Consider the following 57,441-nt stretch of genomic DNA (forward strand, 5'->3'; position numbering starts at 1 on the left):
TCCCGGGCTTTCGTAAGGGGAAAGTTCCGCGCCAGATGATTGAAAAAATGTACGGAGCAGAGATCTTTTATGATGACGCTGCAAACGCGCTGATCCCGAAGGCTTACTCTGACGCTTACGATGAGTGCGAGCTGGAGATCGCTTCCCAGCCGAAGATCGACATCGTTCAGATCGAGAAGGGCAAACCGTTTATCTTTACAGCAGAGGTTGCTGTGAAACCGGAAGTGACACTTGGAGAGTACAAGGGACTGAAGGTTGACAAGGTTTCCAACCGCGTAACACAGAAAGAGATCGAAGCAAAACTTCAGGAGGAAGCTGAGAAGAACGCAAGAACCATCACAGTTGAGGATCGTCCGGTACAGGATGGCGACGAAGTGATCCTCGACTTCGAGGGATTCGTTGACGGCGAGGCTTTCGAGGGAGGAAAAGGTGAGAACTATCCGCTGACCATCGGTTCCGGTTCCTTTATCCCGGGATTTGAGGAGCAGCTTGTTGGTGTGAACTCCGGCGAGGAGAAAGAAGTGAAGGTTACTTTCCCGGAAGACTACCACGCAGAGGATCTGAAGGGCAAAGAAGCTGTATTTAAATGCATGATCCACGAGATCAAGGCAAAAGAGCTTCCGGAGATCGACGATGAGTTCGCGGCAGAAGTTTCCGAGTTTGATACATTAGATGAATACAAGGCAGACATCAAGGCAAAGATCAAAGAGCAGAAAGAGTCTGAAGGAAAGACAAAACAGGAGAACCAGGCTGTAGAGCAGGCAGTTGCCAACGCAACCATGGAGATCCCGGATGCCATGATCGACACACAGGCAAGACAGATGCTGGACGACTTCGCAAGAAGGATGCAGCAGCAGGGTCTGACTATGGAGCAGTACTGCCAGTTCACAGGACAGACAACAGACAAGATGCTTGAGGATCTGAAACCCCAGGCAGTGAACCGCATCCAGACACGCCTTGTGCTGGAGGCTGTTGCAAAGGCTGAGAACATTGAGATCAGCGATGAGAAGCTGGATGAGGAGATCCAGAAGATGGCCGAGATGTACAAGATGGAGGCTGACAAGCTGAAAGAGTACATGGGCGAGGACGAGAAAAAACAGATGAAAGAAGACATGGCTGTACAGGAGGCAGTGACCTTCCTGGTGGAGAACGCAGTTACAGAGTAAGCGGACAGCCGTGCATATAGACAGGAGGAGTTTGCATGAGTTTAGTACCTTATGTCATTGAACAGACCAGCCGTGGAGAGCGCTCCTACGACATTTATTCCAGACTTTTGAAAGACAGGATCATCTTCCTTGGAGAGGAAGTGACAGACGTGTCCGCCAGCGTGGTCGTGGCACAGCTTATGTTCCTGGAGGCTGAGGACCCGGAGAAGGACATCCATCTCTACATCAACAGCCCGGGGGGATCTGTCACAGCAGGAATGGCAATTTACGATACCATGCAGTATATTAAATGCGATGTGTGCACATACTGTATCGGTATGGCGGCAAGCATGGGATCTTTCCTCCTCGCGGGAGGAGCAAAGGGCAAGCGTTTTGCGCTGCCTCACTCGGAGATCATGATCCATCAGCCCTCCGGCGGAGCACAGGGACAGGCGACAGAGATCCAGATCGCAGCCCAGCATATCCAGAAGACAAAGGATACTCTGAACAGGATCCTTGCGGAGAACACAGGGCAGCCGCTGGAAGTCATCTGTGCCGATACGGACCGCGACAACTTTATGTCTGCCGAAGAGGCTAAGGCATATGGATTAGTGGATGAAATTATATCAAGCCGTAAATAAAACCGGGGGCGGGCATACACAGGAGAGAGACCTCCTGGTATGCCGGTCCTTTGTTTTTTCGAAAACTGATTTGATGAGGTGAGAGTATGGCAGGAAGAAATGATGACCAGATAAGATGCTCGTTCTGCAACAAGCCCCAGTCACAGGTGCGCAAGCTGATTGCAGGTCCGAGCGGCGTGTATATATGCGATGAGTGTATTGATGTGTGCGCCGAGATCATGGAAGAAGAATTTGAATATGAAAATACCAGAAATATCAATCCCTTTGATGATATCAATCTACTGAAGCCGGAGGAGATCAAAGGCTTCCTCGATGAGTATGTCATCGGCCAGGATGAGGCCAAAAAGGTATTGTCTGTTGCAGTATATAATCACTATAAACGGATCATGGCCGAGAAGGATCTGGGCGTGGAGCTGAAAAAGAGCAATATCCTCATGCTGGGACCTACAGGATGCGGAAAAACGCTGCTGGCCCAGACGCTGGCCAGGATCCTCAATGTGCCGTTTGCCATTGCGGACGCCACTGCGCTGACAGAGGCCGGATACGTGGGCGAGGATGTGGAAAATATCCTGCTCAAGATCATCCAGGCTGCCGATGGGGACATCGAGCGGGCAGAGTACGGCATCATCTATATTGACGAGATAGACAAGATCACCAGAAAGTCTGAGAATCCATCCATCACCAGAGACGTCTCCGGTGAGGGCGTACAGCAGGCTCTCCTGAAGATCATTGAGGGGACGGTGGCAAATGTGCCGCCTCAGGGAGGAAGAAAGCATCCTCATCAGGAGCTGATCCAGATCGACACCTCCAATATCCTGTTTATCTGCGGCGGGGCCTTTGAGGGACTGGAGAAGATCATCGAGAAGAGGATCGACCAGAAGTCCATCGGATTCAACGCTGAGATTGCCGCAGGGCACGAGGATGACATTGACCGTCTCTTAAAACAGGTGCTTCCCCAGGATCTGGTGAAGTTCGGACTGATCCCCGAGCTGGTGGGACGTCTCCCGGTAACGGTATCCCTGGAGATGCTGGACCGTGATGCCCTGATCCGCATCCTGACAGAGCCAAAGAGCGCCATTGTCAAGCAGTATCAGAAGATGCTGGAGCTGGACGGAGTGGAGCTGACCTTTGACCAGGATGCTCTGGAGGCGATCGCGGACACGTCCCTGAAGAGGAAGACCGGCGCCAGAGGGCTCCGGGCGATCATGGAAAATATCATGATGGATACCATGTATCATGCCCCATCTGACGAGACACTGAAGACATGCCGCATCACGAAATCCGTGGTGGACGGTACCGGAAAGCCGGTCTGCGGACATGATGATCTGAGAATTGAAAGCGCTTAACAGAGCATGAGCGGGGCGGGTGCAAGTATGATTGCGCCCGCCTCTTTTAAAAAACTGAGAGAATACAGGACAGGAGCAGATAAAATGACTGAGAGAGAAGTAAGAAGCCTTCCCATGGTAGCCCTCCGGGGTATGACTGTGATGCCTGAGATGGTGACCCATTTTGACGTCAGCAGGGAGCGGTCCATCGAGGCGATCGAGGAGGCCATGCAGGAGGAAGGACAGAAGATTTTTCTGACTGCACAGAAAGATATAGAAGTGGAAGAGCCGACAGCGGAGGATCTGTACCAGGTGGGAACCATTGCGTCCATCCGGCAGATCATCAAGCTGCCCAGGAATCTTCTACGGGTGTTGATCTCCGGCGAGGAGAGGGCGGTCATCAATACCGTGGAGTTTGAGACTCCCTATATGCGGGCAAACGTGACCGTGCTGCCGGACACCGGTGAGGAGGCGCTGGATGCGTCGGCAGACCAGGTAAGCCAGGAGGCCATGACAAGAGGATTGAAGGAGATCTACGGGGAGTACGCCGGGCGGCTGCCCAAGTATCCCAAGGACATGCTGAAGCAGGTGCAGGAGTACACAGACCTGGCCAAAGTAGTGGACTGGATCGCAGCCAATGTGCCGCTGGAGCAGAAAGATCTGCAGGAGCTTCTGGAGGAGACAGACCTTCTGAAGCGGTATCAGCTGCTGGCATTTAAACTGGTGAATGAGATGCAGATCATGAACATCAAGGAAGAGATCCAGACAAAGGTGCGGGAGAGAGTGGACCAGAACCAGAGGGAATATATCCTGCGGGAGCAGCTGAAACTGATCCGGGAGGAGCTGGGAGAGGAGAACACCATCTCCGACGCAGAGGAGTTCCAGGCAGCTGCAGACAAGCTGCAGGCCTCTGACGAGGTGAAGGAGAAGCTGCAAAAGGAGATAGGCCGTTTCAAGAGCTCCCTGAACAGTCCGGCTGAGAACGGTGTGATCCGGACATACATTGAGACGATGCTGGAGATGCCCTGGGATAAGGCTACGGAGGACCATAAGGATATAGTCTACGCCAAGCAGGTGCTGGAGGAAGACCATTATGGCTTGGAGCAGGTGAAGGAGAGGGTGCTGGAATTTCTGGCTGTGCGCGCTCTCACAAGAAAGGGAGAGAGCCCCATCCTCTGCCTGGTAGGCCCTCCGGGAACCGGCAAGACATCCATTGCCAGGTCCCTGGCCCGGGCGCTTAAGAAGCCCTACGTCCGCATTTCTCTTGGAGGAGTCCGGGATGAGGCGGAGATCCGGGGACACAGAAAGACATACGTGGGCGCTATGCCGGGGCGCATCGCGGCAGGCATCCGCAGCGCCGGTGTAAAAAATCCGCTCATGCTGCTGGATGAGATTGACAAGGTGAGCAATGACTACAAGGGAGATACATTCTCCGCTCTTCTGGAGGTGCTGGACAGCGAGCAGAATTACCGCTTCCGGGACCACTATCTGGAAGTGCCGCTGGATCTCTCGGAAGTGCTTTTCGTGACCACGGCCAACACTCTGCAGACTATCCCGCGGCCTCTGCTGGACCGCATGGAAGTCATTGAGGTGTCCAGCTACACAGAGAACGAGAAGCTCCACATCGCCATGGAGCACCTGATTCCCAAGCAGCTTGACCGCCACGGACTGAAAGAGGACCAGCTCTCCATCAGCAGGGGAGCTGTCTGGAAGATGGCCCGGAATTACACAAAAGAGGCCGGCGTGCGCCAGCTGGAGCGGGAGATCGGAAACATCTGCCGGAAGGCGGCCAAGGAAATCCTGGAGGAGAAAAAGAAGAAGGTCCGGGTGACAGAGGGAAATCTGCACAAGTATCTGGGAAAAGAGAAGTATACATACCAGAAAGCCAATCTGACAGACGAGGTGGGCATTGTGCGGGGACTTGCCTGGACAAGCGTGGGAGGCGACACCCTGCAGATCGAGGTCAATGTGATGCCCGGAAAAGGAGAGCTGATCCTCACCGGACAGCTTGGGGACGTGATGAAAGAGTCCGCGCGCACCGGTATCAGCTATATCCGCTCTGTCGGCAGTACATACGGCATTGAGGAGGATTTCTTTGAGAAGCATGACCTCCACATCCACATACCGGAGGGTGCGGTTCCCAAGGATGGTCCTTCAGCCGGCATCACCATGGCCACGGCCATGCTCTCCGCTGTCACCGGACGGAAGGTCCGGGCGGATGTGGCTATGACAGGGGAGATCACCCTGCGGGGAAGGGTCCTGCCCATCGGAGGGCTGAAGGAGAAGCTGCTGGCTGCAGGAAGTGCAGGCATGAAGACAGTCCTTGTCCCGAAGGAGAATGAGAAGGATGTGGAAGAGCTCTCCTCAGAGATCACAAAAGGCCTGGAGATCATCCCTGTGTCCCATATGGAACAGGTACTTGAGGAAGCGTTTGTAAAAGAAAAGTAAACAGGGGTAGAGACTATGATCATAAAAAATATCAATCTGGAAACCGTGTGCGGCATTACAAGCAAACTTCCGGAGAACGATAAGCCGGAGATCGCGTTTGCAGGGAAGTCCAATGTGGGGAAATCCTCCCTCATCAATGCGCTTATGAACCGGAAGTCCTTCGCCCGGATCTCGGCCACGCCGGGAAAGACCCAGACCATCAATTTCTACAATATCAACGATGCGCTGTATCTGGTGGATCTCCCGGGATACGGCTACGCGAAAGTGTCCCAGCAGGAGAAAGAAAAATGGGGAAAGATGATCGAGAGATATCTCCACAGCTCCAAGCAGCTGCGGGCGGTCTTTCTCCTCATTGACATACGCCATGAGCCGTCAGCAAATGACAAGATGATGTACGACTGGGTGGTAAGCCAGGGTTACAATCCCATTATCATTGCGACAAAGCAGGATAAGCTCAAGAGGAGCCAGATAGACAAGCATGTCAAGATGCTCCGGCAGGGACTGAAGCTGGTGCCGGGGACAAGAATCATCCCCTTCTCTTCTGTGACAAAGCAGGGAAGGGACGAGATATGGGAGCTTGTGGAGACAGAGCTTCTCGACAGGGAAAAGGAAGAATAAAGGGTAAGAGAGGTGGAGAAAATGGGGAGAAATGAAGGGACTGCCGCAAAGGATAACAGGCCTTATTGGAAAGTGATCGTCAGCCTGGCCTTCAGTCTGGTCGGGACAATCCTATTTATCTATGTGGGCGTGAAGGCGCTGTTCTATTTCATGCCCTTTGTGATAGGCTGGTTCCTGTCTTTTATTGCCAGCCCGCTTGTGGTTTTTCTTGAAAAGAGGCTGAAGATCATCAAAAAGCTGGGGTCCGCCATCATCATCATAGCCGTGCTGGCAGCCTGTATCGGGCTGATCTACCTGGCAGTCAGCAGGATATGGGGAGAGGTCAGCTCTCTGATACAGGATTTCCCGTCCATGTACAGGGACCTGGAGAAGGGCTTTCGTCAGATCGGGGAGAGGACCTCCCAGATTTTTGCGCTTCTTCCGGGAAATGTGCAGGAGGGACTGAATACCTTTGCCGCCAATCTGGATGAGACCATGAGCGGCATTATCAGCAGCATCAGTGAGCCAACGGTGGCGGCGGCGGGGAATTTTGCCAAGCGCATCCCCTCTATCCTGATCTCCTTTATCGTCACCATCATCTCCGCCTATTTCTTCATTGCTGACAGAGAAAATATCATCCTGTGGGCCAAGAAGATTTTTCCCAAGCCTATCGTGGAGAGGATGACCATGGTGACAGACAACCTGAAGTATGCGGTGGGCGGGTATTTTAAGGCTCAGTTCAAGATCATGGCTGTCGTGTTCGCAATACTCCTGGTGGGCTTTGGGATCATGGGCGTGCATTTTTCCGTCCTGCTGGCCATTGGCATCGCTTTTTTGGATTTCCTGCCCTTCTTCGGGACAGGCACCGCTCTTCTGCCATGGGCGCTCTATGAGCTCCTGACCGGCGACTACAGGCGGGTGGTAGCTCTGGCGGTGCTGTACGCAGTGACACAGCTTGTCCGTCAGCTGATCCAGCCCAAGCTGGTGGGGGACAGCATGGGGCTCAATCCTCTGTTTACCCTGGTGCTTCTGTACGCGGGGTACCGGGCCGGAGGCATCCTGTGGATGATCCTGGCCGTGCCCATCGGTCTTCTCGTCGTCAACCTGTATAAAGCGGGGGCCTTTGACTATATACTGGATGATGTGAGGATCCTGGCGGATGGCGTGCTGAGCCTGCGCCGACCGGAGCCGGCCGGGCCTGCCGAAGAGAAAGAGTCTGAAGACGGTAAATGAGAATGTTTTTCGAAAAAATGTGGAAAAGATATTGCAATACACCGTACCGGGGTATATAATAGCACTGAAATACCAATAGGGGGTATAAAGACATCGTTCGAGGAAAGTAGGTGACCCTGGTAATGAAGAAAGAAAAATATAACGTCACCGGTATGACCTGCGCAGCCTGTCAGGCAAATGTAACCCGGTGTGTACAGAAGCTGGATGGGGTGGAGGAAGTCAATGTCAACCTCCTGTCAGGCCAGATGACAGTAGATTACGATGAGACGAAGCTGGACAGCGCCGCCATCGCCCGGGCGGTGGAGGGGATCGGCTACGGGGCGTCCTCTGCAGACGCGCCGTCTGACACAAAGAGCGGTGGTTTCAGAAGTGAGTGGGAAGATCGCCAGAGCAGAGCCCGGGAGGAGCAGCATAGCATGAAGGTGCGCCTTGTGGCCTCCATCGTCCTGCTGATCCCGCTGATGTATGTGGCCATGGGCTCCATGATGGGCCTGCCTGTGCCGGGGATCCTGACCGGCATGGAGAACGCCATGATCTCAGCCCTGACGCAGCTCATCCTGACCGTGCCCATCCTGGTGCTGAACCGTAAATTTTACAAGGTGGGACTGAAAGCTCTGGTAAAGCAGGCCCCCAATATGGACTCCCTGGTGGCTATCGGATCTGGTGCTTCCCTCATATACGGCCTCTTTGCCATGTACCGCATGGCCTGGGGCTTCGGACACCAGAACATGGCGGTGGTCCACGAGTATGCCCATGCTCTGTACTTTGAGTCCTCCGCTATGATCCTGACCCTTGTGACTGTGGGGAAATACCTGGAGGCAAGGTCCAGGTCAAAGACCTCTGACGCCCTCGGAAAGCTGGTGGACTTAGCTCCCAAGACAGCGGTTATCATCAAAAACAGCCAGGAAGTGACCGTGCCTGCCGAGCAGGTGGCGGCCGGAGACATTGTGGTCATCCGGCCGGGAGAAAGTATCCCGGTGGACGGCGTTGTGACAGAGGGAGCCGGCTATGTGGACCAGGCTGCCATCACCGGTGAGAGTATCCCGGTGGAAAAGATGCCCGGGGATACGGTCATCTCTGCAACGATCAACAAGAACGGTACTTTCCGGTTCCGGGCTTCCAAGGTGGGGGAGGACACCACCCTCTCCCAGATCATCCGCCTTGTGGACGAGGCGGGCAACTCAAAGGCGCCCATCGCCAGGCTGGCGGACAAGGTCAGCGGCATCTTTGTGCCGGTGGTCATCGGCATCGCCATCCTGACAGCCATCGTGTGGATCGTGGCAGGACAGGACTTTGAGTTCGCCCTGTCCAATGCCATTGCAGTGCTTGTCATCTCCTGCCCCTGCGCCCTGGGCCTTGCCACCCCGGTGGCTATCATGGTGGGTACCGGAAAGGCGGCGGAGTACGGCATCCTCATCAAGTCGGCGGAGAGCCTGGAAAATCTCCACTCCATCGACACAGTTATCCTGGATAAGACCGGCACCATCACTTCCGGGCACCCGGAGGTGACAGACATAGAGGTCCTGGACCCCTCCATGAGCCCGGAGGAGTTCCTGGCCCAGGCGGCTGCCCTGGAGGCGGGGAGTGAACATCCCTTGGCCCAGGCGGTGCTGGAGAAGGCGAAGGGAGACGGTGTATCCTCAGTTCAGGCAGAGGATTTCCAGGCCCGGACGGGGCGGGGTGTGTCAGCCCGGATTTCCGGAAAGACCTGGCTGGCCGGCAACCTGGCCTTTATGGAAGAAGAAAAGGCAATGGGACCTGAGCAGGAGACGGCTTTGGTGAGAGAGAAGATGGGGCAGTATGCGTCCCAGGGGAAAACGCCGCTCCTCTTTGTGCGGGACGGACAGGCCGCGGGCATCATCGCGGTGGCTGACACGGTCCGGGAAACAAGCCGGGCGGCCATCCGGAAATTTAAAGAGATGGGCCTTACTGTGGTCATGCTGACAGGTGACAACAAAGTGACGGCAGAGGCTATCCGAAAGGAGCTGGACATTGCGGAGGCGGTGTCCGACGTGCTTCCCACAGAGAAGGAGGCCTGCGTCCGCTCCTGGCAGGAAAAGGGGCATAAGGTGGCCATGGTGGGAGACGGCATCAACGACGCCCCGGCCCTCACAAGGGCGGATATTGGCATTGCCATCGGAGCCGGCACGGACATTGCCATTGACTCGGCAGACGTGGTGCTGATGAAGGACTCCTTACAGGATGTGGTGACAGCCATTGAACTGAGCAGAGCAGTCGTGCGGAATATTCACATGAACCTGTTCTGGGCATTTTTCTACAACATCCTCGGCATCCCGGTGGCGGCGGGAGCCCTGTTCCCGGCCTTTGGCCTGCGCCTAAGCCCTATGATCGGCTCCGCGGCCATGAGCCTCTCCTCCGTGTGCGTGGTGACCAACGCGCTGCGGCTGCGGTTCTTCAAGCCGGCCCCGGGAGACCAGGCAGACGGGCCGGAGAAAGCGGAGAAAGACGCAGAGAAAACAGACTCCATGACAGAGAACATTCCGGGAGACTCCGGTGTGGATAGAAAAGAAGAGCAAGAAGAGAAAGGAATGGTAACGATGAAAAAGACACTGGTAGTAGAAGGTATGATGTGTGAGCACTGCAAGATGCATGTGGAGAAAGCCCTGGCGGGCGTGGCAGGCGTGGACAGCGCCCAGGTGGACCTGGAGAAGAAGACAGCCACTGTCTCCATGGCAGAGGACGTGGCTGACCAGGTGCTGATGGACGCGGTGAAGGAAGCCGGATATGAGCCGGTGAGCTGCACAGCCCAGTAGAGGAAGTATTTTATGAATTGCGCCTCCCTTTTGGATGTAGTAGAATGGAACTATATCCGGAAGGGAGGCGTTTTGTCATGACATGGAGCCCGCTGCCTGTCGGGGTGGATGATTTTGAAAAGCTGAGAAAAGAACAGTATTACTATATCGATAAAACTCTTTTTATAAAGGATTTGCTGGACATGAAGGGAGAGGTCAATCTCTTTACCCGTCCGAGGCGCTTTGGGAAGACGCTGAACATGAGTATGCTGCGGTGTTTCTTTGAAAAGGATATGCCGGGGCAGGCAGAGCTGTTCCGCGGCCTTCAGATCATGGAGGCGGGGGAGCGCTACCTGGCTTTCATGGGGAGATATCCGGTCATCAGCCTTTCGCTTAAATCCATGAAGCAGCCGTCCTGTGAGCTGTCCTTTGAGATGCTGAAAAAGGAAGTGGGCAGCGAGTTTGCCAGACACTGGCGGCAGGTGGAGGAGAGCGGAAAGCTGACACAGGCTCAGAAGGAGAGATACCTTCGCATAAGGGATTTGAGAGGGGTGGAGAGCGATTATGCAGACGCCCTTAAATTCCTCTCAGAGTGTCTGCGCATTTCAGAGGGTGAGAGGACGGTCATTCTCATAGATGAGTACGACGTGCCTCTGGAAAATGCCTATTTTGCCGGATTTTACGAGAAAATGACCGGCATTATACGCTCCCTGTTCGAGTCGGCCCTGAAGACCAATGACAATCTGGCGTTTGCCGTGGTGACGGGGTGCCTGAGGATCAGCCGGGAAAGCATTTTTACCGGGCTGAATAACCTGGAGATCAATTCTATCACGACGGCCCTCTACGGGGAAAACTTTGGCTTCACACAGCCGGAGGTGGAAGCGCTCTTGTCCTTCTATGGGCTGGAGGAAAATCTGGACACCGTGCAGCAGTGGTATGACGGCTACAAGTTTGGCAATGCGGAGGTGTATAATCCGTGGAGTGTGATCAGCTATGTCAAGTCCTGCTGCGGGGACAGACAGGCTCTCCCCAGGCCCTACTGGTCCAACACCAGTTCCAACAGCATTGTGCGCTCCCTTGTGGAGAGGGCGGACCTCTCCGTCAAGCAGGAGATAGAGGCGCTGATAGAGGGGAAGACGATCACCAAGCCCATCCATGAGGATATCACCTATGAAGACATAGACTCTACCCAGGAAAATCTGTGGAATTTTCTCTTTTTTACCGGTTACCTGAAGAAGATCAGCGAATACCAGGAGGGGGAAAATATCTACATTGAGATGGCCATTCCCAACAGGGAGGTCCGCTATATTTACAAGACGACAGTCCTGCGGTGGTTTGAGGAAAAGACAGATAAAAAAGAGCTGACGCCCCTCTATGAGAGCATCCTGGAGGGAGATACAGACAGGATGTCCCGGATCCTGTCCGAAAATCTGATGGAGACGATCAGCTTCTACGACTACCAGGAGAGCTATTACCATGGCTTCCTTGCGGGAATGCTGAAAAATATCGGAAGCTATATTGTCCTGTCCAACCGGGAGTCGGGAAATGGAAGGCCGGACATCCTGCTGAAGTATCCAAGCGTGAGAGGGAAGGCGGTCATATTGGAAATCAAGGTGGCCGACACCTTTTCCGGGCTTGAGGAAAAATGCGACGAGGCTCTCAGGCAGATCGAGGAGCAGGAGTATGAGGAGTCACTGCGCCAGGAGGGATACCAGGATATCCTGAAATACGGAGTGGCGTTCTACAGGAAGGAATGTATGGTAAAAAGGGCAGTAGAGTAAGAGAAAGAACATAGCCCCGGCAGACAATAGAAAATCAGACGGCGCAGACCCTTCCGGAAGGAAAGGCTGCGCCGTCTGTCATTCTATACGGCTTGTCTCTCATGTATGCAGGTGCCGCCACTGGCTTGGGTTCCCGCCGCAGGACTTATTACAGTACCAGTGAGGGAGCCGCGTAGGTGCGTCCGCCCAGCTCCTGGTCCAGCATATAGAGGCTCTTGGCATCGTCCCCGAAGAGCTCCATCTTTTTGATCAGGTCGCTTGCATTTGTCTCCTCCTCGCCCTGCTCCTTTACGAACCAGTCCAGGAACTGCATGGTGCGGAAGTCCTTCACCTCGTAGGCAGCCTCATAGATGTTGTGGATGAGGCCGGTCACATACTGCTCGTGGGCGTATCCTGCCTTGAGAGCGTCCATTTTCTCCTTCAGCTCGGCGTCCGGCTTGTCGATGGCTTCCAGAGTGACGGGCACGTCATTGTTCTGCATATACTGGATAAAGAGCATGGCATGGTCCCTCTCCTCCTGAGCCTGCACATTGTACCAGTTGGCAAATCCGTCCAGCCCCAGCTCCTTATAGAAATTGGAAAAACTCAGGTACAGGTAGGCAGAATAGAATTCCTTGTTTACCTGCTCGTTTAACAGCTTTGCAACTTTTTCGTTTAACATGTAACGCATCTCCTTTTGTATCCGCATCTCCCGCAGGGGAAGCTGCTGTATTTTCCGCCTATAAGTATAGCTCTGTCAGTCGGAAAACTCAAGCCCGGATATGCCTGTCTCCCAGGCATATTTTTGACATGCGCGCCTCTGATACAGAGTGAAAAAGGCGGGAAAATATGGTATGATGACATGGACAGAAAAAGGAGTACAGGTCCAAGTATAAGACAGAGAGTATAGGAGAAAAGATATGAGTTTAGCATTAGCAGTACTGAAAAAGGGAGAAGGGCGCACGCTGAAGGCGGGAGGCGCCTGGATTTTTGACAATGAGATAGACAGCGTGACAGGAGCCTTTGAGAACGGGGATGTTGTGATGGTCCATGACTTTGACGGCTATCCCATGGGACGGGGCTTTATCAATATGCACTCCAAAATACGCATCCGGATGCTGACGAGAAACCCGGACCAGGAGATCGATGAGGAGTTTTTCCGGGAACGCCTGCGGGATGCCTGGGAGTACCGGAAAAAGACGGTGGACACAGGAAGCTGCCGGATCGTCTTCGGAGAGGCGGATTTCCTTCCGGGGCTGGTGGTGGACAAGTTTTCGGACGTGCTCGTCTTCCAGTGTCTGGCTCTTGGGATGGACAGGTACAAGGAAAAGCTTCTCTTTATGCTGAAGGAGCTCCTGGCAGAGGACGGCGTTGAGGTCCGGGGCATCTACGAGAGGAGCGATGCAAAGGAGAGAGAAAAAGAGGGCATGAGGAAGACAAAGGGCTTTCTCGGTGAACCCTTTGACACCTTTGTCCATATTGAGGAGAATGGAGTCAAATACATCGTGGACGTAAAGGACGGGCAGAAGACCGGATTTTTCCTGGATCAGAAATACAATCGGCTGGCCATCCAGAAGCTGTGCCGGGGCGCTCGGGTGCTGGACTGCTTTACCCATACAGGCTCCTTTGCCCTGAACGCGGGGGTCGCCGGGGCAAAGAGCGTCCTGGGGGTGGACGCCTCCGGCCTTGCGGTGGCCCAGGCCCGGGAGAACGCAGCCCTCAACGGGCTCTCAGACCGGGTGGAGTTCCGGGAGGCGGACGTGTTTGACCTGCTCCCCTCCCTGCTGGAGAAAGAGGAGCAGTACGATGTGGTGATCCTGGATCCGCCGGCCTTCACAAAGTCCAGGAATTCCATCAAAAATGCGGTGAAGGGCTACCGGGAGATCAACATCCGGGGCATGAAGCTGGTCCGGGACGGTGGCTTTCTGGCCACCTGCTCCTGCTCCCATTTTATGGATTTTGAACTGTTCACAAAGACCATACGGGAGGCGGCCAGAAGCGCCCACGTGCGCCTCAGGCAGGTGGAGTTCCGGACCCAGGCGCCGGACCACCCCATCCTGTGGGCGGCGGATGAGAGCTATTATCTGAAGTTCTATATTTTCCAGGTGTGTAAGGAGAGGTAAGCGGCTTGAAAAGCCGGCCTTTCGAGTGCGGACAGGAACGAGTTCTCCGATGCTGATGACCCATACGTTCAATCCTTGCATATACTGGTAAAAAAAGAAAAGAGTTTTTGTCATGAGATGTAAAAAAGGATGTGCACAGAAGAACTGCCCGTGCTGCCGTCCGGGCCCTCCCGGCCCACAGGGACCGGCGGGGCCGCAGGGAGAACCCGGCCCACAGGGACCGGCAGGGCCGCAGGGAGAACCCGGTCCTCAGGGGCCGGCAGGAGGGACGGATAACCTTCTGAGCGCCTTTGCCACGCCCCCGCAGCTGGGAACTCCGGGGATGCCGCTTGTTTTTGACAGGAACGGTGCCGTCCTGGGCGATGCGGTCGTCCACGGGCAGAACAGCCCGGATATCGCCATCCGGCAGCCGGGCACCTACTATGTCTCCTTTCATGGGGCAGTCACCCCGGGGTCGGGCGCTGCCTTCCCCCTGAGCGTGAGATTGTTCCTCACTTCCCAGGGAACAGAGGTGGCCGGGGCTTCAGCCGTTCACACCTTTACCGCCCCGGGGACCACGGCCGGGATGTCATTTTCCCAGATCTTGGATGTATCTTCGGCCCCTGTGGTGCTTCAGGTGAACAGCGAAGGAGGAGGCTTCATTTACGGTGAAGTCAATATATGTGTGATAAAGCTTTATTAAAAGCACAGAAAGGAATTTGCTTATGATACACCTGTACTATACAGAAAAAGGCCAGGGCAAACCCCTCATCCTCCTCCACGGAAACGGGGAGGACAGCAGCTATTTTGACCGCCAGATGGACTATTTCTCGCAGACGCGGCGGGTCATCGCGGTGGACACAAGAGGACACGGCAGGTCGCCCCGGGGAACCGCGCCCTTTACCATCCGCCAGTTTGCCGAGGACCTGCGGGGATTTATGGAGGAGATGGGAATCGATAAGGCGGACCTCCTGGGATTTTCAGACGGGGGAAATATCGCTCTCATCTTTGCCCTGCGGTATCCGGGAAAAGTGGACCGCCTCATCCTGAACGGAGCCAACCTGTGGTCAGGGGGAGTGAAGCCATCGGTCCAGATACCCATTATCCTGGGGTACTATATAGCCAACTTTTTCGGTCATTTCAGCGGGAAGGCCAGAGCCAATGCGGAGCTGCTGCGGCTTATGGTGAAGGACCCCGATATAAAAGCGGAGGAGCTTCGGAGCATCCAGAGTCCCACTCTTGTAATCGCGGGAGAGAGGGATATGATACGGGAGGAGCACACCAGGCTGATCGCGGCGGAGATACCGGGGGCAGAGCTGAGCATCATCCCGGGAGACCACTTTATCGCGGCGGGCAACCCGGAGGGCTTCAACCGGGAGGTGGACCGGTTCCTGCGGGAGACATTTTCATAGGAGAGCTTGCCTGTTTTTACAGCCCCTCCAGGTCAAAGGGAGGGGTGTACTCTTCCCTGGCGCTGGACCGCTCCTGCATATAGCCTGCGTCCAGCCCCAGCTCCAGGGCCACCTCCAGCACCTTCCCGTACTCGTAGGAGGTGAGACGCCGGTTGATCTCCGGGTGCTCCGATGCCTTGAAAAAGGGTGTGTACTGGCTCAGGAGGCTTAGGAGAAAGCTGTCTTTCGGAAGATTTTCCGCCATCCAGCCAAGCAGGCGGGTGGACTCCTCCCTCTGGCCCGGGAGGACCATGTGCCGTATGAGAGTGCCCCGGACTAATAGCCCGTTTTTGTCAAAGACAGGCTTTCCGGTCTGCCGGATCATTTCCCCCACAGCCTTGGAGGCGTGCCGGAAGTAATCCGGTGCGCCGGAATATTTTTTTGCCCTGTGGGAAGAAAAATATTTGAGGTCCGGCAGATATACGTCCACATATCCCTCCAGCATCCGCAGCGTCTCCATCTTCTCGTAGCCGCCGCAGTTGTAGATGATTGGAATGTGCAGCTTCGGGCGCACCCTGTCCAGGACCGGCAGGATGGAGGGAAGGAACTGGGTGGCGGTGATGAGGTCGATGTTTCCGGCACCTTTGTCCTGCAGCTCAAGAAAGATTTCTCCCAGCCGGTCCGGGGAGAGGACCTTTCCCACCTCCCCCTGGCTGATGGGATAGTTCTGGCAGTAGCAGCATTTCAGGGTGCAGCCGGAGAAGAAGACAGCGCCGCTTCCGCTTTCCCCGCTGATACAGGGCTCCTCCCAGAAGTGTAGGGCCGCGCGGGCGGCCCGGATTTCGGGGCCGCAGCCGCAGATGCCGGGATGGACATACCGATCAGCATGACACATGCGGGGACAGAGGGTGCAGTCACGGTAAAGTTCACTGAGATCAGGGACGGAGGCCGCACCAGAGGAGGTCAGGGGACTACGCATGGCCGCCGTCCTCCTCCCTGAAGGTGATGCTGGCCTGGACTGCCAGTGTCCCGTCCTCCTTCACGCCTGCCAGGAGAAAATCTTCTTCCCTCCTTGCGCGCCAGATGGAGATGCGCTCCTTTTCAAAGCACTGCCGCAGATAGTGTATCTCGAAGTCCGTGATCTGTTTCCCTGCATGGAAATCCAGGTCAAAGGCGTTGAGAAAGAGGGGAATATACTTCTGGTTGTTCATGTGTCCGCTCTTGTCAAGGTCTGTGTATCGGACAGTGTGGGTATAGCAGCGCTCCATGCCATCAATAGTTCTTGGGAAACGCTGGAAAGCAGGAAGATCCAGGGGTGTCCTCTCGTCGGTGTCCGTGGGATAGCTGATGGCCTCCGGCGTGCAGATCTTTCCGGCTTTAAGATCGCACAGACAGCTTTCCACCCGCCCTTTGGCCAGGAGCTCATTGCCATTGGAGACAGTGAAGGCCTGGTGGAAGCGGATCGAAGGCTTTGGATTTTCCACCCAGGAGGCCAGCTTAAGGGGAGAGTCGTAGTCTGCCCTCCTCTCGATGTGGAGCCTGTATTTTGTAAAAACCCAGCAGATGCCGTAGGTCTCCGGCAGGGTGTCGTTGCCTTTGCCAAGCGCATGCATGTAGGCGGTCACTGCGTCCTGGAAATATTCAAAATAGCCGTTTGCTCCTATGAGGCCGGTGTGGTCGGACTCACGGAACTGGGGAAAATATTCTTTTTCGTGGATCATGGAAATAACCTCCTGTCCTGAATTTGTCTTGTCTTTCTATTATAGCCTTTTGCATAGAATGACAAAAGTATTTTTCGCAGAAAAGAGGAGCGAAGAAGTACCTTGCAGGGAGGGAGAGGAAAGACATATAATGAGTACATAGCTCAAACGAAAAGGAGGCAGGGGAACATGGGAGAAGAAAAGGCCAAGATCTATTTTGACAATGGGAGCACTTCCTGGCCCAAGGCGCCGGGAGTGGCGGAGGCGGTGGGGCGCCTCCTCACAGAGGGAGCCTTCAATATCAACCGGGGAAACTATGAGGGAGCTTACGAGGTGGAAGCGGCGGTGCTGGACACAAGGGAACAGCTGGCCCGGCTTTTCCATGCGGAAAACTCCCGGCGGGTCATCTTCACACCGGGGATCACCCACTCCCTGAATTATTTTATCCGGGGATTTTTAAAAAGAGGGGACCATGTGCTTGTCACCGGGATGGAGCACAATGCGGTCATGCGCCCTCTGCGGTGTATGGAGAAGGAGGGAGTTACCTGGGAGTGCATCCCCACGGACAGAGAGGGAAATGTGCGCTCCGCTGACGTGGAGGGGATGATCCGGAAGAACACAAGGGCGGTCATTGTCCTCCATGCATCGAATGTATGTGGCACCATTGTCCCGGTGGAGGAGATCGGGCGGATCTGCCGGGAGAGGGGTGTGTTCTTTGTGGTGGATACGGCCCAGAGCGCGGGAACCATCCCCCTGGATATGGAGGAGGCCTGCGTGGATTTCCTGGCTTTTACAGGTCACAAGGGGCTGCTGGGTCCCCAGGGGGTGGGAGGATTTCTTATCTCCGACAGCCTGGATGAGCAGATGGAGCCCCTCATCGCAGGCGGCACGGGCAGCATCTCTGATAGTCTGGATATGCCCCGCACTCTGCCGGATAAGTACGAGAGCGGTACCGTGAACCTGCCTGGTATCATTGGACTTCACGCGGCTCTCTCCTACATCGAGGAGACGGGGCTGGATGTGATCCACAAAAAGAAGATGGAGCTGACAGAGCATTTCCTCGAGGAAGTGAAGAAGATCCCCGCTGTCCGCATTGTGGGAAGACAGGGGACAGAAGGCCGGGTGGCAGTGGTCTCTCTGGACTTTGAGGGGCGGGATAATGCCCTGGCCGCCTTTGAGCTGGAACAGCAGTACGGTATTATGACGCGGGTAGGCCTTCACTGTGCGCCTATGGCCCACAGGGCTCTCGGTACATTCCCGGGGGGAACGGTCCGGTTCGCCTTCAGCGCCGCCAACACAGAGGAAGAGGTGGATCGCTGTGCTGCGGCCCTGCACAGCATGCTGGACTGAGGAGTCAGATGAAAGGTACACACATACTAATAGAAAAAAACTATATATAAAAAGATACATTATAAAAAACAATAGCAAACCTCGCTCTTGCGATTGTCCGGAAATTGTAAACGTGTTACGGTTATAAAAGGACAATTCTGAAAATATCAGATACACAAGAGGAGGTTTTTTATTATGGCTGATTACAGAAAAATGTGGGAAGATCTTGGCATGGATGTTGATACGCACGACCAGCTCTGCGAAGTGCTGCCCCAGGCCTTCGGCGATGTATATCTCTCCCAGGAGAACAGGCCCGAGTCCATGGATTACTACAATTTTGTAGTGGCGGAGATCCACGGTGTGCGGCCGGCAGAGCTCATCGAGCACCAGAAAAAAGGCGGAAAAGTGTTTGGAACTTTCTGCGTGTATGTGCCGGATGAGATCGTGTTTGCGGCAGATGCCATTGCCACAGGTTTATGCGGCGGTTCCCAGTTCTGGGTGCCGGGAGGAGAGAAGGTTCTCCCCACAAATACATGCCCTCTCATCAAGGCCTCCGTAGGCGCAAGGCTTGACCGGACCTGCCCCTTCTTCCGGATTGCGGATATGTATGTAGGAGAGACGACCTGTGACGGCAAGAAGAAAGCCTGGGAGATCCTGGCTGAGGACGTGCCGGTGCATGTCATGGATCTGCCCCAGATGAAGAGAGAGAAGGATGTCTGTTCCTGGGCGGATGAGATCCGTACCTTCAAAAAAGTGGTGGAGGACTTCACAGGAAATGAGATCACTGCGGAGAAACTGGCAGCCAGCATCCATATGATCAACAACAAGAGAAAGGCACTGGAGAGGCTTTACGCCTTCAGAAAGAACGACAAACTGCCCATCAGCGGAAAGGACGTGCTCCTTATCTCCCAGATTGCCTTCTATGACGATCCCACAAGATTTGCGGAGATGACAAACAAGCTCTGTGATGAGCTGGAGCAGAGAGTGGCAGACGGCATCAGTGTCTTCCCGGAGGGAACAAAGAGGATCATGCTTACCGGCACACCGCTGGCCATCCCCAACTGGAAGATCCACAACCTGGTGGAGACAAGCGGCGGCGCTGTAGTCTGTGAGGAGATGTGTACGGGAACACGGTACTTTGAGCGTCTGGTGGATGAGACAAAGACGACCGTGGACGAGCAGATCGACGCCCTGGCGGAGAGATATATGGGCATCAACTGCGCATGCTTCACACCGAACCACGGCAGGATCGACGATATCATCCGCCTGGCTAAAGAGTACAAGGTGGACGGCGTCATTGATGTGAATCTGAAATTCTGCAGCCTCTACGATGTGGAAGGCTACACAGTGGAGAGAGAACTTCAGAAAGCAGGCATCCCGGTTCTCGGCATTGAGACAGACTATGTGGACAGTGATGCGCAGCAGCTCCGCACAAGGATCAGCGCTTTTATAGAGATGCTGGGGGCATAAAATGAAAGAGATACAGCATTATGTGCTTTTCCCGAACCATGACAATGGAATGCGGCTGTATAAAAAACTGAAAGAGCAGGGGGTGAAGGCCGTCATTGCGCCGACACCCCGGAGCGCCAGCAAATGCTGCGGGATCTCCCTTCTTGTCAGGGAGGAGGATATAGAAAAGATCCGCTGCTGCGTGCAGGAGAACAGCATAGAGATCCTGGATATCGTGACAGTGGAAAAAGATGTAAATCCGGGGCGGGACCGGTACTGCTGACAAGAGAAACAGGCCTTTGACAGAGGTGGAAAGGATAACAGGTAAAATGGATTACATAGGCATTGACATAGGCTCCACAGCAGCCAAGGTAGTGGCCAGAGGAGACCATGAGATGGAGTTTGCGCTCCCCACAGGCTGGAGCAGCAAGGAGACGGCGAACATCATAAAGGAGAGACTGGCAGGAGATGGCATTGATGTGACCGGTGATGGGGCAAAAGTAGTGGCCACAGGCTATGGAAGGATCGCCGTGGAATACGCGGACTACGTCATCACGGAAATCACCTGCCACGCCAGGGGCGGACGGGAGATGGGAAGCGATGACTGCGCCGTTATCGACGTGGGAGGACAGGACACGAAGGTGATCCTCATCAGCCACGGCGTTGTGCAGGACTTCCTCATGAATGATAAATGCTCCGCGGGTACAGGGAAATTCCTGGAGATCATGGCAAACCGTCTGGGCGTGGATCTACATGAGCTATTTGACATGGCGGAAGGAGGAGAGACGCTCTCCATCAGTTCCCTGTGTACCGTGTTTGCCGAGTCAGAGGTGATCAACTATATCGGCGAGGGCCGCAGAAGAGAGGACATCGCCGCAGGAGTGGTGGACTCTGTGGCTGCCAAGGTGGCTCAGCTTGCCATGAGGAAAAATCTGCCGGATCAGATCATTCTGACAGGAGGTCTCTCTGATAGCAGATATTTTGCAAAGATCCTGTCAGAGAAGATCGGAAAAACAATATCCCCCACAGACAGGGGAAGATATGCAGGAGCCCTGGGGGCATCGCTGCTGGCTGAGGAGAAGACAAAGCGGGCGGCCGCAAAACTGTAGACAAAGAGAGAAAAGGAGAAGAAAGACATGGAATTAGTGAAAGATCTGCCAGAAGTGTTTGAGGAATTTGCAGAACAGAGGAAAAATTCTTTCCTCGGCATGAAGAAACTGAAAGAGCAGGGCATACCGGTGGTGGGCGCTTACTGCACATACTTCCCACAGGAAATCGCTATGGCCATGGGAGCGGCCACAGTGGGACTTTGCTCCACATCGGATGAGACCATCCCGGATGCAGAGAGGGATCTGCCGAAGAACTTATGTCCCCTTATCAAGTCCAGCTACGGATTTGCAAAGACAGAGAAATGTCCCTTCTTCTATTTCTCCGACGTGGTAGTGGGAGAGACCACCTGCGATGGAAAAAAGAAGATGTACGAGTACATGTCAGAGTTTAAAGATGTATTTGTCATGGATCTTCCCAACACCCAGAGCCCGGCGGCCCTGGAACTATGGAAAGGCGAGATCATCCGCTTTAAGGAATATCTGGAGAAGAAGTTTGACGTGACCATCACGGAGGATGATATCCGGGAAGCCATCCACACCAACAATGAAGTCAAGTTATCCCTGAAGGGACTCTACGAGCTGATGCGCAATGACCCGGCGCCCATCACAGGACATGACCTTTTCAAGGTTCTGTACGGAAGTACTTTCAAGTTTGACAGAAAGGCCATCCCGGCCGAGGTGGACGCCCTTGTGGAGAAGATCAAAAAGGAGTATGCGGAAGGAAAAATGCTGGAGAAAAAGCCCCGCATCCTCATTACAGGATGTCCGGTAGGCGGAGCCACAGAGAAGATCATTGACGCTGTGGAGAGCAACGGAGGCGTGGTTGTCACATTTGAAAACTGTAATGGAGCCAAATCCATCGACAAGCTGGTGGACGAGGAGGAGCCGGATGTATACGAGGCACTGGCAAGAAGATATCTGAACATCGGATGCTCTGTCATGACACCCAACCCCAACAGGCTGGAGCTCCTTGGCAGACTCATCGACGAGTACAAGGTGGACGGTGTTGTGGAGATGACGCTGCAGGCCTGCCACACATACAATGTGGAGGCGTTTGGCATCCGGAAATTTGTGAATGAGGAGAAAGGCCTTCCCTACATCAATGTGGAGACCGACTACTCCCAGGCAGATATCGGCCAGCTCAACACAAGGATCGCTGCATTTTTAGAGATGCTGTAAGGTTATAGACAAAATCAATAAATAGGCTTATATATCCATCTAATTTATTGGACGGAGCCGGGGTGAATGTATATAATAGGTAAGGATATAAAAAGGTAAGGTATTGCCAGTTTATAAGGAGGTTTACAGTACTATGAAAAAGAGAGCGTTAGCTGCGCTTCTTTGTGTGACCATGACAGCGGCTATGCTGGCAGGATGCGGCTCAGGATCTTCCTCTGAGGAGGAGACAACACAGGAGTCCACAGAGGAAACCACGGAAGAGAGCACAGAAGACGTGGAAGTGGAGCCGGTGGAGACAAGAACCGTGTATGTGACACCCCAGTGGGTAAACAGTGCGCTGAACGGAGAGCAGGAGGGATATGAGGATATCCTGATCGCAGAGGTAGGCTACGGTGATGTGGCTGACTGTGTATCCTACAACGAGGGACATGTTCCGGGCGCTATCTATGTGGATAACTGCGAAGTGGAAGACGCCACAGGAAGCGAGGAAGGTGCATACAACCTTCTGGCAGCAGACGAAGTAGTTTCAAATATGCTGAACCACGGTATCACAAAGGATACAAAGGTGGTTCTCTACGGAGCTGACGTCAGCGGTACAGCAAGACAGGCATTTGCCTATCTGTGGGCAGGCGTTGAGGATGTAAAGATCATCAACGGCGGCATTGACGCATGGACAGAGGCAGGATACGATACAGAGACAGACGTAAACGAAGGTGAGGCGGCAGATGACTTCGGCGTAGAGGCTCCCGCACATCCGGAGTACCGTCTGGACATCCAGGATGCAAAAGAGAAGCTGGAGAGCGATGACAACTTCCGGCTTGTCAGCATCCGCAGCGAGGAAGAGTGGCTTGGCGAGTCCAGCGGATACAACTACATGGACAAGGCAGGCGAGCCGGAAGGCGCAGTATGGGGCAAGGGCTCCGAGACATCTTCTGATGTAAACGGATTCCTCAATGACGATGGGACAGTGAAGGATCTGGCAGGATTCGAAGAGGTGTGGGCTGACTGTGACTTCACACTGGACAATGAGCTTTCCTTCTACTGCGGTACAGGCTGGAGAGCATGTGTTCCTTTCCTTGTTCTTTACGAGAACGGCTACGACAACATTTCTGTATATGACGGTGGATGGTATGAGTGGCTGATGCATGATGATTATCCGGTACAGGTAGGCGATCCTGCAAGTGAGGACTGCGTACACACAACAGTAGGAGAGCTTCCAACCGGTAAGGCTGCTGAATAAGCACAAGCGAATCAATAAGGCGTTGCCGTTTTACCGCGGCAGCGCTTTTTATAACATGGGGTGGATTGCAGAGCAGCCCTGTACAAAGACTGCACGGAGGAAATCATGAAAAAAATCGGATATATTCTGGCGCTTGTTCTGGAAATCGCAGCTCTTGCCGGCGCCTATATCATACATTATTTTACAAGACGCAAGCTTGGAATGGTCAGATATCTGAATTTCAAGAACATGACATGGGAGAGGGACTATCCTATGGGCCCACTGAAGACAGGATGCGTGGCAGTGGTGGCTGTGCTGACGGTTCTGGTGCTTCTGTTTTTTCTGAAAAAGAGAAAGGAGACCTCCCGCCTCGTATACGCCATGAACATCTGTATGATCGTTCTGACAGCGCTGTACGCCGGATATACCCTTGGAAGTTCCACGGAGACAATGACGGACTATTATTTTATCAGCATCCTGTTCCTGCTGGCGGCAGCGGTGCAGGTCATCAAGACAGCCATTGCCGTTCTGACGGCAAAAGGACAGACAGAGGGAGCAAAGGGTGAAAAATAAAAAACTTTGGATCTTTATCGGTCTGGTTGCAGTGATCCTTGTTCTGAACCATATATTCGGATGGTCTTCCTACCTGGGAGATACGGACAACCTGGCCTTTCTTAAAAATATGATACAGGATAACCTGCCCGGAGCCATTGCCATCTACATGGCGGTAACCATCATAGGGAGCGTTGTCCTGGCGCTGCCGGGCGTCACCTTTGCCATACTGGCAGGGCTGATCTTCGGCCCGGTCCTTGGGACGGTGCTGTGTACAGTTTCCGCCACGGCAGGAGCGGTGCTGGCATTCCTGGCGGGAAGATTCTTCCTCAGGGACAGCATAAGGCCGGCGGCCATGAAGAATAAATATCTGAAAAAGTGGCTGTTTGATGAGTCAGGAAAAAATCAGCTTTTCGTGCTGATGATCACCAGGCTTGTCCCTCTCTTTCCCTACAATCTGCAGAATTTTGCCTATGGGGTGACGGACATCAGCTTTGTCACCTACACGGTGGGCTCCTTTGTGTTCATGATCCCCGGGACGGCCATGTATACCATCGGCACGGCGGGACTTGCGGATGCAGAAAACAGGATGCTGTACATAGGGGTTGCCCTGGCCATAGCGGTGGTGGTTGTTTTTGCCGGGATCATTTTAAAGAAAAAGTATATACAGGAGGAGCCGGATGAATCAGAATAAGAAGACAGCGGATCCATCTGCCTGCGTGCACTGCCATCTGTGTCAGAAGAACTGCGTTTTTCTTGACAGGTATGGGATAGATATAGGAGATACGGAAAAGCTTCAGAAGCTTGCTATGCACTGCTTTCTCTGTGGGAAATGTTCCCGGGTCTGTCCGAAAGGGATTGACGGGCGGGGCGTGATCCTGGAGATGAGAAGGCAGGCAGCGGCCCGAAACGGCGGGAAACCGTCGGAGAAAGGATATGGCATGCTGCTGTGGGAGAAGAAGGATTACCGCTTCCGGAACTACAGGAATGGGACCGGAAGAAGTGTGCTGTTTACCGGATGTAATTTCCCTTCCTTCTACCCGGAGACGACCAGATATCTGGCGAAACTGCTGTGGGAGAAGGCTGGTATGGGTACAGTTTTTGACTGCTGCGGGAAGCCGGTGGCGGAGCTGGGAATGAAGGATGCGGAAGAAAAGATCCTGTCTGACATGAACCGGCGGCTGGAGGAGATGGGACCGGAAGAGCTAGTGATGCTCTGCCCTAACTGCTATCACTTCTTAAAGGGCCGTCTTGGCGTAAGGGTGACCGATATATACACGAAACTGGAGGAGCTGGGGCTTGGACAGAAAGTCCCTGGCAGACTGCAGGTCTTCCCACCCTGCCCGGACCGGAAAGACAGGGAACTGCTGGGGAAGATACGGCCTTTTCTGGAGCAGGAGCCGTGCCTGGAAGAGAATGTCCAGTGCTGCGGCCTGGGCGGATGCGGCAGTGTGAAAGAGCCGGATCTGGCAGCGTCCATGACGGAACCGATGGATAAAGGGCAGATAGTCTGTACCTACTGCGCATCCTGCAGCGGAGCATTTACGAGAAAAGGGTATAAGGCACAGCATCTGCTTGTCAGCATACTGGGACGGGAGGAGACACCGGATGTGAAGCGGTCTCTTCTCAACAGAGTAAAGTCAGCATACTGGAGGGAGAAAAGAAGATGAAACAGAAAAACTGGGTAAAAAAAGTGATCATTCTTGTGATTGTCCTCGTCTGTGCGGCAGTCTATTTCCTTGTACCGCCTGTGAAAAGCAGCATGAACCGGGTGTTCGGCATGTTTGCCAGCGGTGATTTTGATGTGGTGAGAAATTTCGTGGCATCCTACGGGGCCTGGGCAGCGCTTGTGTCCTTCATGCTTATGATCTTTCAGTCTGTGGCAGCGCCGCTGCCGGCTTTCCTTCTCACTCTTGCAAACGCCAACCTGTTTGGATGGTGGCAGGGAGCCATTCTCTCCTGGAGTAGCGCCATGGCAGGGGCGGCTGTCTGCTTTTTCATTGCCCGGATCCTGGGAAGAGATGTGGCGGAGGGACTGACAAGCAAGGCGGGAATCGCCCAGATCGATACATTTTTTGAAAAATACGGAAGAAACACGATTCTGATCTGCCGTCTTCTACCTTTTGTGTCATTTGATATCGTAAGCTACGCGGCAGGACTGACATCTATGTCTTTTAAGTCCTTTTTTATCGCTACAGGTATCGGACAGCTGCCGGCCACGATTGTTTATTCCTATGTGGGCGGTATGCTGACAGGGGGCGCCCAGCTCCTCATGACAGGGCTTCTCATCCTGTTCGCCTTATCAGCGCTTATCGTGATGCTGCGGAAGATTTATATGGACAGGCAGGGAAAGCAGAAAGGAGGAAACGAATAATGGAAACTTACTACAATCCGGAAGATCTGGAAAAATTCGGGACAATAGGTGAGGAGGCGCCTGCTCTTGCAGAGAAGTTCTTTGACTACTACGGAGCTGTTTTTGCGGAGGGAGCCCTGACAGCCAGGGAGAAGTCCCTCATTGCGCTGGCGGTGGCCCATGCGGTTCAATGCCCTTACTGTATTGATTCCTATACAAACGACTGTCTGAACAAAGGCGTCAGCGAGGAGCAGATGACAGAGGCGGTGCATGTGGCTGCTGCGATCCGCGGGGGAGCCACGCTGGTACACGGTGTACAGATGAAAAATATTGTAAAAAAATTGGAGCTGTAAGCATATGAGTCAGGCGCTAGAAGATTTAAAAGAATTAAAAAACATCCCGGACTTTCAGGATCGGATCACAGGGGAAGAATATAGGTACACAGCAGATAAGATGGAAGTTATGCAGATCAATGTAGGCAGACTCTGCAATCTTGCCTGCAAACACTGCCATGTGGAGGCTGGCCCGGGTAGGACAGAGATCATGGACCGGAAAGTCATGGAGGCCTGCCTTGCCGTGTGCAGGGAGCAGAAGATCCCCACCATTGACATTACCGGTGGAGCGCCGGAGATGAATCCGGATTTTGAATGGCTTGTGGAAGAGGCCTGCAGGACAGTAAGCCATGTGATCGTCCGCACAAATCTCGTTATTCTGGAGGAAGAAACATACAGGCATCTGCCGGAGTTTTATGCAGATCACAAAGTGGAGATTGTCTGTTCGCTTCCCTACTACCGGGCAAAGGAGATGAACAGGGTGAGAGGAGAAGGAACGTTTGAGACGGCCATCCGGGTGATACGCAGGCTCAATGAACTGGGATACGGAAGGGAGAAGGATCTGGTGCTCAATATGGTGTACAATCCGGCAGGGGCATATTTTCCGCCCGTCCAGGACGCCATGGAAAAAGAGTATAAGGTAAAGCTGTGGGAAGACTACGGCATTGTGTTTAACAGCCTTTTTACGATCACAAATAACCCCATGGGACGTTTCGAGGCGTTTTTAAAGCGCAGCGGAAATCTGGAGAGCTATATGAAGAAGCTTTCAGATGCATTTAACGAAGCCACTCTTCCAGGGCTTATGTGCCGGCATCAGCTTTCAGTAGGCTATGATGGACAGGTCTATGACTGTGACTTTAACCAGGCGGCGGAGCTGCCGGTTCTGACAGGGGAGACCATCTTTGACATGGTGGGAAAATCCTGTAGAAAAAGGAAAATCTGCCTTGCAAATCATTGCTACGGATGCACGGCAGGACAGGGCTCAAGCTGTGGGGGAGCCACAGAATAGAGCGGGAAAGGAGAAGCGAATGACAAACGAAGAGATCAAAAATCTTTTTATGCAGGGAATCGACTGTTCCCAGGTGGTGACAGGAACATTTGCAGACAGGATGCAGCTCACACAAGAGCAGGCGAGAAAAGTGTCCTCCTGTTTCGGAGGCGGCATGATGTGCGGGGAGACCTGCGGAGCCGTGACGGGCGCACTGATGGTGATCGGTATGGTCTACGGACACAGCCGGGAGAATGATCAGGAGCAGAAAAATGCCATGGCGGCAAAGACTGCGGAATTCAAACAGCTTTTCGCGCAGAAGTATCCATCCTGCATGTGCCGGGAACTTCTGGGACACGATATTTCAAAGCCAGGAGAGATGGATAAAGTTCTGGAAAAAGGGCTGATGTTCGACTTCTGCCCCGGAGTAGTGGAAGATACGATTGAGATACTGGAGAAGATTTTATAATCATGAAAAGAGCAGTGATTATATTTACAAGAGTGCCGGTTCCCGGACAGACCAAGACCCGGATGATGCCTCATTTCTCCCCGGAGCAGTGTGCCCGGCTGCATACCTGTTTTTTGAAGGATATTGCCGGACAGTGCCGGGGCTGCGGGGCGGATATTTTCGTCTGCTATACGCCGGAAGCTGGAAAAAGAAAGCTGGAAAAAATCATAGGGAAGGCGGCAGGATGGTTTCCGCAGACTGACGGCGGCCTGGGAGAGCGGATGTATACAGCTCTGGCAGACGTGCTTGGCAGAGGATACGGTTCCTGCCTTCTTGTGGGAACGGATGTGCCTGAGCTGCGCAGGGAAAGCTTGGAAAAAGCTTTTGAAGTTTTGGAAAAGAATGATGTGGTGTTTGGCAGGACTGAGGACGGAGGCTACTACCTTGTGGGGATGAAACATCCTTTAAAGGAGGCCTTTTCTCTGAATGCGTACGGCCACGGAAAAGTGCTGGAGGAGACACTGGCGGAACTGGAAGAAAAAGGCTTTGCAGTGGGTTTTACAGACATGCTGTCTGACATGGACACCCCGGAGGACCTACGGGGATACAGAAGAAGGATGACCCAGGACAGAAGGCTGAAGGAAAGCTTTACAGGTCGTTACCTGGCCCGCATCAGCCGGATCTCCATCATCATTCCTGTTTACAACGAGAGCTGTACCATCGAAAAGATGCAGAGACAGCTTCTTCCCTTGAAGGACAGGTGCGAGATCCTTTTCGTGGACGGGGGAAGCACGGACGATACGCTGGCGAAGATTTCGCCTGCCTTCCGGGTCATCCGCTCCCGGAAAGGGCGTGCCTGGCAGATGAATGAAGGGGCTGCCCGCAGCAGCGGAGACATTCTTTTTTTCCTGCACTGCGACAGCGAGCTTCCGGCTCATCCCCTGGAGAGGATACGCAGAGTGATGCGTGATCACAGGGCGGGCTGTTTCGGGATTGCCTTTCACTCAAAGAATTTCTTCATGTTCACCTGCCGGGTGATCTCCAATCACAGGATCCGGGACCGGAAAGTCATGTTCGGGGATCAGGGGATCTTTCTGGATCGGGAGCTGTTCTTTGAGGCAGGCATGTTTCCGGAGATCCCTCTGATGGAGGATTACCAGTTATCCCTGACTCTGAAGGAGATGGATGTGAAGCTGGGTATGGCAGACAGGCGAATCTATACATCGGACCGCAGGTTTCCGCCGGGGACGATCCCGAAACTTAAGGTGATGTGGAAGATGAACCGTCTCCGGAAGATGTACCGGGACGGGATGGATATAGAGAAGATCGCGCAGATGTACCGGGATGTGAGATGACAACCGGAGCAGATAAGGAAGAGTGCGGCACAAAGGAGACAAAAGGATATGACAGACAGGAATAAGGATCTGGATATGACAGAGGGGCTGAGGGTCTATGTTGAGACGGAAGGTTACAGAAGAGCCCTTGGACTTCCGGCAGAAGTGCAGGAAGAATACACGCTTCTGGCGCAGGGTGAGTACAACAGAAATTACGTGTTCACCCACCCGGTGACAGGGGAGAGACTTGTTCTCAGGATTAATTTCGGCAGTCAGATGCATCTGGAACATCAGATTGAATACGAGTACAACGCGCTGAAAATACTGGAAATATCCGGTAGAACACCCCGGCCTCTCTATGTGGATGACAGCCGCGCCTACATGCCCAATGGCATCATGGTCATGGAGTATCTGCCGGGTCATGCCCTGGATTATGGGACAGAGCTTTTCCGGGCGGCCGCCTGTCTGGCGGATATTCACAGCGTGCCTCTTTCGGCAGCCCACCATCTGATCACGCCGGAAAACCCGGTGCGTGCCATCCTGGAAGAGTGTGAGCAGATGGTCCGCACCTATATGGACAGCCCGCTTGGGGAGCTGGATAAGAAAGCCATGATACGCAGACTTCTGGATCTTGTGTGGCGGGAAGCGGACAGCCTGTCCCCGGCCTCATACCAGTGCTGCATTAATACGGAACTGAATTCCACCAACTTCCTGATAAACGGGGACGGCGGGAAGGATTATCTTATAGACTGGGAAAAACCTCTCTGCGGTGAACCGGCCCAGGATTTGGGACATTTCCTTGCGCCCACCACCACGTTCTGGAAGACGGATGTCATACTGGACGAGACGCAGATGCGGGCTTTTATACAGAAGTATACAGAGGCTGTGGATGGAAGATTTGACGTGGACGAATTGTGGGAGAGAGTAAGCGTCTACATGACCGTCACCTGCCTGCGGGGCATTACCTGGTGCGCCATGGCCTGGGTGGAGTACCAGCAGCCGGGACGGGAGCTGGTAAACGAGTCCACCTGGCGGAAGCTGGAGGCCTATCTGGAGGAGGGATTTCTGGAAAAGATCCGAAAATTTATAGAAAGGTAGCAGTGGACGGCAGGGAAAATTTATAGAATGTTTCTATAAATATATGTCATAAATCTATATACAATTCTGACAATTCGCTTGAATAGACAGAAAAGAGATTTTATAATTGTAATACACCATACGACAAGGAGGATAAAAGGTTTTATGAAAAGAAGAGTAGCAGCCGTTCTGATGGCAGCAGCCATGGCGGCGACAATGATGACAGCATGTGGTTCAGGCGAGACAGAAGACACAAGTGCAGAGACAACGGAAAGCACGGACTCCTCTTCAGACAGCAGTGAGAGTACAGATGGAGAATATCAGTATGTATCCGCAGCGGACGCTGTAGCGGCAGCGAAAGCCGGAGATACACATGTGCTGGATGTCCGTGAGTGGGCCAATTATGTAAGCGGAAGAGTGGTAAACTCTGAGTGGTGTCCGATCTTCCCTCTGGAGGATGACTCTCTTGTAGAGACTATGACAACATATGCAGAGGAGAACCTGGATGATGATAAAGATATCTATCTCATCTGCAACAGCGGACAGAAAGGTGCTCAGAAAGCCACAGGCGTTCTTCAGGATGCAGGTATCGATGCTTCCCGTATCTATACAGTAGAAGGCGGCGCAAAGGCACTGGCTGAGGAGGACGGCGCCCTCACTACAAACCGTACAGAGGAGAATATCGAGTGGCAGTATGTATCCGGCGCTGAGGCTGTGGAGGCCGTAGGCAATGAGGATATCCAGATTCTGGATGTGCGTGACGACGATACATATGCACAGGGACACCTGGAGGGATCTCTTCAGTGTAACCTGAAGGATGTGGAGAGCACAGATGCCCAGACAGCACTCTATGAGATGGCTACATCTGACATGGATCCGGAGAAACCGGTATACCTTCTGTGCTACAGCGGAAACAACTGTGCAAAGACAGGTATCTCTGTTCTTAAGGACGCAGGTTTTGATGTGTCTGAGCTGTACATTATCGAAAACGGAGCAAAAGATGCTGACGTGGCAGCAGCTTTTGTGACAGAATAACAGTATGAAAGTTAAGGGACTGCATCGTATCTGAGTAGTCCCTTTTATTTTCCCTTCCGCACCGCCGACGGTGTCGTGCCGTAGAGCTCTTTGAAAGTGCGGTTAAAAAGTTTCTGATTTGTAAATCCATTTCTCTCCATGATGTAAGAAACAGGATCCTCCGTGTTTACCAGATCATGGTATATATGCGTTACCCGGACTTCATTCAGATACCGGAGGAAGGACATGCCGATATTCTTTTTGAAAAAACGGCAGAAGGCCTCCTTTCCAAGGCCTGCCAGATCGGCGGCATCCTGGAGCGAGACAGGCTCCTGGTAATGTTCTTCCACATAGGAGATGATATCCCGCAGACGGTTGGCCGTGAGACGGTCGCTTTTTTTGTCCGGGGGCAGCACGCTGGTGGAAAAGTCCCGTATAAGGCGGGCCAGCACCTGCAGGGTAAGGCCCTCCGCCTCCAGATAGAAAGCAGTGGCATCCTGGATGTAGAGCCGGGTCATATTTTCAAGGAGCTGGCAGATCTCCAGGTAGGCGGGGAACTTCTCAACGCTGATCAGATCCGGCCTGCACAGGATGTGATGGTCTTCAATGTCCGGCATACAGTCCTGGAAATGCTTCCGGGCAATGTGGATGCACAGGAACATGGAAGTCTGGTCATAGCAGAAGGTACTGTGCACCTGCATGGACTCCACTGCCATAAGCTGCTTTTTTGGGAGAGAGTACTTTGTGCCTTCCACAGTGATCTCGGAGAGTCCGTTCAAAGGATACAGGATCTCCAGCTCCTCGTGCCAGTGGAGCGGCCGGTAGCCGCCGGGGGTTGTGTAGAAAGCCACGTTTATCCCTGAATTACCTATATTCTGAAATGTCTCATAATAGGGCTGCGCCATCTGTATCATCCTCCTTTTTCTGTTGCAGAATAGAATAGCAGAAAAAACAGAATAAATCAATATCGACTTAAAATATGTCAAAAAGATATCTGTTTCTTACCGGAAAAGAGCAGTATGATAATACACGTAAAGAGGAAACAACATCAATAACAGTTGAAAGGAGTGTATGACTTATGAAAACAACTGCATTGAATGGAAATATGGTAATAACAGATAATGGAGGTATGACAATCATGGAGAGAATTAAGAGATATTTTGCAGAGAACGCAGCAACAATCACAGGAGGCTTCCTTATGATGAACGGAGGCAACTTAAACGTGGCATACAGAATGCTGGGAAGATAATTTATAAATCACTTTACTTTCGTGGCAGGAGACAGCGGATGAGGTTCCGGATATACGGGACGGCATCCGCTGTCTTTTTTGGAAATGGCCTGTGCTATAATCACTTCACTGTAAAATACAGGGCCGAATAGGGGGACATATCAATCTGAAAGAGCTGATACTCCCCTTTGATCTTTGCTCTTTTTTCTCTGGAAGCGCCGCCGTACATTTCCAGATCACTGGAAAACACAGGGATCAGCGCCTCTGCGCCTGGGACCTTCAGCACAAAATCATCCACCTTTTTGTCGGAGAAGTTAAAGACGGCCACAAGGCGCTCTTTGCGGCTGCGGCGCTCAAAGGCATAGATACATTTCTCCTCCTGGTGACAGTCCAGCCACTGGAAGCCGCCTTCCTCATAGTCCTGCTCCCAGAGTGAGGAATGTTCCAGGTAAAAGTGGTTCAGATCCGCCATGAAGTGAAAGAAGCCGTCGTGGGCCGGATAGGAGAGGAGGCACCAGTCCTGCTCTCTTTTTTCATCCCACTCCCTTAGCTGACCGATTTCATTTCCCATGAAGTTCAGCTTTTTCCCGGGATGGGCGTACATGTACATATAGAAAGCCCGCGCCTGGGGGAACTTTCCATCGTAATCCCCGTACATTTTCTGCATGATGGTGGCTTTTCCGTGGACTACCTCATCGTGAGAGAGAGGCAGGAGATACCGCTCCTGGTAATAATAGGCCATGGAGAAGGTGAGTTTGTGGTATTCTGCTGTGCGGTAAGAGGGGGCTGTGCGGAAATAGTTCAGCGTGTCATTCATCCAGCCCATGTCCCACTTGTAGTCAAAACCAAGGCCGCCCTCTTCGGCGGGCCGTGTGATATCCGGGAAGGAGGTGGAGTCCTCCGCCGCCAGAATGACATCGGGGTATCTTTTTTTCAGCCCCTGGTTCATATTTCGCAGGAAGTCCACCGCATTTCCGTTGACGCCCCGGGCCGGATCTCCCTGCCAGTAGATGGCCCGGCTGATGGCATCCATGCGCAGGCCGTCTATATGGAACTCAGAAAGCCAGTAGTCTGCCGCGGACTGGAGAAAACTTCGCACCTCGCCCCGGGAGTGCATGAAATTGCAGCTTCCCCACTCGCTGTATCCCACGGCAGAGTGAGGGTACTCGTAGAGGGCCGTGCCGTCATAGTGTGCAAGCGCATAGTCGTCTACCGCGAAATGGATCGGGACAAAGTCCAGGATCACCCCTATGCCGCTGCGGTGGCAGGCATTGATAAAAGATTTGAACTGATCCATGGTGCCGTACCGGGAGGTGGGGGAAAAAAAGCCGGTTCCCTGGTAGCCCCAGGAGTCGTCGCAGGGATACTCGGCCAGGGGCATGATCTCCAGATAGTTGTACCCGGCTTCCTTAAGATGGGGGATCAGCAGGTCTGCCAGCTCATCGTAGGTGTACCAGGCGTCCGGTTCATCGGAAGGTTTCCGGAAAGAGCCGAAGTGGATTTCGTAGATGTTCAGCGGCTTGTCCCGGCAGTCGGAACGCTTTTTCATCCAAGCCTGGTCCTGGAAATGAAAGCTGTCCCTGCTGCGTATGATGGAGGCGGTGGCAGGGCGCAGTTCCATGCCGTACCCGTAAGGATCGCAGTGGTCTATGCAGCGGCCGTCCCCGCCGTAGATCCGGTACTTGTACATCATACCCGGGAGGGTGTCCTTTACATGGACTTCCCAGAAATTTCCGTCGTGGACTTTCTCCATGGGGAGTTCCTGCCAGCCGCTAAATTCCCCGATGAGACTGACTCTGGAAGCGGAAGGGGCAAAGGTGCGGAACGTGGTTCCGTCATCCTGCACATGGGCGCCCAGGTATTCGTGCGCATCAAAAATTTTCCCTGTATAAAATCCGTAAAAATCCATAACTGACCTCCGTAAATAATAGACACGAGTTGTTTTATATCTTATAATTATCACAGCGCAGCCAGGGAGTCCACCGACGATATTCGCGATTCGTCGGAAAAACAACTCTTTGGCGAAATGGTTGCTTAAAAGGGAAAATCCGGGAGGGCGGAAGATGGATTTAAGAACAGAAAAAACAGAGAAAGCGATCCGCAACGCATTTATGGAACTGCGGGCGCAGAAACCGTTGGAGAAGATTACAGTGAAAGAGCTGTGCGCCCTGGCCTGTATCAACAAGTCCACATTTTACGCCCACTACAGCGATATCTATGCGCTCTCGGAGACACTGGAGCAGGAGACGGTGCTCTCCATTGTAAACAGCATCCCGGATCTTAAGGGACACTCTGCGGAAAATCCGGATGTGTTCACGCGGGCCCTCTGCCTTGCCTTCCTGTCCAATATCTCCCTCATAAAGGTGCTGTTTGCGGGAAAGGAGCAGAACCACCTGGGAGTGCAGATGGAGAGGGAGCTTAAAAAGGTGATTTACCGGAAATATCCGGAGTACCAGAAAGATCCGGAAAAAGATATTCTTCTTTCCTACTGCATCCAGGGGGCGTATCACGCCTACTTAAACAATATGTCCGTGGATACACAGACATTTGTCCAGGTGGTAGAGCGGATCGTGAAGTGTCTGAAGCCGCTGTTCTGACAGATATTTTTTAGGGAACTGATATTAAGAGGAAATTTCCTCAGAGCGACAGGGCTGGTCCGCCAGGGACGAAATATTTCTTGTGCCGGACAGCCGTTCATAGAACAGATCCCGGTGCCGGACAGCGCGGATTCCTGTGTATGCAAGGAAGAAGAACCAGACTGTGTAACACAGAAAGGCCGGCAGAGGCGGAAGCAGGGAGAAGATCCGGGGCAGTGCAAAGAGAAAGAGGAGCAGACTGCCGCACCGCAGCGGGTACTGGTACCAGTGGGGCCTGCTGCCTGTTGCTGTGGCGCCGATGCGGATGCGCAGGATCCATTTTCCTGCGGTGCGCCCGCCTGTAAGCGCGGGAACAAAGGAGTAGTATAAAAAGGCAGGAATAAGCCAGAGGCTGCCTGGCATCTGGCGGCCGTCGGGAAGGGCAGCCCGAAGCGCTGCATCTGCCAGAAAGATAAGGAACAGATCGAAACAAAGAGCCAGTACGCGCCGGGGCAGGGACACCTCCATTCCCCGGCGTATGCTGGCTTTATCCATGTTTTCGCGGGATGGCAGAAGCCGCATGAAGGCCGGGGCGCACAGGTACCCGGCAATACCGCCGAGGGTATTGATCAGCAGGTCATCCACATCGAAAAGCCGGTATCCCCTGGGATAGAGAAAGTACAGCCCTGTGAGCTGGGTCAGCTCAAAGAACAGAGACAGAAGGAAGGAGAAAAGAAAGGTCCTTCTGAAACCGCACCGGAAATAATACCGCAGATAGATGCCAAAAGGGATGATCATGATGAAGTTGAAAAACACCTGGAAAAACGCCTTGTTTTTGATGAGGGTTATCCAGGTGGAGACATCCCGGAGGCGGAAATCAGACTCCTGGAAAATGTCCCGGATAAACATAAAAGGAACAGACTGTATCCTGGGACCTGTCATGCGGGCCACTTCATCGATGGAAGGCAGGGGCAGGATGACAAGAAAGTAGACACACAGCAGGTACAGGATAAAAGAGTACACGATCAGAATACGGAAGCTCAGGACAGAGCCGTATTTCCGGTAGTTGTAAATGATATAGGGGAAGGTAAATAAAAAGGCGATAAAGGGGAATGCGATTACCGCCGTCAGTATGGTCTGTACGTAGGAGCTCATAAAGCAGCCCTCCTTAAAATGGATTTCCTTTATGAGCCGTATTGTAGCACAGATTGTCGAAAAATCTGTGAAAATGACAGAAATGTAAGGTAAATGTAATGTGAGAGCAGGGCTTGTAAAAAAGTATTATCTGTATTATGATTAGTAATACAGATAATACTTTTTTGCCGCAATGCAAAAGCAGAGATATCCCAGGGAGAGGAGACGGATTTTATGATCATTTCTCTTGATATGAGCAGTGATACGCCCATATACGTGCAGCTCCGAAACCAGATCGTCACAGGGATAGGCAGAGGAGAGCTGCGGGCCGGGGAGACGCTGCCTTCGGTCCGGCAGATGGCCAGGGACGCAGGGGTCAACACTATGACGGTCAACAAGACCTACCAGATCCTGAAGGCGGAGGGCTTTATCGAGATTGACAGGCGTAAGGGAGCCACGGTCCTGCCGGCCGGGCAGGCGGAAGGCAGGTTCCGGGAAAAGCTGGAGGCAGAGCTGGAGCTTTTGTCGGCGGAGGCCTGCCTGAAGGGAATGGAAAAGGATGAGTTCCTGGGTATATGCGAGGCTATGTTTGCCAGCATGCACCCGGCGGAAAGTGAGGGGTAAGGGATGAACATTGCCATGTTTTTTATTTTTCTGGTCTGTAATCTGATCATTGTCCCTCTCTGCCAGTATTCCTACGGAAACCTGTGGGAGTACCGGGAGGGGATGGTGCTGGGGGTCCACATTCCGGCCACCTGTATCCAACATCCCCGGGTGCGGGAGCTCTGTGAAAAGCACAGGAAAAGCTGGACCTTATTCCACCGGATCAATCTGGCGGCCAGCTTTCTCATATGCTTTGTCTGCTTTCTGGATTACATGGCCTTTCTCATCGTGTGGATGGTCTGGCTGCTGGAGTATGTGTGCGGTCTTGAGTATCTTATTATCATTCCACACAGGCGGATGTACCGGCTGAAGCTGGAGAACGGATGGATGGACGAGAGGAGCAGGAAGATCGTGCGCGTCGACACGGCCGTTTCGGCGGCTTCTTCGAGGCTGGCCCTCGACTGGAAATGGCATCTGCCCATCCTTGTCCTGACTGCGGCTACAGTGTATTTCGTGGACGCGGCGGAGAGGAAATTCCAGGTGGCCGCCCCGGAGGCCTGGCCCTTCTGGCTGCTCTACGGGACCGGCGTGGGGCTCTGCCTTCTTTTCCTGGCCATGCATGTGGGAGTGGAGCGCCGCCCCAACCGGGTGTACAGCGAGGACAGCCAGATCAATCTGGCGGCCAACCAGCTGACGAAGCGGTCCTGGACCGAGGGGCTCGTATATGCCTCCTGGGTAAACGGCGTCTCCTGGATCTTCATGGCCATCGCCTATTACCGGTACGGCCCGGACCTTCCGGGAGCTGTGTATGCCATTTACACAGGTCTTATATTCCTGGCGGCAGCCGCCCTTCTCCTTCCCCTGGGGATGTCCGTGGGGAAACGGCGGGAGGTGCTGGAGGCGGACACCTCCGCCTGCTACATTGACGACGACGAGTACTGGAAGAAGGGCTGGTACAACAATCCGGGCGACCGGCATCTCCTCGTCCAGGACAGGTTCAACAGCATGAACATGTCCATGAACTACGGGCGGCCGGCGGCCAAGGTGATCACGGGAGTCCTGGCGGCCGTCATCCTGGGCGGAATGGTCTGGACTGCGGTGCTCCTGTCAGATTTTGTCAACGTGGAGGTGGTATTCACACAGGAAGGAGACACCTTTACCTTTGAGGCGGCGGGGTACGACTGCTCCTTTGGCAGAGATGAGATACAGTCTGTGGAGCTCCTGGACAGTATGCCTGAGGAGCATTTTACAAGGACGAACGGAGGCAGCACAGAGGAGTACCAGGTGGGACACTTCCGGGGAAAGGAGACAGGGAGATGCATGATGTTCCTGTACACAGGCTGCGAGCCCATACTGGAGATACGGCTTGACGACATGACCGTGTTCGTTAACAGCCGTCAGGAGGAGACCACCCTCTCCTGGTACGGAGAGCTGGCCGGACAGGAGGCCGGTGAATAGAAGATAAAAAGACCGAAGGGCTGAAAAACAGGGAAGAGCGGGAGGCTCCACTGTGCGTGGACTCCCGCTCTTCCCTGCGTATATTGCCAGATTTTCCCCGGCGGGGTATGATAAGAACGAAAACAGTGAAGGGAGAGGACGGCATGGATCACGAAAAGACAGGAAGATACATTGCAGCCAGCAGAAAAAAGAAGATGATGACACAGAAAGACCTGGCGGACAGGCTGGGTGTGACAAACAAAGCTGTCTCCAAGTGGGAGACCGGCCAGGGGATGCCGGATATCAGCGTTCTGCTGGAGCTTGCCCGCGTACTGGACGTGCCGGTGGAGGCGATCCTGGAGGGCGGCCCGGCAGAAACGGAAACTGTGCAGCCGGCTCTGCAGGAGTACACAACGGCCTCCGGTGTCATGGAACACCCGGAGAAAAAGGAGCGGTCCCGGTATGTGCTGGAAGGAGTCGGGGGCATTCTGCTTGTGCTGGGTATCCTGTGCCTGGGTGTGCAGATCTGGTACATCCTTAACAGAGACGGGTATCAGATCGAGTATATGGCCAGGTGGATGTTCTTTGCCGTAAACGGGGCGGCCCTTTTGTTTCTGATGGCAGGCGGCCTCTGTATGAAAAAGCTGCGCCCCTTTTTCTTAAAACCGGCGGTGGTGCTGGGAGCTGTGCTCCTCTTCGCAGGCAATGGGGCAGCCGGCCTTTTGACCGATGATGGACAAAGAGAGATCCTCAGCTTTTCTCTCGGCTTTCCTTCAGACTGCATGGTTTTAAAAATACAGGAGGATAATGGCTCTGCCAGGCTTTACAGGCAGGCCGCGGGACCTTTTGTCCGCCAGGCGGAAACTTTTCCCTTTACCGTTGCCGGGGAAGTAAAGACCCAGTGGCTGGAAAAAGACGTGTGCGCCGTGACGTATGAGTCGGAAGAGGACGGAGGAGTACACCAGTATGTTGCCACTTACGGAGACCGCAGCGACGGGACTGCCTACTACTATGTGTCCAATGCCATCGCAGGCACATGGGTGGGGGAAGGCGGCTACATGCTGGATGTGCGCAACGGACAGATGGAACTGGAGACGCCCCGGGGAGTGGAAATCTACGAATATGATGCATACATGCAGTATGGAACGCTTTCCCTGGTTTTCCCCAAAAACGGCCCTGAGTGGACCCTTGTGCTGAATGCGGACTGCATCCTGGAGGGCGGGGAGAACACGGTGGAGGATGGCGGCACACTGACTCTGTGCAGGGTCAGCATGAAGAAGACCACCCCTGTCGTGCTGGAGCGGATCATGGATGGAGATATATAGGCGAGGCTATGGACAGACGATAACAGAAAGGGGAGAACAGACATGAAAAAGAGGGTCATCATTGCAATGGCCGCGGCTATCCTTGTGATGGCAGCGCTGGCGGCATTTATATTCAGCAGGTGGACGGATAAGGAGAACACGCTGGAACAGGCGGGGCTTGCCGCCATTCTGGATAAGGTAAAAGAAACGGAAGAGTTTCCAGAGCATGGGGATATCGCCTATCTGGGAGCTTCCATTACAGAAAAGGGAGAGGTGACAGACTTTACGCTGACGGTGACAGGCTTCGATGACCAGGATCAGTATATCTCCCATGTGGGTTATACCTACGACAGTGAGGCGCAGGAGCTTTCCTGCAGGGAGTACCAGGAAACAGCCCTTCCCACATACTACGATCCCAATGCGGATTTCACATACATAGATGAGCAGATCCGCAGGATCCCCTTTGAAGCACAGATCCGCCTTCTTGATTTCGACCGTTTCCAGGTGGAATTTCAGCCGGACATCCAGCTTGAAGCGGGGACACCGGTTCTAGATGGAAGCGGCGGGCAGGATTTCCCGGTGCTGACATGGGAAGAGTACCAGCAGGGGCAGGGCGGTGTCAGCGACGGCTCCTCTGCCCTGGTCATCTCCCTTACGGATGGAACTGGGGTCACTGGCAAAAGGTTGGAATATTACTGTGAGGCGGCAGATACGTCCGCCCTGTCCGGACACCCGGAGACCGTGATGCAGATGGATTATCGGATCAATAACGGGGACCTCCTTCTGACCGGTGATGCGGGAGAAAGCTGGGTCTCCACAGGGCTTTCCAGCCAGCAGGTAAGCGAGACCACGGACACCTACCAGAGGGGCGGCAGTCTTTTTGAGGACAGTTACTTTGCAGATGGAAACGGCGTCTACGCTGTGTTTTACGGGGAGATGCCCACTCTTCGCCTGTCCCGGGACAAAGGGGCCACCTGGCAGGACATTCCGTTTACAGACTATATGCCAAGACTCTGCACAAGAAGGATCGTCCGTTTCCTGGACAGTGAAAACGGGTACGCTGGTCTTGGCACAGACTGGACCATGGGGAGTGGCGGGGCTACTTACGTGTACTGGACCCATGACGGGGGAGAGACGTGGACATCTTCCACAGAGCTGTACGAGGAGGCAATGATGCTGGACGGACTGGCTTTTTCGGACACATCACATGGCGTGGCCAGCCTCCAGACAGTGAACGGCGACGAACAGTATCCGGCTCTCAGAGTGACCACCGATGGAGGCGCTTCCTTTACAGAGCTGGTCCTCCCCTGGGAGAGCCTTCCTTCCAGTGTATCCTTTCTGGACAAAGTGGACTCTCTGACAGCAGAGGGCGGCGTGTTTACACTGACCCTGGGGCAGGGGACGGCCGGCAATACAAAGGCCGTCTTTACAAGCACGGATCTGACCCAGGGGTGGACCTTTAAGGATAGTTTCCAGGGAACCATCCACACGGAAGGGTAGCAATACCCTTCTTTTTTTTCGCACCCTTATAAATTCCTTAGGTTTCTCTTTTATACTTTCAGATACAGGGCGGGATGTCTCTGGCACCGTCGGTATACTATATAAAGGAGAGAAAAAGAATGAAATCTATTGTTTTAGAAACGAAAGCATTGACAAAGACATTCCGGGGAAATGACGAAAAGGCACTGGATCGGGTGTCCCTGCGCATTCCCGGCGGATGCGTCTACGGGCTGCTGGGGCCAAACGGGGCCGGAAAGTCCACCCTGCTGAAGATCATCACAGGAATGGTGCAGCCTGATGAAGGACAGGTGCTCTTTAAGGGGCAGCCGTGGAGCAGACAGGCGCTGGCAAAGACAGGCGTTCTCATAGAAATCCCTCCTCTCTACGGGAACTTAAGCGCCAGGGAAAATCTTCTGGTACGCACCACCGCTCTTGGACTTCCCGAAAGCCGGATCAGCCAGGTGCTTGAGACTGTGGAGCTGACAGACACGGGAAAGAAGAAAGCCGGGAAATTTTCCCTGGGAATGAAACAGCGTCTTGGCATTGCGGCTGCCCTTTTGTCAGAACCGGAACTCCTTATACTGGATGAGCCCACCAACGGACTGGATCCCTTCGGCATACAGAAGCTCCGTTCCATGCTGCGGGAGTTTGCATCTGGCGGCATGACAGTGCTGGTCTCCAGCCATATCCTGGGTGAGGTGGAGCAGATGGCAGATCATATCGGGATCCTGTCGGGAGGCGTCCTGGGCTACCAGGGCGGGATGCCGCAGAAGGGACATCTGGAGGAACTCTTCACAAAAGTGGTGGAGAAAAACAGGAAAGGAGAGTGGCAGGCATGAGTCAGGAAAAGACGTGTATGGGAAGACTGCTGCGGGCGGAAAAGATGAAGTACCGCCGCAGCGGAACGGACATGCTGTGGTATCTGCTGCCTGTCCTTACGCTGGCAGTGGCTTTTGTGCTGAGCACGACTTACGGCACGGTCAGCGCCTACAACTGGTGGTATGTGGGTATGTATCCGGCCATGACAGGGCTGCTGTGCTGTCTGGCGGCAGGAAAAGACGGGAAAATGGAGGACAGGGCCATCCTGTCCCTGCCTGTGCCTCTGGCGCGCCTCTGGGACGCCAAGGTGCTGACCTGTATCCTGTGGATGGTAAAAGCCAACATCCTGCTGGCGCTGGCTGTCTGGATCACGGGAAATCTTATTTTTCCACATCTGGGGATGTCCCAGACGCTGCAGGTATCCCTGCCCCAGGCCGGAGCTGCTGTCCTTGTCATGGTTGTGGCCGGAAGCTGGCAGGTGCCGCTTTGCCTGTCCCTGGGGCGGCGCCTGGGTATGCTGCCGGCTCTGCTGATCCAGATGGGACTTACACTTACAGGCATTCTGGCCGCTGTGACGCCCTTCTGGATGGTGGATCCCTATGCCATCCTTCCTAGGATGATGTGTGTGGTCATCGGGGTGCTGCCCAACAATATGCCGGCCAGGCCGGGCAATCCTACTTTCTCTGCGGAGCTGCTGGATCCGGCCAGCCTGGCTCCGGGGCTGGCGATCAGCCTGGCGCTGCTTGTGCTTCTGTGGTGCCTGTCCAGGCGGTGGTATGAAAGAAAGGGGGCTGCGAGAGTATGAAAGGATTTGCAAGACTTCTGGCGGCGGAGATGAGAAAGTATGCCCATACGTCTGTTCTGAAGATCCATCTCGTTCTCCCTCTTGTGGGGATGGCAGTGTTTCTTCTATACTACAGCTTCTCTGGCTGGAGCAGTGCCGGAAAGGTGCAGGCCTATCTGGAGGTGGTGGCATGTATCTGGCCTTTCCTCACAGGACTTGTCTGCGGGATGGCGGCGGAAATGGAGGCGGAGGCGGGATATCAGATCCTCCTTCTCCTGCCGCCGGGCAGATGCCGGGGGATCACGGCCAAGTGGCTGGGCCTTCTGATCCTGGGGCTGGGAGCTGTCCTCCTGGCCATACTGGGATTTGGCATCCTGTATCGCCTTCTCCTCCCGGGCGGCGATGTGTTCTCTCTGGATCTGTATGTGCGGGAAGCCCTGGTGATCTGGCTTGGGCAGATACCGGTGTATCTGATCCACCTTTTCCTTTCCATCCGGCTGGGGAAGGCTGCATCCATAAGCGCCGGCGCGGGCGGGATGATCCTTGCCTGCCTCATGCTCACCGGCATGGGAGAGGGGATCTGGATGTACCTTCCCTGGGCTTTCAGTGGCAGGTGGTGTGATTATGTGTTAGTATATCACATGGGTGTCATGGACTCCGCGGCAGTGGCGGAGCAGGCTTTCTGGCCCTTTTGTGTATGCGGGGGACTGTCCCTTCTGATCTTCGGGACAGTACTTCTCTGGTACAGGAAAAAAGATTTTTAAGACTTTCGGGAGTGAAAAAATAAAATGACAGGAAATATATTGGCGGTAGATGACGAGGAAGGGATCCTGCGGATCATAAAGAGAGCGCTGGAAAAGGACGGCTGCCAGGTGGATACAGTCAGCGATCCCCTCCTGCTTAAGAACAGGTTTCTGGGGAAATATGATCTGATCCTTCTGGATGTGATGATGCCGGGGGTGGACGGTTTTTCCCTCTGCAGGCGGATCCGAGGGGAGGTGGACTGTCCCATTCTCTTTCTCACGGCCCGGACCGGGGAGGAAGATATCATGACAGGTCTGGGCCTGGGAGGGGACGATTATATCAGAAAGCCTTTTGGTATCGGGGAACTGCGGTCCAGGGTGCAGGCCCACATCCGCCGGGAGAGGCGCAGGAAGACCCATGCGGTCCTGGCAGGTGAGATGCGTTTCTATCTGGGAGAGAAACGGGCGGTATACAGGGAGACGGAGCTGCCTTTTACAAAGAGTGAATATGAAATCTGCGAGTATCTGGCCCTTCACCGGGGCCAGGTGTTCTCACGGGAGCAGATCTATGAGCATGTCTTTGGCTATGATGGCGAGAGCGACAGCTCCGCCATTACGGAGCATATAAAAAACATCCGGGCAAAATGCCGGGCGGCCGGCTGCGAGCCTGTGGAGACAGTGTGGGGGACAGGGTACAGATGGAAAAGCTGAGGAAACTGACAAAGCGGAAAAATCCGGGACAAAAAAGATTGCATGCTATTTTTTCCAGGTTCCTTCTTCTATACGCCCTGCTGGCAGTGGGAGCAGGCGTCATCATCTTTTTTTCCTACTTTGTCCTGGTGAGCCTGGGCATGATCCGGATCCCTTCCTATGAACAGACCCGGATCATGCAGGCTGCGGATGCCATCCGGACAGGGGGACAGGTGGAAGAGAAGCTGTTTCCGGATACATGTGTCTACGGGGTGTACGGGGAGGACGGCACCTGGCTGTACGGAAATATCCCGGCAGAGCAGCGAAAAGAAGTGTGGAGGCAGGCAGGTACACAGGAGACGACCAGTCTGTATGGAAGTTTCTGGCAGAGAATTGAAAAGGAAAACGGCAGCACAGCCATGATCCGGTATCAGGTGATGGCAAAATTTGTCTCCCCTGCCCTGCGGGAGATTTTCCCCAATGCAGAGCTTGTGTTTCTGGGGGCTTTCGTGCTGATCATAGTTATATTGACGGTCTGTATGCCCCGCCGCTTTGGAAGATATGTGGACCGGCGGCTTAAGGTCCTGTCGGAGACTGCCGCCAGAGTGGAGAGGGAGGATCTGGCCTTTGAGAGGGAACATTCTGACATAAAGGAGATAGACGAAGTCCTGGCTTCCCTCCATAAGATGAAGGAAGCCCTCCAGAAGTCCCTCAGGGAGCAGTGGGAGCTGGAACAAAAAAAAGAACAGCAGGTCCGGGCCCTGGCTCACGACATCCGGACGCCTCTTACCATTATACGGGGAAATGCAGAACTTCTTGCCGAGACGGAGGATCTCCGCGAGATCCGTGAATGGGACGGAGAGATCCTGGATAATATAAAAGATATAGAGGGATATCTTGTGATCCTCCAGGAGACCATGAAAGGAGAGATAAGCCTGGAGGATGGCTGCGGACAGGCATATTTTCCGGCCCGCCCCTGGCTGGAGGAGATAAAGGAAAAGGCCGCGGCTCTGGGGAGGGCAGGAAAAGCAGAAATTCTCTGTCGCCTGGAACTGCCGGAGGCGTCTTCCTGCTTTCTGGAAGGAAACCGGACCAATGTAAGCCGTGCAGTTCTGAACGTCATTTCTAACGGAGTGGACTATACGCCTGCAGATGGGAAGGTGGAGATCCATGCCTCCATTGTCCGGCCGGGGGATGACGGCAGGGAGTGGCTTCGCATTACGGTGACAGACCAGGGGCCGGGATTTTCCGGGGAGGATCTGAAAAGGGGAACAGAGCGGTTCTACCAGGGGGATGGCAGCCGGGGGCACCGTCATTACGGCATGGGACTTTACATTGCCCGGACTTTCACAGAGGAGGCAGGCGGAAGGCTGACGCTCTCCAATGCAGAGACAGGAGGGGCGCAGGTGCGGATCGATCTGCCCCTTTATCAGGGAGCTTTCTTAAAAGATTGAAAAGAATGTGACCAGGTTACAGAAAAAAATCCGCAATGGTGTATAATAGAGACAGAAAACGAAAAAAGCAATCCCAAAAAGATCCTCCGGCAGACCGGACGGAATCAGTGGAAAGAAAGGAAGGAATAAATATGGCAGCATTACATTTCACAAAGGACAATTTTGAAAAAGAGGTATTACAGTCAGATGTACCGGTACTGGTGGATTTCTGGGCTACCTGGTGCGGACCGTGCCAGATGGTTCTGCCCATCATCGAGGAACTCTCCGAGGAGCTTACCGGCGTGAAGATCGGGAAAGTCAATGTGGATGAGGAGATGGAGCTGGCAAAGCAGTACAGGGTAATGTCCATCCCTACACTCATCGTGTTCAAGGACGGAAAGAAAGTAAACATGGCAGTCGGTGCCCAGGGCAAGGAAGAGATCAAAGCTCTGCTTGGCCTGTAGATATAAAAAACCTCTCACAGATTATGTTAAAAAGGCAGGGACATTTTGTCCCTGCTTTTTTGCACAGAAATCTGTCCGGCCTGGTACCGGGAATGGTTTATGGAAAAAAACAATAAGTACAAAGAAATATAAAAAATTCCGATTGGCTTTTCGAAGACATAGAGAGTAAGATAAAACAGAATAAAAAGCTATGTCTGAACAAAGGAGGAGAGTTTTTATGAAAAAGACAGCATTATTCCTTGCACTGCTTCTGACCATGGGAATGGCAGGATGCGGCGCGCAGGAAGAGGAGACCGGCAGCGACAACGCCGGGGAGACAGCCCAGGAGACACAGGAGGAAACAGAAGCCCTTACAGTGGATGCTGAGTCGAAAACCATCACAGTGCAGGCTACAGCAACGGGAAATACTGAGTCTTCCATCCACCTGCTTGTGAATGACTCCGGAAGCAACGCCGAGAGCGCTTTCTTTACCACAGAGGCATCTACAATGGACTTCTATGATGCGATCGTGGAGCTGGGCGGTATTCCGGGAAATAATATACCAGTAGATGCCGAGAGCGGGACAATCCTTGGAAGCGGCCTGGATGTGTCCATCCAGGTAGACGGGACAGACTACGACACATATGACCTGATCACAGCCTCTGAGGAGAGGGAGATGGACATGCGTTTTGGCGGCAATGTGGCCCTCAATCAGGAGTACGCTACAGGGTGTCTGCTCTGTATGGAGAGCTGCTCAGTAGGTATCGCCAGCGATGCGGCTTACCAGTATAATGAGCCCATCGAGTTCACACCTTCAGATAATATGCCGGAGGAAGGAACGGAGGTAACTTTTACGATCACAGTGGATGACACAGCCATGGTAGTGAACGAGGAGGCAAAGACTATTTCCATGAATATTCTGTCCACAGGATATGACGAGTCTACGATCCATGCCATCGTAAACGAGGAAGGATCCAACGCGGACAAGACTTTATTTACTACCACAGCAGCCACAAAGGATTTCTATGATGCGCTGAAACAGCTTGGAGCACAGGACGGAAACAATATTGCACTGGATGATCCGGATGGCATTATAGAAGGAACGGATCTGGATGTAAATGTAGAAATCGGTACAGAGACCTGCTCTTTTGCAGATCTGTTTACAGCCTCCGAGGAGAGAGAGATGGCTATGCGCTTCGGCGGAAACCTGGAGGTGAACCAGGAGTATGCTACAGGCTGCATTATGTGTCTGGAGAGCTGCCCGGCCGGTATCACAAGCAACGCAGCTTACCAGTACCAGGAGGAGATCACATTCGGACCTTCTGACAAAATGCCTGCCAAGGGAACGCATATCATCGCCACATTTACGGTTGCAGAATAATGGCACGGATCATTGGAGCTGTCTATAACGGACTGATCTGGGCCAGTGTGATCACGCTGCTCTGTGTCAATTCCGTTGTAATATGTATGCGGATCAACATGGGGACGCTGTTTCTTATATCATTTGTGGGAACAGCTGCCCTGCTGTGGATCATTTCATTTCTTAAAAAATGGAAGATCGGCGCTCTTTTCAGCATTCTCAACCTGGCAGTCTGCGGGCTGGCCATTACTGCGGCCTTTCGGCTGATCTACAACAAGGATCTTATGACAAGGCCGGCTTTTATCCTGCAGCTTGCCCTTCACAGACAGGCACCTCCGCAGGAGCTGGTCAATGGAGTGATCCTGGCAGTGCTGGCAGGGGGATATCTGGTGGTACTGGCAGCAGACCTTGTGGAAAAAAGAAAAGGGACCAGTAAAAAAGACAGATAAAAACAACAGTAAAAAGCTGTTCTGCCAAAAGAGGATGAAAGATCCTCCCCGGCAGAGCGGCTTTTCTTTACATGTTTTCCTGTCCGTGGTATCCTGTTTTACAGGAGTGATCCTGAAGGAATTTTACAGACAGCGCAGGAGGAATGCAGGGATGATAGAGAAAACAGCGATCATAGGAATGGGGGCGCTGGGCCTTCTCTACGCGGATCAGATCGCATCCGCAAAAGGACCGGAGAGTGTCTCCTTTGTCATGGACCGGGAGAGATACGAAAAATATGAGGGCACAGTGTTTGTCTGCAACGGGCAGGAGAAGACGTTTCGGATGGAGTGCTGCCAGGATGTTTCACCGGCAGATCTTGTCATTGTGGCAGTCAAGTACAATGGACTTGCAGGCGCTCTGGACACCATGAAAAACTGTGTGGGAAAGGACACGGTGATCCTCTCTGTGATGAACGGCATCAGCAGCGAGAAGATCATTGGAGAAAGGTACGGACATGACCGCCTCATCGACACAGTGGCGCAGGGCATGGATGCCATGAAGTTTGGAAATAAGCTGACCTATACAAAGAAGGGTGAACTGCGCATCGGGGCGGAGGACGCCTGCCAGCAGGAAAATCTGGCTCGTGTGGCAGCTTATTTTGATGAGATACAGATGCCATATACGCTGGAGGAGGATATCCTGCACCGTCTGTGGGGAAAATTCATGCTGAACGTGGGCGTGAACCAGACCTGTATGGCCTATGAGACCAACTATGGGGGCGCTCTTAGAGAGGGAAGCGAGGCAAATGAGACCATGCTGGCTGCCATGAGAGAGGTGATCGCCCTTGCAAACGCGGAGGGGATCCATCTGACTGAGACAGACCTTGACGAGTACATAGCCATTCTTCGCACGCTCTCTCCGGAGGGAATGCCCTCCATGCGCCAGGACGGTGTCTCCAGGCGTCCCTCGGAGGTGGAGATGTTTGCAGGGACTGTGATCCCCATGGCTGCCAGGCACGGGATACCTGTGCCTGCCAATACATTTTTATATGATAAGATCAAAAAAATAGAAGCGTCCTATTGAGGGAAAAGCTATATGTACAGGAGGTCTGACATGACAGGAGAAGAGGTAAAGATCGGATTTATTGGATTTGGAAATATGGGCCAGGCCATTGCGGACGGGTTTTTGTATACCCATACATTGAAGCCGTCCCAGATGTGTGCCTGCGCGGTGAACTATGAAAAATTGAAAAAGAACACAGAAAAACGAGGCATGAAAGCCTGCCGGGACAGCAAAGAGACGGTAGAGCAGTCAGATATTGTAGTAGTGGCAGTGAAGCCCTGGATGACAGGAGCTGTGCTGGCTCCCCTGAAGGATCTCCTTGCAGGGAAGATCCTCTGGTCTGTGGCAGCAGGAGTGATGTTTGACGACTATGAGGCAATGCTGGCGCCGGGCACCCACCATATCAGCGCTATCCCCAGCACGCCGGCAGCCGTGGGGGAAGGCATCTACACATGTGAGAAAAAGCATTCTCTCACAGAGGAGGAATATGCCCTTTTCCATTCTCTTTTATCGGCCATCGGAATTGTGGCGGAGGTGGAGACGCAGAAAGTCAATATCGCCAACACCATAAGCGGATGCGGCCCTGCCTTTGCCAGCATGTTTATCGAAGCGCTGGGAGATGCAGGAGTTATGTACGGGCTTACCAGGCCCCAGGCCTATGAGCTGGCTGCAGGCATGATCGCAGGGACCGGGAAACTGATGCTCCATCAGGGCAAACATCCGGGTCAGATGAAGGACGATGTGTGCTCCCCGGGCGGCACCACTATCCGGGGTGTGGCAGCTCTTGAGAAGGCGGGCTTCCGCACAGCGATCATCCAGGCTGTGGAGGCCGCTATGAAGACTTATGAATAGAAGAGGATAGGAAGATTTCCCGGAAGCAAAATGCCTGTTATGGCTGCGTATCTGCCAGTTTTCGGAGCGCTTTTTTGTCGAGAAGAGTGACGCTTCCCCTTGAGAGAGCCACATAGCCCTCCTGAGAGAAATATTTCAGCATCCGGGTCACCACCTCGCGGGCGCTCCCCATCAGTTTCGCGATCTGCTCATGGGTGAGGGTGAGCCTGTCCGTGCCAAGGGAGGCGGACTCATCCAGGAGGAAGATGGCGAGCCTTCTGTCAAAACTCATGAACAGGATCTGCTGCATGGCCCACATGACATCGGAGAACCGTTCGGCGGCCGCTCTGTTGGCAAAGGCTTCCACATAGATGTTGTCGTGCATCAGCAGGGAGATGACAGAGGAGCTGACCTGGAGCACCTGGCTGTCCTCCACTGCGTCAATATACACGTCAAAAGTGATGGAGGAGAGAACGCAGGAGGCGGACAGGATGCACAGTTCGCCGGGATAGATCCGGTAAAGCGTGATCTCTTTGCCGTCCTCGGACATGATGTAGACCCGGAGAGAGCCGCTCTTTACAAGGAGCAGCCCCAGGCATTTGTAGTCGGCCCGGTGGATGGATGATCCTTTTTTATAGGAGACAGCTGCCGTATTCTGCAGGAGCAGATTTTTCTCTGCAGAAGAAAGATGGGGGAAAAACGAGAGGGCACTTTCAAGGAATGCCTGGTCCGTCTGATTTGACATATCAATGATACCTCCTGTGATCAATGCTGGTATCATTTTAGTACATCTGCAGAGAAAGAACAAGTTTACAGTCACTGACTTTGTGTTTGCATTATATTTTACGAAAGAGGTTTGTTATGGTTGAAAAAGGAGTTGTAAACGCGAGATTCCAGATCCCGCATTTGAAGCATATTGAGTATATCCTGGCCGCGAAGATGCGCTGCCAGAAACTGTATATCGGGATCACCAACCCGGACCCTTCCTGTGTCCGGGAGTCGGTCAACGATGAGGTGCGGTCCACACCGGCAGCCAATCCCCTGACCTATCTGGAGCGCTATGAGATGCTTAAGGGAGTCATGGAAGAGTTTAACGTGCCTTTGTCTGCCTACGAGATCGTACCCTTCCCCATTCACCGGCCGGAGTTTATCACCCAGTATACGCCTGTGGACGGGGTCTACTACCTGGGGATCTGCGATGGCTGGGATGAGGAGAAGCTGAAGATCCTGAAGGGGCTCGACCTGAAGACGGAAGTGCTGTGGCGCCGCAGCAAGGAGGAGTGCGGCGTTACCGGCACCTGGATCCGGAGCTGTATCGCCACGGGCCAGGAGTGGGAGCATCTGGTCCCCAAGTATGTGTACCAGTACATAACAGAACACGGCATCGAAGAGAGGATCCGCCGGTTGTATAATTTGGGACGTAATACTTTTTAAAAGTATTACGTCCCAAATTGCGTTTTTTCGTTAGGTGATAAAATGATTTTTTGTGAGAAATTCTTAAAAAATCATAAAGAATTACTATTGTATGTTGACTTCATATAGGCATATCTCTAAAATAACCGTTAGACAACTAACGAAAAGTGAGGTGTTAAATTTTGGATGGAAAAAGCATGCCTCTTCAGATGCTTTTGATGAGGAGTGCGCACTTGTTGAAATACCAGACGATTTCTCTTGTTGAACGATTTGACATGAATCTGGGGCAGGCTGCGATCCTGTTCATCCTGAGCCGGTACGGCAATCTGACCCAGCGCCAGCTGTCCGGCAGGGCCGGCATTACGCCGCCCTCCATGACAGTGGCCCTTCGGAAGATGGAGGAGAAGGGGCTGGTCAAGAAGGAGCCGGACCCGGATGATCAGAGAAAGACGCGGATCCACCTGACAGACACAGGCAGAAGCCGCATAGAAGACCTGAAGCAGCTGTTCCGCAAGACGGAGGCAGTCATGCTCCAGGACTTCCGGGAGGAGGAGAAACTCCTCCTCAGACGGTTCCTTATGCAGATCGAAGACAATATCATGGACTCGAAAGAAATGAAGGACATAGACTTAAGCGAGATCATGTGCCGGCTGCATCCGGAAAAACATTTTTAACCCAGAGCAAAGAAGGAGTGACAAGTATTTATGGGAAAACTGTTAAAATTTCTGAAACCACATGCAGGCGCAGTGCTGGCAATCCTGTGTGTGCTGATGGTGCAGGCCTGGTGTGACCTGTCCCTGCCGACTTACACGTCGGATATTGTAAATGTAGGTATCCAGCAGGGCGGTGTGGATGAGAGCGTGCCGGAACAGATCTCCGGTGACGAGCTTGAAAAACTGCTCCTTTTTATCCCATCGGAGGATCAGGATACAGTACAGAACGCTTACAGCGAGGTCGCGGATGGCAGCTATGACTACGACGGGACTGTCTATGAATTGAAGGAGAGTGTCATGGACAGTGATGAGGATATGGAGGAGCTGTCAGGGATCATGGGAAAACCGATGCTCCTGGCAGCCGGCTTTGAGAGCGGCAGCGACACCACGGCAGCCCTGGAGGAAACCATGCGGCAGCAGATGCCGCAGATGCCGGGTGTTTCAGACATGACTGTGTTTGATATGCTGGGAATGATGGACGACAGTGCAAGGGACCAGGTGATCGCCCAGATGGATGAGGGCATGGACAGCATGCCCGACACCATGGTGGAGCAGGCGGCCACTCTGTACATCCAGTCTGCCTATGAAGAGCTGGGCATGGATATGGACGCCATGCAGACGAATTATATCCTTGTCACAGGAGGAAAAATGCTGGCGCTGGCAGCCCTCGGTATGCTGGCCAGCATCACGGTAGGCCTTATGGCATCCCGCGTGGCGGCCAGTGTGGGCCGGGAAGCCAGAGGAAAAGTATTCCAGAAAGTGGTGGGATTTTCCAATGGGGAATTCGATAAATTTTCCACAGCCTCCCTCATTACCAGGAGTACCAACGATATCCAGCAGATCCAGATGCTGACAGTTATGATCCTCAGGATGGTGCTGTACGCCCCCATCATGGCAGTGGGAGGAATTTGGAAAGTGCTGCATACAAATGTGTCCATGACCTGGATCATTGCTCTTGGAGTGGCGCTGATCCTCATGGTAGTGATCGTGCTCTTCCTTGTCGTTATGCCGAAATTCAAGATCGTTCAGAAAATGGTGGACCGTCTGAACCTTGTGTCCAGAGAGATCCTGACAGGCCTGCAGGTTATCCGGGCTTTCGGCACCGAGAAATACGAGGAGGAACGGTTTGACAAGGCCAACAAGGACCTGACCAGGCTGAACTTGTTTGTCAACCGGGCCATGACCTTTATGATGCCTGTCATGATGCTTGTGATGAACGGTATCTCCGTGCTGATCGTCTGGACAGGTGCCCACAGCGTCAATGATGGTGCCATGCAGGTTGGAGACATGATGGCCTTTATCCAGTACACGATGCAGATCATCATGGCCTTCCTTATGATCTGTATGATCTCTGTCATGCTGCCAAGAGCGGCTGTCTCTGCAGAGCGTGTAGATGAAGTGCTGCGCAGCTCCACAGCGATCAATGACCCGGAACAGCCGGAGAAGCTGGAAGACTGCAGAGGCGAGATCTGCTTTGATCACGTTTCCTTCCGGTACCCGGGAGCAGAGGAGGATGTGCTCCAGGATCTGAACTTTACCGCAAAGCCGGGTCAGACCACAGCGATCATAGGAAGCACAGGAAGCGGAAAATCCACCCTGGTGAACCTGATCCCCAGGTTCTATGACGTGACGGAGGGCAAGATCACCCTGGACGGCCATGACATCCGCAGTCTTACCCAGCATGACCTCCGAGCCCAGCTCGGCTACGTGCCCCAGAAGGGCGTGCTGTTCTCCGGCGATATAGCCTCCAACATCCTCTACGGCAATCCGGAAGGATCCAGGGAGGAAATGGAAGAGGCGGCTCAGATCGCCCAGGCTACAGAATTTATTGACAATAAGAAAAAGAGATATGAAAGTCCCATCTCCCAGGGCGGATCCAATGTGTCCGGCGGACAGAAGCAGAGGCTTTCCATTGCGAGAGCCATCGCAAAACATCCCAGAGTCTTCATTTTTGACGACAGCTTTTCCGCGCTGGATTACAAGACTGACGCGGCAGTCCGGTCTGCTCTTTCCAGCAGAACAAAAGATGCGGCGGTCATTATCGTAGCGCAGAGGATCAGCACCATCCTCCATGCGGAGCAGATCATTGTCCTGGATGACGGAAAGATCGCGGGCATAGGAACACACAGGGAGCTTCTGAAAAACTGTGAGGCGTACTACCAGATCGCGTCCTCCCAGCTTTCGGAGGAAGAACTGGAACGAGACATGAAGGAGGCGGTCTAATATGGCAGAGACAAGACAGACAAAAAGACACGGACATATGGGCGGCGGAAGACACATGATGCCGGGAGAGAAGGCAAAAGACTTTAAAGGCACTATGAAGAAGCTGATGGCGTATATGGGAAGCTACAAGATCGCAATCCTCTTTGTCATGCTCTTTGCGGTGGGAGGAACAGCCTTCAACATTATCGGACCAAAGATCCTGGGAAATGCCACTACAGAGATCTTCAACGGCCTTGTGAGCCGCGTGTCCGGCGGAGACGGCATTGACTTTGGAAAGGTGGGACGGATCCTTTTAAGCGCGCTGTCTCTCTATGTAGTCAGCGCAGCGCTCTCCTTCATACAGGGGTACATTATGACAGGGATCTCCCAGAAAATGACGTACCGGCTGCGGAAAGAAATTTCTGAGAAGATAAACCGCATGCCTGTGAAATATTTTGACACAATGACCCACGGCGAGATCCTCTCCCGCATCACCAATGATGTGGACACACTGGGACAGAGCCTGAACCAGAGCGCCACCCAGGTGATCACCTCTGTGACCACCATCATAGGCGTCCTTGTGATGATGCTCAGCATCAGCCCTCTGATGACGGTCATTGCCCTTTTGATCCTTCCTCTGTCCATGTGCCTGATCTCTGTGATCGTGAAGCATTCACAGCGGTACTTCAAAGATCAGCAGGAGTATCTGGGCCATATCAACGGCCAGGTGGAGGAAGTGTACAGCGGACACAATATTGTCAAGGCATTTAATAAAGAAGAGGACATCATCAAGACATTCAATGATACAAATGCAGTCCTCTACCAGTCTGCCTGGAAATCCCAGTTTTTCTCCGGCATGATGATGCCCATCATGCAGTTCGTGGGCAACCTGGGGTATGTGGCAGTGTCCATCCTGGGCGGATATCTGGTGATCAGAAATGCTATCCAGGTAGGAGATATCCAGTCCTTTATCCAGTATGTGCGCCAGTTTACACAGCCCATCCAGCAGGTGGCTCAGGTGGCCAACATGCTCCAGTCCACAGCGGCAGCCTCAGAGCGAGTCTTTGAGTTCCTGGATGAAGAGGAAGAAGAGCAGACCGTGGCGGATCCAGTGCCCACAGACAATCTGGAGGGGCGGGTGGAATTTGAGCATGTACACTTTGGCTACAACCCGGATCACATTATCATCAATGACTTCAACGCAAAGGTAGAGCCGGGACAGAAGATCGCCATCGTGGGACCCACTGGTGCCGGGAAGACAACTATGGTGAAGCTGCTTATGCGCTTCTATGATGTGAACAGCGGATCCATCAAGATAGACGGACACGACCTCCGGGAGTTCAACCGGGCGGATCTTCGCAGTATGTTTGGCATGGTGCTCCAGGATACCTGGCTTTTCAACGGCTCCATCGAGGAGAATATCCGTTACGGCAAACTGGACGCTACCCACGAGGAGGTGGTGGAGGCGGCGAAAGCAGCCTATGTGCACCGTTTTGTGCAGACACTTCCGGGAGGTTATGACATGGTGCTCAACGAGGAGGCGAGCAATGTGTCCCAGGGACAGAAGCAGCTCCTCACCATTGCCAGAGCCATCCTGGCTGATCCGAAGATCCTCATCCTGGATGAGGCCACGAGTTCGGTGGATACCAGGACAGAAGTGCGGATCCAGAAAGCCATGGACAATCTCATGCAGGGAAGAACCAGCTTTATCATAGCTCACAGACTGTCTACGATCCGGGACGCTGACCTGATCCTTGTTATGAAAGACGGGGATATTATTGAGCAGGGAAGTCATGAAGAACTCCTTGCCAAGAACGGTTTCTATGCGGAGCTGTACAATTCACAGTTTGAAAAAAGTGCCTAATCGACACAAAATGACGCATTTCGCGGAACCTACTTGTGCGACATAAAGCCTTATGTTAATATTTCTTATGTCGACACCACGTCTAAACGCATCTGCAGATGTCACATCTGGAAAAGAACTGAAAAAAGGACACAGCCGGCGCTGCCATATCCTGGCAGAAGCCGGCTGTGTCCTTTTTTAATATCAAAGAAGATTCTCATATAAAAAGTGAGAAAATGACGGTGATGATGCCGCAGATTCCGATGGCAAGTCCGCTCATGGCTCCTTCCGTCTCCCCTATCTCCAGAGCCTTTGATGTACCCACTGCGTGGCTGCAGGCCCCGATGGCAAGCCCTGCTTCCAGGGGATCCTTCACCCGGAAGAGACGGACAAAGAAGGGTGCCAGTATGCTTCCCAGTGTGCCGGTGATGAGAACGGCCACCACTGTAACAGGGACCACGCCGGAGAACCGCTCTGTGATGCTGACGGCAATGGGGGTGGTAACTGACTTGGACAGCAGTGACAGCGTGATCTTCTCGTCCAGGTGGAAGAGTGTGCACATCAGGTAAATGCTTCCCATGGAAGCCAGGGAGCCGCAGGTGCAGCCTACCAGGATAGGGAGCCAGTGCTTCTTCAGCAGCTTGATCCTTGTGTAAATGGACACAGCCAGGCAGGCTGTGGCCGGCGCCAGAAACATGTTGATGATCTGCCCGCCCTCATTGTAGGCCTCATAGGGTATGTCAAAGAGAAGGAGAACACCGATGATCAACACAATGGCTACAAGCAGCGGGCTGCAGGCAGTCAGCTTTGTCTTCTTCTGCAATTTTTCTCCGGCCCAGAAGGCCAGGATGCTTAAGGAAATGCCAAAAAACGGGGAGGAAAATATTTCTTTCATGATCCTTTCCTCCTGTTCATCAGCCGCATGGTCAGCCGGATGCTCCAGGCTGTCACAGCGAACGTGATAAAGGTGGACGCCACGCAGATGACAAGGATGGGCAGCAGGCTGCTCTTTAACAGATCCAGATAGTTGATGATACTGACTCCGGCAGGCACAAAGAAAAAGGCCATGTTGGACAGGAGAAAATCTGATTTTTCCTGTATATGCTCAATCTTTAAGATACCAAAGAGCAGACAGACAAAAAGGAGGATCATTCCGATGATGCTGGCAGGAAAAGAAAAAGGAAGAGCCGCCTCAATGACCAGGCCCAGCCAGCAGATCAGAAAAATGATCCCCACCTGTTTGATAATTTTCATAGAATCCCTTCTTTCGTAGTTGATCAGTTTTTCATTATACAGGAAAGCTGCGCAGGCCGCAAGGGCGGAGAAAAGAGATATTTTGTGGCAGATATTTTTGCGGATCTTTTGGGCATGACGGGCAGAATATGGTACAATAACCACATCGCGGCCCTTACAGAT

General features: G+C 53.3%; 56 protein-coding genes (1 of these 56 cut by a window edge). 47 read left to right on the forward strand and 9 right to left on the reverse strand.

The window, feature by feature from the left end; all coding sequences use genetic code 11:
- From tig to INF30_RS05935, 8 genes are all read left to right on the forward strand, one after another.
- Positions 1-1,166, forward strand: partial view of a trigger factor gene (gene tig / locus INF30_RS05900; protein ID WP_226394536.1) — the 3' portion only. 121 nt of this gene lie to the left of the window's left edge; only the last 1,166 of its 1,287 coding nucleotides appear in the window; the start codon falls outside the window, past its left edge; it ends in the stop codon at positions 1,164-1,166.
- A 35-nt stretch (positions 1,167-1,201) separates the two neighbouring features.
- Complete coding sequence (gene clpP, locus INF30_RS05905; protein WP_076776636.1) at positions 1,202-1,786, forward strand: ATP-dependent Clp endopeptidase proteolytic subunit ClpP; 585 nt, start codon at positions 1,202-1,204, stop codon at positions 1,784-1,786.
- 86 nt (positions 1,787-1,872) lie between these two features.
- Positions 1,873-3,132 carry an ATP-dependent Clp protease ATP-binding subunit ClpX gene (gene clpX / locus INF30_RS05910; RefSeq protein WP_076776638.1) on the forward strand — a complete coding sequence of 420 codons (1,260 nt, stop codon included), beginning with the start codon at positions 1,873-1,875 and terminating at the stop codon, positions 3,130-3,132.
- An 84-nt stretch (positions 3,133-3,216) separates the two neighbouring features.
- On the forward strand, positions 3,217-5,559 hold the full coding sequence (lon, locus tag INF30_RS05915; RefSeq protein ID WP_226394537.1) for an endopeptidase La: 2,343 nt from the start codon (positions 3,217-3,219) through the stop codon (positions 5,557-5,559).
- Between the two features lie 15 nt (positions 5,560-5,574).
- Positions 5,575-6,177 (forward strand): ribosome biogenesis GTP-binding protein YihA/YsxC, encoded by a 603-nt coding sequence (gene yihA, locus INF30_RS05920; RefSeq protein WP_226394538.1) that lies wholly within the window; start codon positions 5,575-5,577, stop codon positions 6,175-6,177.
- A 21-nt stretch (positions 6,178-6,198) separates the two neighbouring features.
- Positions 6,199-7,389 carry a sporulation integral membrane protein YtvI gene (gene ytvI / locus INF30_RS05925; RefSeq protein ID WP_087175201.1) on the forward strand — a complete coding sequence of 397 codons (1,191 nt, stop codon included), beginning with the start codon at positions 6,199-6,201 and terminating at the stop codon, positions 7,387-7,389.
- Positions 7,390-7,511: 122 nt separating this feature from the next.
- Positions 7,512-10,163, forward strand: coding sequence for a heavy metal translocating P-type ATPase (locus tag INF30_RS05930; RefSeq protein WP_226394539.1), 2,652 nt, complete (start codon positions 7,512-7,514; stop codon positions 10,161-10,163).
- Between the two features lie 77 nt (positions 10,164-10,240).
- Entirely contained in the window at positions 10,241-11,923 is a 1,683-nt protein-coding gene (locus INF30_RS05935; protein ID WP_226394540.1) for an AAA family ATPase, read from the forward strand.
- Between the two features lie 148 nt (positions 11,924-12,071).
- Here INF30_RS05935 and INF30_RS05940 read toward each other — a convergent pair whose 3' ends face one another.
- Positions 12,072-12,584: a ferritin gene (locus tag INF30_RS05940; protein ID WP_087175204.1), complete on the reverse strand. Its 513-nt coding sequence runs from the start codon at positions 12,582-12,584 to the stop codon at positions 12,072-12,074.
- Between the two features lie 238 nt (positions 12,585-12,822).
- Between INF30_RS05940 and INF30_RS05945 the strand changes: the two genes are divergently transcribed.
- From INF30_RS05945 to INF30_RS05955, 3 genes are all read left to right on the forward strand, one after another.
- Positions 12,823-14,025: a class I SAM-dependent rRNA methyltransferase gene (locus INF30_RS05945; protein ID WP_226394541.1), complete on the forward strand. Its 1,203-nt coding sequence runs from the start codon at positions 12,823-12,825 to the stop codon at positions 14,023-14,025.
- 112 nt (positions 14,026-14,137) lie between these two features.
- Positions 14,138-14,707: a hypothetical protein gene (locus INF30_RS05950; RefSeq protein ID WP_226394542.1), complete on the forward strand. Its 570-nt coding sequence runs from the start codon at positions 14,138-14,140 to the stop codon at positions 14,705-14,707.
- Between the two features lie 22 nt (positions 14,708-14,729).
- On the forward strand, positions 14,730-15,416 hold the full coding sequence (locus INF30_RS05955) for an alpha/beta fold hydrolase (RefSeq protein ID WP_226394543.1): 687 nt from the start codon (positions 14,730-14,732) through the stop codon (positions 15,414-15,416).
- Positions 15,417-15,432: 16 nt separating this feature from the next.
- Here INF30_RS05955 and INF30_RS05960 read toward each other — a convergent pair whose 3' ends face one another.
- Positions 15,433-16,374 (reverse strand): radical SAM protein, encoded by a 942-nt coding sequence (locus tag INF30_RS05960; RefSeq protein ID WP_226394544.1) that lies wholly within the window; start codon positions 16,372-16,374, stop codon positions 15,433-15,435.
- Entirely contained in the window at positions 16,367-17,116 is a 750-nt protein-coding gene (locus INF30_RS05965) for an acyl-[acyl-carrier-protein] thioesterase (protein WP_226394545.1), read from the reverse strand. Before INF30_RS05965 ends, INF30_RS05960 begins: the two co-directional genes overlap by 8 nt.
- 168 nt (positions 17,117-17,284) lie before the next feature.
- Here INF30_RS05965 and INF30_RS05970 point away from each other — a divergent pair, with 168 nt between their 5' ends.
- From INF30_RS05970 to INF30_RS06045, 16 genes are all read left to right on the forward strand, one after another.
- Entirely contained in the window at positions 17,285-18,445 is a 1,161-nt protein-coding gene (locus tag INF30_RS05970; protein ID WP_226394546.1) for an aminotransferase class V-fold PLP-dependent enzyme, read from the forward strand.
- A gap of 174 nt (positions 18,446-18,619) precedes the next feature.
- Positions 18,620-19,894, forward strand: a complete 1,275-nt coding sequence (locus INF30_RS05975; protein WP_076776657.1) for a double-cubane-cluster-containing anaerobic reductase — start codon at positions 18,620-18,622, stop codon at positions 19,892-19,894.
- Position 19,895: 1 nt separating this feature from the next.
- Positions 19,896-20,156 (forward strand): DUF3343 domain-containing protein, encoded by a 261-nt coding sequence (locus tag INF30_RS05980; protein WP_076776658.1) that lies wholly within the window; start codon positions 19,896-19,898, stop codon positions 20,154-20,156.
- A gap of 46 nt (positions 20,157-20,202) precedes the next feature.
- Positions 20,203-20,982 carry an acyl-CoA dehydratase activase gene (locus tag INF30_RS05985; protein WP_076780737.1) on the forward strand — a complete coding sequence of 260 codons (780 nt, stop codon included), beginning with the start codon at positions 20,203-20,205 and terminating at the stop codon, positions 20,980-20,982.
- Between the two features lie 27 nt (positions 20,983-21,009).
- On the forward strand, positions 21,010-22,161 hold the full coding sequence (locus INF30_RS05990; RefSeq protein ID WP_076776659.1) for a double-cubane-cluster-containing anaerobic reductase: 1,152 nt from the start codon (positions 21,010-21,012) through the stop codon (positions 22,159-22,161).
- A 133-nt stretch (positions 22,162-22,294) separates the two neighbouring features.
- On the forward strand, positions 22,295-23,401 hold the full coding sequence (locus tag INF30_RS05995; RefSeq protein ID WP_226394547.1) for a sulfurtransferase: 1,107 nt from the start codon (positions 22,295-22,297) through the stop codon (positions 23,399-23,401).
- Positions 23,402-23,506: 105 nt separating this feature from the next.
- Positions 23,507-23,953 carry a hypothetical protein gene (locus INF30_RS06000; RefSeq protein WP_226394548.1) on the forward strand — a complete coding sequence of 149 codons (447 nt, stop codon included), beginning with the start codon at positions 23,507-23,509 and terminating at the stop codon, positions 23,951-23,953.
- Positions 23,943-24,626, forward strand: a complete 684-nt coding sequence (locus INF30_RS06005) for a TVP38/TMEM64 family protein (protein WP_076776662.1) — start codon at positions 23,943-23,945, stop codon at positions 24,624-24,626. Before INF30_RS06000 ends, INF30_RS06005 begins: the two co-directional genes overlap by 11 nt.
- Positions 24,613-25,602, forward strand: a complete 990-nt coding sequence (locus INF30_RS06010; RefSeq protein WP_226394549.1) for a (Fe-S)-binding protein — start codon at positions 24,613-24,615, stop codon at positions 25,600-25,602. Before INF30_RS06005 ends, INF30_RS06010 begins: the two co-directional genes overlap by 14 nt.
- Positions 25,599-26,306, forward strand: coding sequence for a TVP38/TMEM64 family protein (locus INF30_RS06015; protein ID WP_226394550.1), 708 nt, complete (start codon positions 25,599-25,601; stop codon positions 26,304-26,306). Before INF30_RS06010 ends, INF30_RS06015 begins: the two co-directional genes overlap by 4 nt.
- On the forward strand, positions 26,306-26,638 hold the full coding sequence (locus tag INF30_RS06020) for an arsenosugar biosynthesis-associated peroxidase-like protein (RefSeq protein WP_076776665.1): 333 nt from the start codon (positions 26,306-26,308) through the stop codon (positions 26,636-26,638). Before INF30_RS06015 ends, INF30_RS06020 begins: the two co-directional genes overlap by 1 nt.
- Positions 26,639-26,642: 4 nt before the next feature.
- Positions 26,643-27,626, forward strand: coding sequence for an arsenosugar biosynthesis radical SAM (seleno)protein ArsS (gene arsS / locus INF30_RS06025; RefSeq protein WP_226394551.1), 984 nt, complete (start codon positions 26,643-26,645; stop codon positions 27,624-27,626).
- 19 nt (positions 27,627-27,645) lie between these two features.
- Positions 27,646-28,074, forward strand: a complete 429-nt coding sequence (locus tag INF30_RS06030) for a C-GCAxxG-C-C family protein (RefSeq protein ID WP_226394552.1) — start codon at positions 27,646-27,648, stop codon at positions 28,072-28,074.
- 2 nt (positions 28,075-28,076) lie between these two features.
- Positions 28,077-29,408 (forward strand): TIGR04283 family arsenosugar biosynthesis glycosyltransferase, encoded by a 1,332-nt coding sequence (locus tag INF30_RS06035; RefSeq protein ID WP_226394553.1) that lies wholly within the window; start codon positions 28,077-28,079, stop codon positions 29,406-29,408.
- Between the two features lie 69 nt (positions 29,409-29,477).
- Positions 29,478-30,485, forward strand: coding sequence for a phosphotransferase family protein (locus INF30_RS06040; RefSeq protein ID WP_226394681.1), 1,008 nt, complete (start codon positions 29,478-29,480; stop codon positions 30,483-30,485).
- 144 nt (positions 30,486-30,629) lie between these two features.
- Positions 30,630-31,499: a rhodanese-like domain-containing protein gene (locus INF30_RS06045; RefSeq protein ID WP_226394554.1), complete on the forward strand. Its 870-nt coding sequence runs from the start codon at positions 30,630-30,632 to the stop codon at positions 31,497-31,499.
- Between the two features lie 44 nt (positions 31,500-31,543).
- Here the strand turns inward: INF30_RS06045 and INF30_RS06050 are convergent, their stop codons facing one another.
- Positions 31,544-32,383, reverse strand: a complete 840-nt coding sequence (locus INF30_RS06050; RefSeq protein WP_226394555.1) for an AraC family transcriptional regulator — start codon at positions 32,381-32,383, stop codon at positions 31,544-31,546.
- A gap of 173 nt (positions 32,384-32,556) precedes the next feature.
- Here INF30_RS06050 and INF30_RS06055 point away from each other — a divergent pair, with 173 nt between their 5' ends.
- Positions 32,557-32,727 carry a hypothetical protein gene (locus tag INF30_RS06055; RefSeq protein ID WP_164488605.1) on the forward strand — a complete coding sequence of 57 codons (171 nt, stop codon included), beginning with the start codon at positions 32,557-32,559 and terminating at the stop codon, positions 32,725-32,727.
- Positions 32,728-32,827: 100 nt separating this feature from the next.
- Here INF30_RS06055 and glgB read toward each other — a convergent pair whose 3' ends face one another.
- Positions 32,828-34,615, reverse strand: coding sequence for a 1,4-alpha-glucan branching protein GlgB (gene glgB / locus INF30_RS06060; RefSeq protein ID WP_226394556.1), 1,788 nt, complete (start codon positions 34,613-34,615; stop codon positions 32,828-32,830).
- A gap of 154 nt (positions 34,616-34,769) precedes the next feature.
- Here glgB and INF30_RS06065 point away from each other — a divergent pair, with 154 nt between their 5' ends.
- Positions 34,770-35,303, forward strand: coding sequence for a TetR/AcrR family transcriptional regulator (locus tag INF30_RS06065; RefSeq protein ID WP_087174054.1), 534 nt, complete (start codon positions 34,770-34,772; stop codon positions 35,301-35,303).
- A gap of 24 nt (positions 35,304-35,327) precedes the next feature.
- On the opposite strand, the gene INF30_RS06070 is transcribed toward INF30_RS06065, so the two are convergent.
- Positions 35,328-36,437, reverse strand: a complete 1,110-nt coding sequence (locus INF30_RS06070; RefSeq protein WP_226394557.1) for a VanZ family protein — start codon at positions 36,435-36,437, stop codon at positions 35,328-35,330.
- Between the two features lie 213 nt (positions 36,438-36,650).
- Between INF30_RS06070 and INF30_RS06075 the strand changes: the two genes are divergently transcribed.
- From INF30_RS06075 to proC, 14 genes are all read left to right on the forward strand, one after another.
- Positions 36,651-37,040 carry a GntR family transcriptional regulator gene (locus tag INF30_RS06075; protein ID WP_226394558.1) on the forward strand — a complete coding sequence of 130 codons (390 nt, stop codon included), beginning with the start codon at positions 36,651-36,653 and terminating at the stop codon, positions 37,038-37,040.
- A 15-nt stretch (positions 37,041-37,055) separates the two neighbouring features.
- Entirely contained in the window at positions 37,056-38,477 is a 1,422-nt protein-coding gene (locus INF30_RS06080; RefSeq protein WP_226394559.1) for a hypothetical protein, read from the forward strand.
- A 143-nt stretch (positions 38,478-38,620) separates the two neighbouring features.
- The gene (locus INF30_RS06085) at positions 38,621-39,781 is read left to right on the forward strand and encodes a helix-turn-helix domain-containing protein (protein ID WP_226394560.1); all 1,161 of its coding nucleotides are present in this window, start codon (positions 38,621-38,623) and stop codon (positions 39,779-39,781) included.
- Positions 39,782-39,823: 42 nt separating this feature from the next.
- Positions 39,824-41,260 carry a WD40/YVTN/BNR-like repeat-containing protein gene (locus INF30_RS06090; protein WP_226394561.1) on the forward strand — a complete coding sequence of 479 codons (1,437 nt, stop codon included), beginning with the start codon at positions 39,824-39,826 and terminating at the stop codon, positions 41,258-41,260.
- Between the two features lie 119 nt (positions 41,261-41,379).
- Positions 41,380-42,099, forward strand: a complete 720-nt coding sequence (locus INF30_RS06095) for a lantibiotic protection ABC transporter ATP-binding protein (protein ID WP_226394562.1) — start codon at positions 41,380-41,382, stop codon at positions 42,097-42,099.
- Positions 42,096-42,884, forward strand: coding sequence for a lantibiotic immunity ABC transporter MutE/EpiE family permease subunit (locus INF30_RS06100; protein WP_226394563.1), 789 nt, complete (start codon positions 42,096-42,098; stop codon positions 42,882-42,884). The genes INF30_RS06095 and INF30_RS06100 overlap by 4 nt, the downstream gene beginning before the upstream one ends.
- The gene (locus INF30_RS06105; protein WP_076776692.1) at positions 42,881-43,627 is read left to right on the forward strand and encodes a lantibiotic immunity ABC transporter MutG family permease subunit; all 747 of its coding nucleotides are present in this window, start codon (positions 42,881-42,883) and stop codon (positions 43,625-43,627) included. Before INF30_RS06100 ends, INF30_RS06105 begins: the two co-directional genes overlap by 4 nt.
- A gap of 24 nt (positions 43,628-43,651) precedes the next feature.
- Positions 43,652-44,317 (forward strand): response regulator transcription factor, encoded by a 666-nt coding sequence (locus INF30_RS06110; RefSeq protein ID WP_076776694.1) that lies wholly within the window; start codon positions 43,652-43,654, stop codon positions 44,315-44,317.
- Positions 44,305-45,750 (forward strand): sensor histidine kinase, encoded by a 1,446-nt coding sequence (locus INF30_RS06115; RefSeq protein WP_226394564.1) that lies wholly within the window; start codon positions 44,305-44,307, stop codon positions 45,748-45,750. Before INF30_RS06110 ends, INF30_RS06115 begins: the two co-directional genes overlap by 13 nt.
- Before the next feature lie 131 nt (positions 45,751-45,881).
- On the forward strand, positions 45,882-46,193 hold the full coding sequence (gene trxA, locus INF30_RS06120) for a thioredoxin (RefSeq protein WP_076780742.1): 312 nt from the start codon (positions 45,882-45,884) through the stop codon (positions 46,191-46,193).
- A gap of 217 nt (positions 46,194-46,410) precedes the next feature.
- Positions 46,411-47,553, forward strand: a complete 1,143-nt coding sequence (locus tag INF30_RS06125; RefSeq protein ID WP_076776698.1) for a YdjY domain-containing protein — start codon at positions 46,411-46,413, stop codon at positions 47,551-47,553.
- Positions 47,553-47,981 carry a hypothetical protein gene (locus tag INF30_RS06130; RefSeq protein WP_076776699.1) on the forward strand — a complete coding sequence of 143 codons (429 nt, stop codon included), beginning with the start codon at positions 47,553-47,555 and terminating at the stop codon, positions 47,979-47,981. The genes INF30_RS06125 and INF30_RS06130 overlap by 1 nt, the downstream gene beginning before the upstream one ends.
- 151 nt (positions 47,982-48,132) lie before the next feature.
- Positions 48,133-49,044, forward strand: coding sequence for a ketopantoate reductase family protein (locus INF30_RS06135; RefSeq protein WP_226394565.1), 912 nt, complete (start codon positions 48,133-48,135; stop codon positions 49,042-49,044).
- A gap of 30 nt (positions 49,045-49,074) precedes the next feature.
- The gene (gene proC, locus INF30_RS06140; RefSeq protein ID WP_226394566.1) at positions 49,075-49,875 is read left to right on the forward strand and encodes a pyrroline-5-carboxylate reductase; all 801 of its coding nucleotides are present in this window, start codon (positions 49,075-49,077) and stop codon (positions 49,873-49,875) included.
- Positions 49,876-49,912: 37 nt separating this feature from the next.
- On the opposite strand, the gene INF30_RS06145 is transcribed toward proC, so the two are convergent.
- Positions 49,913-50,599 (reverse strand): Crp/Fnr family transcriptional regulator, encoded by a 687-nt coding sequence (locus tag INF30_RS06145; RefSeq protein WP_226394567.1) that lies wholly within the window; start codon positions 50,597-50,599, stop codon positions 49,913-49,915.
- Positions 50,600-50,715: 116 nt separating this feature from the next.
- Here INF30_RS06145 and INF30_RS06150 point away from each other — a divergent pair, with 116 nt between their 5' ends.
- The 4 genes from INF30_RS06150 to INF30_RS06165 all read left to right on the forward strand — a co-directional run bounded on the left by INF30_RS06150 (position 50,716) and on the right by INF30_RS06165 (position 56,046).
- A complete protein-coding gene (locus INF30_RS06150) occupies positions 50,716-51,288 on the forward strand; it encodes a nucleotidyl transferase family protein (protein WP_226394568.1) in 573 nt (190 codons plus the stop codon).
- A 215-nt stretch (positions 51,289-51,503) separates the two neighbouring features.
- Positions 51,504-51,941: a MarR family winged helix-turn-helix transcriptional regulator gene (locus INF30_RS06155; RefSeq protein WP_226394569.1), complete on the forward strand. Its 438-nt coding sequence runs from the start codon at positions 51,504-51,506 to the stop codon at positions 51,939-51,941.
- A gap of 30 nt (positions 51,942-51,971) precedes the next feature.
- Entirely contained in the window at positions 51,972-54,203 is a 2,232-nt protein-coding gene (locus INF30_RS06160; protein ID WP_226394570.1) for an ABC transporter ATP-binding protein, read from the forward strand.
- 1 nt (position 54,204) lies between these two features.
- Complete coding sequence (locus INF30_RS06165; protein ID WP_226394571.1) at positions 54,205-56,046, forward strand: ABC transporter ATP-binding protein; 1,842 nt, start codon at positions 54,205-54,207, stop codon at positions 56,044-56,046.
- A gap of 196 nt (positions 56,047-56,242) precedes the next feature.
- On the opposite strand, the gene INF30_RS06170 is transcribed toward INF30_RS06165, so the two are convergent.
- Positions 56,243-56,920: an LrgB family protein gene (locus tag INF30_RS06170; RefSeq protein WP_226394572.1), complete on the reverse strand. Its 678-nt coding sequence runs from the start codon at positions 56,918-56,920 to the stop codon at positions 56,243-56,245.
- On the reverse strand, positions 56,917-57,279 hold the full coding sequence (locus tag INF30_RS06175; protein ID WP_076776714.1) for a CidA/LrgA family protein: 363 nt from the start codon (positions 57,277-57,279) through the stop codon (positions 56,917-56,919). The genes INF30_RS06170 and INF30_RS06175 overlap by 4 nt, the downstream gene beginning before the upstream one ends.
- Positions 57,280-57,441: the final 162 nt, after the last annotated feature.

The sequence above is a fragment of the Claveliimonas monacensis genome, from assembly GCF_014982975.1.
GTDB lineage: Bacteria > Bacillota > Clostridia > Lachnospirales > Lachnospiraceae > Claveliimonas > Claveliimonas monacensis.

Coding starts and splice junctions, on each gene's coding strand:
- INF30_RS06045 (WP_226394554.1), top strand. CDS start 30,630: ATGAAAAGAAGAGTAGCAGCCGTTCTGATGGCAGCAGCCATGGCGGCG.
- INF30_RS06105 (WP_076776692.1), top strand. CDS start 42,881: ATGAAAGGATTTGCAAGACTTCTGGCGGCGGAGATGAGAAAGTATGCC.
- INF30_RS06065 (WP_087174054.1), top strand. CDS start 34,770: ATGGATTTAAGAACAGAAAAAACAGAGAAAGCGATCCGCAACGCATTT.
- INF30_RS06115 (WP_226394564.1), top strand. CDS start 44,305: ATGGAAAAGCTGAGGAAACTGACAAAGCGGAAAAATCCGGGACAAAAA.
- INF30_RS06175 (WP_076776714.1), bottom strand. CDS start 57,279: ATGAAAATTATCAAACAGGTGGGGATCATTTTTCTGATCTGCTGGCTG.
- INF30_RS06090 (WP_226394561.1), top strand. CDS start 39,824: ATGAAAAAGAGGGTCATCATTGCAATGGCCGCGGCTATCCTTGTGATG.
- INF30_RS06020 (WP_076776665.1), top strand. CDS start 26,306: ATGGAAACTTACTACAATCCGGAAGATCTGGAAAAATTCGGGACAATA.
- INF30_RS06075 (WP_226394558.1), top strand. CDS start 36,651: ATGATCATTTCTCTTGATATGAGCAGTGATACGCCCATATACGTGCAG.
- INF30_RS06165 (WP_226394571.1), top strand. CDS start 54,205: ATGGCAGAGACAAGACAGACAAAAAGACACGGACATATGGGCGGCGGA.
- INF30_RS06100 (WP_226394563.1), top strand. CDS start 42,096: ATGAGTCAGGAAAAGACGTGTATGGGAAGACTGCTGCGGGCGGAAAAG.
- lon (WP_226394537.1), top strand. CDS start 3,217: ATGACTGAGAGAGAAGTAAGAAGCCTTCCCATGGTAGCCCTCCGGGGT.
- INF30_RS05985 (WP_076780737.1), top strand. CDS start 20,203: ATGGATTACATAGGCATTGACATAGGCTCCACAGCAGCCAAGGTAGTG.
- INF30_RS05940 (WP_087175204.1), bottom strand. CDS start 12,584: ATGTTAAACGAAAAAGTTGCAAAGCTGTTAAACGAGCAGGTAAACAAG.
- INF30_RS05990 (WP_076776659.1), top strand. CDS start 21,010: ATGGAATTAGTGAAAGATCTGCCAGAAGTGTTTGAGGAATTTGCAGAA.
- INF30_RS06135 (WP_226394565.1), top strand. CDS start 48,133: ATGATAGAGAAAACAGCGATCATAGGAATGGGGGCGCTGGGCCTTCTC.
- INF30_RS06110 (WP_076776694.1), top strand. CDS start 43,652: ATGACAGGAAATATATTGGCGGTAGATGACGAGGAAGGGATCCTGCGG.
- INF30_RS05970 (WP_226394546.1), top strand. CDS start 17,285: ATGGGAGAAGAAAAGGCCAAGATCTATTTTGACAATGGGAGCACTTCC.
- INF30_RS05960 (WP_226394544.1), bottom strand. CDS start 16,374: ATGCGTAGTCCCCTGACCTCCTCTGGTGCGGCCTCCGTCCCTGATCTC.
- glgB (WP_226394556.1), bottom strand. CDS start 34,615: ATGGATTTTTACGGATTTTATACAGGGAAAATTTTTGATGCGCACGAA.
- INF30_RS06085 (WP_226394560.1), top strand. CDS start 38,621: ATGGATCACGAAAAGACAGGAAGATACATTGCAGCCAGCAGAAAAAAG.
- INF30_RS05945 (WP_226394541.1), top strand. CDS start 12,823: ATGAGTTTAGCATTAGCAGTACTGAAAAAGGGAGAAGGGCGCACGCTG.
- INF30_RS06145 (WP_226394567.1), bottom strand. CDS start 50,599: ATGTCAAATCAGACGGACCAGGCATTCCTTGAAAGTGCCCTCTCGTTT.
- INF30_RS06125 (WP_076776698.1), top strand. CDS start 46,411: ATGAAAAAGACAGCATTATTCCTTGCACTGCTTCTGACCATGGGAATG.
- INF30_RS06080 (WP_226394559.1), top strand. CDS start 37,056: ATGTTTTTTATTTTTCTGGTCTGTAATCTGATCATTGTCCCTCTCTGC.
- proC (WP_226394566.1), top strand. CDS start 49,075: ATGACAGGAGAAGAGGTAAAGATCGGATTTATTGGATTTGGAAATATG.
- INF30_RS05995 (WP_226394547.1), top strand. CDS start 22,295: ATGAAAAAGAGAGCGTTAGCTGCGCTTCTTTGTGTGACCATGACAGCG.
- ytvI (WP_087175201.1), top strand. CDS start 6,199: ATGGGGAGAAATGAAGGGACTGCCGCAAAGGATAACAGGCCTTATTGG.
- INF30_RS05965 (WP_226394545.1), bottom strand. CDS start 17,116: ATGATCCACGAAAAAGAATATTTTCCCCAGTTCCGTGAGTCCGACCAC.
- yihA (WP_226394538.1), top strand. CDS start 5,575: ATGATCATAAAAAATATCAATCTGGAAACCGTGTGCGGCATTACAAGC.
- INF30_RS05980 (WP_076776658.1), top strand. CDS start 19,896: ATGAAAGAGATACAGCATTATGTGCTTTTCCCGAACCATGACAATGGA.
- arsS (WP_226394551.1), top strand. CDS start 26,643: ATGAGTCAGGCGCTAGAAGATTTAAAAGAATTAAAAAACATCCCGGAC.
- INF30_RS06150 (WP_226394568.1), top strand. CDS start 50,716: ATGGTTGAAAAAGGAGTTGTAAACGCGAGATTCCAGATCCCGCATTTG.
- INF30_RS06015 (WP_226394550.1), top strand. CDS start 25,599: ATGAAACAGAAAAACTGGGTAAAAAAAGTGATCATTCTTGTGATTGTC.
- INF30_RS06095 (WP_226394562.1), top strand. CDS start 41,380: ATGAAATCTATTGTTTTAGAAACGAAAGCATTGACAAAGACATTCCGG.
- clpX (WP_076776638.1), top strand. CDS start 1,873: ATGGCAGGAAGAAATGATGACCAGATAAGATGCTCGTTCTGCAACAAG.
- INF30_RS06055 (WP_164488605.1), top strand. CDS start 32,557: ATGAAAACAACTGCATTGAATGGAAATATGGTAATAACAGATAATGGA.
- clpP (WP_076776636.1), top strand. CDS start 1,202: ATGAGTTTAGTACCTTATGTCATTGAACAGACCAGCCGTGGAGAGCGC.
- INF30_RS06010 (WP_226394549.1), top strand. CDS start 24,613: ATGAATCAGAATAAGAAGACAGCGGATCCATCTGCCTGCGTGCACTGC.
- INF30_RS06170 (WP_226394572.1), bottom strand. CDS start 56,920: ATGAAAGAAATATTTTCCTCCCCGTTTTTTGGCATTTCCTTAAGCATC.
- trxA (WP_076780742.1), top strand. CDS start 45,882: ATGGCAGCATTACATTTCACAAAGGACAATTTTGAAAAAGAGGTATTA.
- INF30_RS05935 (WP_226394540.1), top strand. CDS start 10,241: ATGACATGGAGCCCGCTGCCTGTCGGGGTGGATGATTTTGAAAAGCTG.
- INF30_RS05955 (WP_226394543.1), top strand. CDS start 14,730: ATGATACACCTGTACTATACAGAAAAAGGCCAGGGCAAACCCCTCATC.
- INF30_RS06050 (WP_226394555.1), bottom strand. CDS start 32,383: ATGGCGCAGCCCTATTATGAGACATTTCAGAATATAGGTAATTCAGGG.
- INF30_RS06160 (WP_226394570.1), top strand. CDS start 51,972: ATGGGAAAACTGTTAAAATTTCTGAAACCACATGCAGGCGCAGTGCTG.
- INF30_RS06130 (WP_076776699.1), top strand. CDS start 47,553: ATGGCACGGATCATTGGAGCTGTCTATAACGGACTGATCTGGGCCAGT.
- INF30_RS06070 (WP_226394557.1), bottom strand. CDS start 36,437: ATGAGCTCCTACGTACAGACCATACTGACGGCGGTAATCGCATTCCCC.
- INF30_RS06030 (WP_226394552.1), top strand. CDS start 27,646: ATGACAAACGAAGAGATCAAAAATCTTTTTATGCAGGGAATCGACTGT.
- INF30_RS05975 (WP_076776657.1), top strand. CDS start 18,620: ATGGCTGATTACAGAAAAATGTGGGAAGATCTTGGCATGGATGTTGAT.
- INF30_RS06035 (WP_226394553.1), top strand. CDS start 28,077: ATGAAAAGAGCAGTGATTATATTTACAAGAGTGCCGGTTCCCGGACAG.
- INF30_RS06000 (WP_226394548.1), top strand. CDS start 23,507: ATGAAAAAAATCGGATATATTCTGGCGCTTGTTCTGGAAATCGCAGCT.
- INF30_RS05950 (WP_226394542.1), top strand. CDS start 14,138: ATGAGATGTAAAAAAGGATGTGCACAGAAGAACTGCCCGTGCTGCCGT.
- INF30_RS05930 (WP_226394539.1), top strand. CDS start 7,512: ATGAAGAAAGAAAAATATAACGTCACCGGTATGACCTGCGCAGCCTGT.